The following is a 54,652-nucleotide window of genomic DNA, read 5'->3' as shown; positions in this document are numbered from 1 at the left end:
CGTGGAAGCCGCGATCGACGAAGGTGATGCCGGCGCAATTGTCCTTCTTGATGTGACCGCCGATGGGGCTGTCGCCGTGGATGTTGAACCAGCCGTGGCTTTCGCTGCCTTCCGGCAGGTGGCCCGGCACTTCGAACACGATATCGCCGGTCTGCACGATCATCAGGACTTCGCCCCAGCCGCGCATCTCGTTCCAGATGGCGTCGAAGCGGTCGGCGGCAGCGGAAACGGCGGCGCCTTCCGGCAGGATCGCCAGAATTTCGGCCGGCGTCACCTCGGCCTTGGCGGCGATGGCCTCCACGATACCGTCAGGCTTTTCTGCGAGCGCAGCGGCGGCGCGGGCCTGCCTGTCGTCGTCGGTCTTTTGGGCTGCAATGCTCATCGGACGGCCTCAGGCGGCAATCGAACGGCGTTCGCCATTCTTGTCTTCATGGATGATGACGTCGAAGCCTTCGAAATGCGGGCCGGAGAGATATTCCACCTTGCCGCGGTTTTCGCCGGCCTTGGCGTGGGCGGCGCGGAACTGTTCGGATTTCGTCCAGGCGAGGAAATCGTCCTTGGTGGCCCAGACGGTGTGCGAGGCATAAAGCGTGTGGTCATCCGCCTTCGGGCCTTTCAGCATGTGAAATTCGATGTAGCCCGGCAATTCGCTCAGATGCGATTTGCGCTCGCGCCAGATGGATTCGAAGGTTTCCTCATAGCCCGGCACGACACGAAAGCGGTTCATTGCGATAAACATGAAATTCTCCCTTTAAGTTTCCAGTTTGAGTCAGGATATCCAGCCGCGGGGAGGTTGGAAAGGGGTTCACGACAAAGCGAACAAATTTACTCCACTTATCGATTGCGCCGCCCATAAACATGTGTAAAGAACTCAAGATTAATTGGTGCGGGCAAAGCCGCGCCGGGTCGTGTTTCAGGATAGCGCCATGTTGAATTCCCGCCTTCGTTCCTTTGTTTTCGCCTCTCTCGTGCCCGCCGCAATCGCCTTTGCCGCACCTGCCGCCATGGCTTCGGACAAGGGCAATCCGGAAGCGAAACGCATTGTCGCGGTGGGCGGCACGGTCACCGAAATCCTTTATGCGCTGGGCGCAGGAGACCGCGTCGTTGCGCGTGACAGCACCAGCAGCTATCCGGCAGATGCATTTGCCAAGCCGGATATCGGTTACATGCGGGCGCTTTCGTCGGAAGGCATCCTGTCGCAAAAGCCCGATCTCATCCTCTCCGAAGACGGGTCCGGCCCGGCCGATGTCATCGCCATCCTGAAGGCAAGTGCGGTGCCTTTCGTCACCGTCGATACGCCGCCGAGCGGCGACGCCATCCCCAAAAAGATCGAGGATGTGGGCGCGGCAGTCGGTCTCTCTGACAAGGCGAAGGCGCTGGCTGCCGAGACCAAGGCCGGGCTCGATGCGCTCGCCAAAGATGTCGCCGCCGTGCCGGAAAAGGGCAGGAAGCGGGTTCTCTTCGTGCTTTCCACCGCCGGCGGCCGCATCATGGCGGCGGGCAAGGATACAGAAGCCGCCGCGATCATCGAAATGGCAGGTGGCATCAATGCGGCTCAGGAGATCAATGGTTACAAGCCGCTGACGGATGAGGCGGTCATTGCCGCGGCACCCGATTTGGTGCTGACCATGGCGCGCGGCGACCATGCCGCCAAGGCGGAAGAGATCTTCGCGCTGCCGGCCTTCCAGTCCACGCCTGCTGCCGCCAGCAAGGCGCTCATCAGCATGGATGGGCTTTATCTCATCGGTTTTGGTCCGCGCACGCCTGCTGCGGGCCGCGAGCTGGCAGCCAAGCTCTATCCTGAGGTGGTGAAGCCGTGAGCCTTGCCGCCTTGAGTTCCGCTGAAGGCAGGGTTGCGGGCGACAGATCCCGCCAGGGGGTCGTCACCCTCGCCGTGCTCGTCGGCATCCTGCTGTTTGCCTGTGGCGTGTCGCTGGTCAGCGGACCCACGGGCGTCGGCATGTCCGAACTCTGGGCCTATTTCACCGGCGGCGCGGATCAGCTCGATGCGCGCGACAGGGTCATTCTTGAGGCGGTTCGCCTGCCGCGCACGGCGCTTGGCATATTGATCGGCGCGGGGCTTGCCGTTTCGGGGGCGATGATGCAGGGCCTGTTTCGCAATCCGCTGGCCGATCCCGGCATTGTCGGCGTCACCTCGGGTGCAGCGCTCTTCGCGGTCGCGGCCATTTCTCTCGGGGAAGGCGCGCTTGCCACCGTCGCCGTGTTTTTCGGCCCGCATTTTCTGCCGCTGATGGCGTTTTTCGGCGGGTTGCTGAACACCTGGGTACTTTACCTGATCGCGACGAAGGATGGCGCCACCTCCACCACCACGCTCATTCTGGCCGGCATCGCGGTGGCGGCGATCAGCGGTGCTTTGACGGGGCTGATGATTTTCATGGCCGATGACCGGGCGCTGCGCGATATTACCTTCTGGTCGCTCGGTTCGCTCGGTGGGGCCACGCCCGCCAAGGTGCTCGCGACCCTCCCTTTCATCATCGTCGTTCTCGCCATCATTCCCTTCGTTGCCCGCGGGCTCGATGCGCTGATCCTCGGGGATGCCGCCGCCTTTCACATGGGCATTCCGGTGCAGCGGCTGAAGCGGATCGTCATTCTGGCCGTTGCCGCCGCCTGCGGGGCGAGCGTGGCGGCGGCCGGTTCCATCGGTTTTGTCGGCATCGTCGTGCCGCATCTTCTACGGCTCGCCATCGGCCCGTCGCACCGCTTCCTGCTGCCGGCCTCGGCACTTGGCGGGGCGGCACTTCTGCTTCTGGCCGATAGTTTCGCCCGCACCGTCGCGTCACCGGCGGAACTGCCCATCGGCGTCGTCACGGCGCTCATCGGTGCGCCGGTCTTCCTGTTCCTGCTATTGGGACGCGGCGGTTTTTCCATGCGGAACATGCCATGATCCGGGCCGAAAACCTCACCCTCATCCGCTCCGGCCGCCGGCTTCTCGATGCGGTCAGCGTCGATCTGAAGCCCGGCAAGGTCAATGTCATCATCGGCCCCAACGGTGCGGGCAAATCCACGCTGATGAAGGTTCTCTCGGGCGAGATGCGCGCCGAGGGCGGTTCGGTGACCTATAACAACGTTGACCTGCCGGCCTTCACGCCGGTCCAGCTCGCCCGTCTCAGGGCCGTGTTGCCGCAGAGCACCCAGCTTGCTTTCCCTTTCACCGCGCTCGAAATCGTGCGGATGGGGGCTGTTGCACAAGGCTCCCGCGCGCCGGAAGAGCAGGCCCGCCGCGCACTCGCCAAGGCCGGGCTGCGCGGTTTCGAGCAGCGGTCCTACAACATGCTCTCCGGCGGAGAACAGCAGCGGGTGCAGTTTGCCCGGGCGCTGGCGCAGGTGCCGAACCCGATGGAAAATGGCGAGGCGCGGGCGCTCTTCCTCGACGAGCCCACCGCAAGTCTCGATATCGGCCACCAGATTGCCGTGCTGGAAACGGCGCGCGACTTTGCAAGCGGCGGCGGGCTGGTGCTCGCCATCCTGCACGACCTCAACCTTGCGGCCGAATTTGCCGATCAACTTATCGTCATGCATGGCGGCCGGGTGACGGCGAGCGGCCCCTCGCTGGAAACGATCAGCGACGAGACGATTGCAAGGGTCTATGGCATTGGCGGTGTCGTCGGCCGGCTGCCGGCGCGGCATATTCCTTACGTGCTGCCGCAGTCGCGCCACCGTTAAGGGCCTGTCCTTCGCCTCAGCTTTCCGGCCGGGTGGCGATGAAAAGCGCGGAGCCGAGCATGACGGCGGCGACGATGGCGGCCCGCAGCGGCGGCGGCTCGCTCAGAAACCAGAAAGCAGCGTAACTGACGGACATGGCGGAAAGTGCTGCGACCTTGGCATTGCGGGCGATTGCGCCGCGTTCGCGCCATCGCCGCAGCGAAGGGCCGAATCTAGGGTGGGCCAGCAGCCATGCCTCGAGTTTTGGCGAGGAGCGGGAAAAACACCAGAGCGCCAGAAGCAGGAACGGCGTGGTGGGCAAAACGGGAAGAAACGCGCCGACAATGCCGGTCGCGACCATAAGCCAGCCAAGACAGAGGTATAAAAGGCGCATGCCTAGCCGGTATCATGAGTTCAACACTCAGGATAGAGCGGCAGAGCCAAAACCATGCGGTCTCGTTGCCGCAGGTCCCAACCGCACCGGAAAAACTAACGGGTTTTTGCCATCACATTTGCCGTGATCGGGCCGTTACGTCCTGTCGCAGAGCGCCTTTAGGGTTGAAAGCGAAGCACACTGTCTTTATCCCCTTGGCCGCGATGCCCGGAGCATAACCGGGCCGTCAACAGGAAGAAGAAGGAAAACACCATGGCCAAGCTGATCCACTCGATGGTCCGGGTGCTGGACGAAAAGCGTTCGGTGGAATTTTACAAACAGGCTTTCGGGCTTGAGGTTACGGAACGCGCCGAGTTCGAAAACTTCACGCTGATCTATCTCAGCAATGCCGAGGGCGATTTCGAGCTGGAACTGACCATCAACCGGGGTCGCGAAGTGCCCTATGCGCTGGGCGACGGTTATGGTCACCTTGCGGTCAGCGTGGCCGATGTGGATGGCGAGCACCAGCGCTTCACCGAGATCGGCCTTTCCCCGGGAAAAATCATCGAAGCCGATTATAAGGGCCAGCCTTTCGCGAAATACTTTTTCATCTGCGATCCGGACGGTTACAAGATCGAAGTGCTGCAACGCGGTAACCGGTTCAAATAAACGCGATTATGGGAGAGGCGGGCATGGCAGAGGCAGGCGTCAAACTCGAGGATAGCTGGAAACGCGTTCTTTCCGGTGAATTCGCCAGCCCCTATATGCTCAAGCTGAAAGAGTTCCTGCTTGCCGAAAAGACCGCCGGCAAGCGCATCTTTCCGAAGGGTGCGGAATATTTCCGGGCGCTGGATCTCACGCCTCTCGATGAGGTCAAGGTCGTCATTTTAGGCCAGGACCCCTATCACGGGCTCGGCCAGGCGCATGGGCTGTGCTTTTCCGTCCAGCCCGGCGTGCGCATTCCGCCTTCGCTCGTCAATATCTACAAGGAATTGCAGAGCGATCTCGGCATTCGCCCGGTGGGTCACGGCTTTCTGGAAAGCTGGGCGAAACAGGGTGTGCTTCTGCTCAACAGCGTGCTGACGGTCGAGGAATCCCGCGCCGCCTCGCATCAGGGGCAGGGCTGGGAAAAATTCACCGACGCCGTGATCCGCGCCGTCAACGACGAATGCGACCATGTCGTCTTCCTGCTCTGGGGTTCCTATGCACAGAAGAAGGCGGCCTTCGTGGATCAGCGCAAGCATCTCGTGCTGCGCTCGCCGCATCCGTCCCCGCTTTCGGCCCATAACGGCTTTTTCGGCAACGGCCATTTTTCCAAGGCAAACGCCTTTCTCGTCTCCCATGGCCGCCAGCCGATCGACTGGCAATTGCCGGAAACGGTGGGAAGCGACAAAAACCTTCTCTAGATACTCATAAAAAACCTTTACGCTTTGCGGTTGTCGGGATTAAAGATAACCGGACTACGAAGTGAAGGATTATGCCCGTGTCTCTCCTGTCTGCCGAAACCTCCGTCTCGCTGCCCGATCCGCTGTCGATCGTCGATGCCTTCGAGGATCATTTTTCCGAGCATATGGAGATGGACCGCGAAGGTGCTACGGTGCGGTTCAAGACGGAATACGGCCATGGCAGCTTCAGCGCCGAGGGCGGGCGTTTCGCCGCAAGGGTGAGCTGCATTTCCGAACATATATTGATGTCGGTAAAGGCGATGGTCGCCGAGCATATCGTCGAATTCTCCGGCGAGACGGGGCTCGATTTCCGCTGGAGCGGCCATGGCGCGGAGCAGCGTGAACTGCCCAATCTTTTCGTCGGCAAGGTTGCCCGCGCTTATAATCTGACGCCGCATATGCGCCGGCTGGTGGTTTCCATCGAAAGCGGCATCGAAAGGCTGCTGACCGGCGGCATGCATGTGCGCCTGCTTCTGGTGCCGGATCAGGCCCGCGCGCCGGTCTGGCCTTATCTTGCGCCCACCGGCGCCATCGTCTGGCCGGCGGGCGACGATCTTCTCACACGGCGTGTCTACACCATCCGTTCCGGCGATATCGCGCGCGGTGAAGTCGATATCGACTTCGTCATGCATGAGGGCGACCACATGCCGGGCGCGACCTTCGGCGCGACGGCGAAGCCCGGCGATGTTCTCGGCATCATCGGCCCGAGCGGTGTCTGCCCGGAAGCCGAGCGTTATGTCTTTGCCGGTGACGAAACGGCGCTGCCGGTGATGCTGCGCATGGCCGCCGAAATGCCGGCCGGGAAAAAGCTCAGCGTCTATGCGGAGATCGACGATGAAGCCGAGCGGCAGGAGATCGTCTGCGCGGCAAATGTCGAGTGGACATGGCTTTATCGCCGCGGCAAGCCCGCCGGCACCGCGGGCCTTATCGAAAAGGCGCTGCGCGACCATGGCTGGAGCGCGGATCATGACGGTCTGCATGTCTTTGTCGCCTGCGAAAAATCCGAGGCGAGGGCGGCAAAATCCTTCCTCACCGACGAGATTGCTTTCCCGAAAGCATCGCTGCGCGCTGTCGGCTACTGGACCCTGGGCGTCGCCGACGATCATTGAGCTGCCTTATCGGGCCCGTTGAACAGTCGGTTTTATCGTTCATCATTCGGGAACAATCCGTTCCCGTTGTCCACTCTATGCCTGAGAGCGCTGTTACCCCATCTTTACGCCATGAACAGGGCAGGCCCCAACCGTGAGGCCCGCCAGGCAAAAGGGGTTTTATCATGCTCAACCAGATCAAGGGCCTGCACCACGTCACGTCCATGGCGGCGAGCGCGCGCCAGAACAACAGTTTTTTCACCGATACGCTTGGCCTGCGCCGGGTGAAGAAGACGGTCAATTTCGACGCGCCTGACGTCTATCATCTCTATTATGGCGATGAGGTCGGCACGCCCGGCTCCGTCATGACCTATTTTCCGTTCCCGCATATCGCCCGCGGCCGTCCCGGCACCGGTGAGGTGGGCACGACGCTGTTTTCCGTTCCGGAAGGATCGCTCGGCTACTGGCAGGACCGTCTTTCCAAGGCCGGCGTGGATGGCCTGAAGGCCGATGAAGCCTTCGGCAACAAGCGTCTGCATTTCGCAGGTCCCGATGGCGACGGTTTTGCGCTGGTCGAGGTCAGGGATGACAACCGTGCGCAGTGGATCGGCAATGGCGTCGGCGCGGATCAGGCGATCCATGGTTTTCAGGGCGCCTCGCTGCGTCTTCGCGATGAAGGTGCGACGGCCGAGCTTTTGAAATTCATGGGCTATCAGGAAGTGGACCGTCAGGATGGCGTTCTGCGCCTCGGTATTCCCGGCGGCAACGGTGCCGACTTCATCGACATCGAAACCATGCCGAATATTTCTGGCGCGCGGCTGGGTGCGGGGTCCGTGCACCACATCGCCTTTGCGGTCGAAAACCGTGAAAAGCAGCTGGAGGTGCGCAAGGCGCTGATGGATACCGGCTATCAGGTGACGCCGGTGATCGACCGCGATTATTTCTGGGCGATCTATTTCCGCACGCCGGGCGGGGTGCTGTTCGAAGTGGCCACCAACGAACCCGGTTTCGACCGGGACGAGGACACCGCCCATCTCGGCGAGGCGCTGAAGCTGCCGACCCAGCACGCGCATCTGCGCTCCGTGCTTGAAGAGCATCTGGAGCCGCTGGGGGACGAGAAGGAGGCTTAACCTCTCGATAGCGCTTGGCAGGACGTTGCGACCTGCTTCTTCTCCCCGCCGGGGAGAAGACACAAGCCGCGTCCGTTCGCTTCATATGATTGCTCCGCTTGGCCGAAGAGGCCTTGCGGAAGCCGTTGAACCTCTTCCTTTCAGAAAGGATCCTTCCCATGACCAGGGACAGCTATTTCCACAAATCACGCGCCGGCGCTGCCGGTGCACCGCTCTTCGTTTTGCTGCACGGCACCGGCGGCGATGAAAACCAGTTCTTCGATTTCGGCTCGCGCCTGCTGCCTGAGGCGACCATTCTCTCGCCCGTCGGCGATGTCTCCGAACACGGCGCGGCGCGGTTTTTCCGGCGCACGGGAGAGGGCGTCTACGACATGGCCGACCTTCAACGGGCGACCGTCAAGATGGTGGATTTCATCAAGGCGAACCGGGAGCATTATCAGGCCGGTCCGGTCATCGGCCTCGGTTTTTCCAATGGCGCGAATATTCTCGCCAATGTGCTGATCGAAGAACCCGGGCTTTTCGATGCGGCGGTGCTGATGCATCCGCTCATCCCGTTCGAACCGAAAATCTTGCCCGCCAAGGCTTCCCGCCGGGTGTTGATCACGGCTGGCGAGCGCGATCCGATCTGCCCGGTGCCGCTGACGAAGGCGCTGGAACAGAGCCTCAAGGCGCAGGGCGGCACGGTGGAAACCGTGTGGCATCCGGGCGGACACGAAATCCGCTCCGGCGAGATCGATGCGGTCAGGGGTTTTCTGGCGGCTTATAACGCTTAGCTGAATGTCTGCATTATGCCGGCTTTTAAGCCGGCATTCGCCTGTGCCGCCGCCTCAGCGATATCCGCATTGCTGTAGCTGCGCCTCGTAACGCAGCGCCATGTTGGCGGAGCGGCGGGCGGCCTTCTGGACCGCGGAATTGTTGCGCCAGCTGCCCTTCGCATAACCGGCATGGCCGGAATAATAGGCGAGGTAGAGATTATAGGGGTCGTTCAGCGAAATGCCGTTTTCGCGCCGGCTCTTGGCGTGATACCAGCCGACGAAGTGGATGGCGTCGGTGAAATCGGTGCGGCTTGCCGACCAGCGGCCGGTTTCACGCTGGTAAACACTCCATGTGCCGTCCAGCGCCTGTGCGTAGCCATACGCGCTCGACTGGCGTGTCCAGGGAATGAAGCCGAGAAGCTTGGTGCGCGGCGGCCGCGCATAGGGGCGGAAGGCGGATTCGGTATAGATCGTCGCCATCATGACAGGCACGGGCACGCCGAATTCACGCTCAGCCGCTTTCGCATCGCGCCGCCAGTTGTTGAAGATGCCGTTCCGCTGCTCGAAAATCGCACAGGCATTGGTCACCTGCGACGGTGCGGTGGCGCAGCCGGCCAGAACGAGCATCAGAAAAACAACGGCAAATACGCCTCGCATAACGGAACCCTTTCGTTCCGCTATTCTTAAATTGCTAACCATTAACGTCGGGTTTTAAGACAAGGTTAATTCAAATGCCGCCGATCGGGCGGCCGTTAACCCGCTGAAAATTCCTGTGGCCGGGATGGGGCGAGGCCGCCTCCCGGGCGCGTTTTTTTTTTCAAGAAGCGTTCATCCCCGCGTGTCCACGGTCCCGCCGGCCCGGCTATACTTGGCCCATCCCGGTCATCAGGCGTGCGCGCGGCGCAAGGTGGGCGGGCCAGGCGGCCGAAACCGGGGAGTTTCCCGATGTCACGGTTGAGGCGGCCGGCATATGCCCATCCTCCAAACAGGAACCGGTTTGGCGGGCGGGTCATATGTCCCAAGCCGGGGCCGCATCGACTGCAAACCCTGCAATACCCCTTGATACCCCCGCAGCGATGCGGCCCTCTTTATCGTTTTCCAACGTTGCTTCCGAATTCGGGGCGGCGGGGATCGGTTATGGTTAAAAAAAACGCAGCGATTTTTCAATATTGAGGTGTATTGCGTCACGTTTTCTCTTTACAATTGCCGCCAAGGGTGTAGCGTAATTTTTAGGAATTATACGTCGCTGGCGGGGGCTATAGTGCGACTTTCAAGTAATTTTTTGTATATTTTTTTTGTAATAGTGTTTTTCCTGCAGGGTTGTACGGCCACGGGCCTGCGCGAATTCGAGCTCTACCGGCAGGCTTACGAGGCTCAATTTGCCGAAGCGGACGCACTTCTTGTGGATATTGCCAAAGCCGAGCGAAAGGCGTGGTTTGATATCAACGGCAAGGACAAAAACTTTGCTCCGGATGATGCGGCCTATTATGTGGAAAGCGTCGAGCCGCCGCTCACCGCGTCATTGCGTCGATCGCTGCAGGCTCTCAACGACTACAATGCCGCCCTCGTTGCTCTGGGAAAAGGTGAAAATGCCGCTGCGGCCGTTGATCGAGTTACCGGTTTTGCGCTGAACATCAAAAGTGCTTCAGCGGCGATAGGGGCAATTGACGGGAAAACCGCTCCTCCGGTGGTTGCTCAGGCCGCTTTGACACTTTCTCCAGGGCTGGCGCAGGCGAAAATTGCCGCCGAAGCCCTGCTGGCGGCGGCGGGCCGTGAGGAGTTTCGTCGCCGTCTCGTCGCCAATGGCAAGCACATGGATGCTTTCCTTGTCGCCCTACGGGACGCGACGCCTTCCATGCATTTACTGCTCAATGCGGGACAGAATCGCTATTCCACCGATGGTGGCAGCGCGGCCACGCGAAACGCGGCTTTTGAGAGCAACCGGCTTCGTCTGGCGGGATGGGTCTTGTTGATTGACCAGTCGCGGGTGGCTCTCGCAAGGGCGCTGGCCGCCGCCTCGGCTCCTGCCGGTGTCAGTATCAGCAGCCTCAACGACGCCTCGATCGAACTTCGCGTGCTTGCAGAAAAAATAAGGTCGGAACGCCTCAGATAAAGCCGGGGGACGTGCAATGCTCGATGCCGCAGAACTTACCAAGCGCCTCAATGCTCAACTTGATGCAGCCTACAATGAATATGATGTAGCCAAAGCAAAGGGCGACGAGGCGGGAATGAAAATGGCGCTCGCCCGTCAGGAAATCCTGATCCCGGCAATTTCCCTCCTCGCGCTCGGAGCATATGATCGCGCAGTCGCGCTTCTCGCAGCAAAAGGTGTGGAATTTGAAGGTAAAGCCGCCGCAGTCCGGGCCTCGCCATTGCCTGCGCCGGCAACCGACCCCTTCGAGCCGCCGGAAAAGGTCGAGTTTTCAGATGCCCAGCTGGATGCGGCGGCGGCGAAACAACCGTCTGCCGAGCCGGCGAAGGTTGCGGCCGGCAAGCCGGCGGGTTGGTCCGAGGACTATCAGACGCTTTGGGATACGATGGAAATCCGTGCTGAATGGCGCGACGATGCGGAATTTGCAGCGCGTAAAGCGGTTGAAAACCAGAAGCGCTATGCCGCCGTCGTTTCGGGGACCACGGTGCCCTGGTGGTTCGTGGCGATTGTCCATTGCATGGAATGCGGGTTCAAGTTCGATCGTCATCTGCTGAACGGCGACCCCTTGAGCGGGCGCACGGTGCGGGTGCCTGCGAACCAGCCGCCTTTCGGGTCGCCACCCTATGACTGGGAGACGGCAGCGCGATATGCGATGACCTATGAAGAGCTGGACAAGATAACCGACTGGTCCCTGCCCAACGTCTTGAACCGATGGCACCGCTATAATGGTGTCAAAAACGAATATCAGCGGCGGAAAATTCCCACGCCTTATTTGTGGAGCGGTTGCTATCACTACGACAAGGGTAAATACACCCGCGACCGTTATTTCGATCCAGAGGTGCCATCCAAACAGGTCGGCGCTGCCATCATCCTGAAGACGCTGATCGAAATGGGGGCTGTATCGCTCGGCGCCACGAATGTGCTCAAAGCCAATCCCCTGGCGGCGACGGAGAATTTGTCGCTTCTGTCTCACGATTTGCCCGGAGCCGCGTTCAAATCCATCGAGCAGGAACTCGCCTTTCCCGGCGCGTTGAAGCTTGGCTCCTCCGGTGCGGGTGTCAAGCGCTTGCAGGAATGGCTGCATCTGAACGGCTATTACACCAGTGTCGATGGCGATTTCGGCGCCTCCACCGAGACGATGCTGGACCGTTTCGGAAAGGCGCAGGGGCGAAGCGGTGCGACGATGCTGGACGAGGAGTTGTGGGCAGTCCTGACCGCTCCGCTTCGCCGTGCAGTGGCGAAGGTCGTTCCCGGTGCGTCTTTTGAGGAGACCGTGCTGAAGGTTGCTCGGCAGCATATTGCTGAGCGGCCGAAGGAGGCCGGCGGCAACAATTGCGGTCCATGGGTGCGTGCCTATATGCGCGGAGCGGATGGGGCGGATCAACTCTGGTGCGCCGGTTTTGTCTCGCTCATCTTCGAACAGGCGGCGCGGGACATGGGTATCAAGGTGCCGCTTAAGCGCCAGGCCGGCGTCGATGCGCTGGTTGCGGACGCGAAGACGAGCGGGCGGTTTATTGCTGAAAGCGAAGTAAACACCACACTTCTTCGCGCATCCAGGCTGCGGCCGGGTTATCTTTTCGTCATCCGTAAAGATGCGAAGGACTGGACCCATGTCGGTTTTGTTCTGTCCATCGGGCCGACGAGTTTCGACACCATTGAGGGCAATACAGGCGGGGAGGGCGGCGTGGATGGCGATGAGGCCCGTCAGAACAACAGAAGTTATCCCTCGCGTGATTTCATAAGGCTTATTTGATTCTTCTTTTTCAGGAGATTCAGCCATGTGCATATCGCTAAACGGCGGGCTTTTGCCCGCCGTTTTTTCGGTGTTTCAGGGCGGTAAAACTGAAAAAAAAGCTGTCCGCTGTACAAAAATGAAAACCGATAAAATTGTAGCAATCGGCTTAAAGCAGCTGAAAACAGTGCTGTGCCATTGTGGGATCACAGACGGGGAGCGGCCTTTTAGAGAGACGCTCCACACAACAGAAATCGAGACCGGCACAAGCCGGCGGATCGCAAACGGGGTATGAAATGCTGAAGAAGATTATTGCTGCCGCCATCTGCGGAATTGCCGTTGCTTCCATGTCCAATCATGCCGATGCGGCTGGCGCTGCCGGTTTTGCCCGCGGTTTTGCCGCCGTCGAGAAATCCGCGGTGACGCAGATCGGTGTTTCCGCGCGGGGCGGTTTCGATGGCTGCGTTCTTTCCGCCGGTCAATGCGTTTCCACCATCGCCGCGCCGCTGACGGTCGAGCGCCGTGAGGAACTGCTGCGCGTCAACCGCGATGTAAACGCCACCATGGGCGCGCTCGACGATTATTTTTCTGGTTTTGCAACCGATGTTCCGGCAACGCCGTCGTTGAGCCTTGGCGATTGCGGTGACTGCGCCGCCATCAAGCGCACGGCCCTTGCCGGCGCCGGCTGGTCTTCCAGCGCGCTGCGCCTTGCCTTTTCGCTGAACAATGACGGGTCGCTCGAAAAAGTGCTGATCGTCACCACCGACAAGGGCGATATCGTCCTTGGCAACGCCGTCCTTTCTCCGGCTGAGCGCGAAACCGCGCTCTGACCTTTCGTTCGAGCATCGGAAAGATTTGCGATCCGATGCTCCATTCTTTCATGCCTGCCAGACTACGCCGGTTTTCCTGACCCTGTTGGTTCAGGAAGCCGGCGATTTTTTTTGTTCCGCGACGGCAATGCCCGCCAGCGCCATGATGAGAGCGACGATCTGATAGGTATGCAGCGTCTCGCTGAGCACGATAACCGACAGCAGGGTGCCGAAGACGGGCACGAGGTTGATGAAGAGGCCGGCGCGGTTGGCGCCGATCTGTTCAACGCCTTTGATATAGAGGATCTGCGCGATCAGCGACGCAAAAATGGCGGCATAGACCACCAGCACCCAGCCCTTCTGATCCGGCCAGACGACGCTCTCGCGTGAGATTTCCCAGAAGATCAGCGGCACGGAGGTGAGGAGCGCGAAGAAGGCGGGAATGGCCATCAGCGTGCGCCAGTCGACCGCCGGTTTCCAGCGCAGGATGACGGTGTAGATGGCATAGACCAGCACGGCCAGCAGCATGATCGCGTCGCCGACATTCATTTCCAGTTGCAGCAGCGAGACCGGATCGCCATGCGAGGCGAGAAGCGCGACACCAGCGATGGTGAGGCAGAAGCCGGCGATCTGGCCGAACAGCACAGGGGTGCGGAACAGGATGAAGTTCAGGACAAAGATGACCATGGGAATGCCGGCCTGGATGACGGCGGCATTGATGGCGGAGGTGTGTTGCAGGGCCGTGTAGAGAAACACGTTGAAGGCGGTATAACCGACGCTGCCGAGCACGAGGAAATAGGGCAGGCGTTTTTTCACCACCGGCCAGTCCTTGATGAGCTGCGGCACGGAAATGGCGAAGATGATGGCGACGGCGAAGACCCAGCGCAGGAAGGTGAAGGCCATGGGGCTGATGTGGCCGACGGCGAGCTTGCCGGCAACGGTGTTGCCGCCCCAGCAGAGCGTGGCGATGATGAGGGCGATATAGGCTTTGGAGGGCACGCTGATGTTTCGCTTCTTCACGGGGCGGGAAAACGGCTAAGGGGTGAATGGCGGTCTTGCGCCCGCGCTTGGCCCCCACGGGGCGAGATAATGCGGGAAATCCGCGCCTTGTCACGGAAAAAGCAAAATTCTCCATAAGAAACAGGGTCGCTTTCCGTAAAACAACACAGTATACATTCGCGGGTTTGGGTTTCCCATCGGGTTATCGGGCGCGCAAGCGCCATGAGCAGGAAAGCAAGAAATGACGAATGTTGTGGTGGTCGGCTCGCAGTGGGGCGACGAAGGCAAAGGCAAGATTGTCGACTGGCTGTCCGAGCGGGCAGATGTCGTCGTGCGGTATCAGGGCGGCCATAATGCCGGCCATACGCTTGTCATCGATGGCATCAGCTACAAGCTTTCGCTTCTGCCGTCCGGCGTCGTGCGTCCCGGCAAGCTCGCCGTCATCGGCAATGGCGTCGTGGTCGATCCGCATGCGCTGATCGCCGAAATCGGCCGTCTGGAAGCGCAGGGCGTGAAGGTGACGCCGGAAAACCTGCGTATCGCCGACAATGCCACCCTCATTCTGTCGCTGCACCGCGAGCTGGACGGCATGCGCGAAGACGCGGCCTCCAACAGCGGCACCAAGATCGGCACCACCCGTCGCGGCATCGGCCCGGCCTATGAAGACAAGGTTGGCCGCCGCGCCATCCGCGTCATGGATCTGGCCGACATGGAGGCGCTTTCCGCCAAGGTCGATCGTATTCTGACGCATCACAATGCGCTTCGCCGCGGTTTCGGTGCAACCGAAGTCTCGCATGAGACGATCATGGAAGAGCTGGGCTCGATTGCCGAGCGCATCCTGCCCTTCAGCGAAACCGTCTGGCTGCTGCTCGACAAGAAGCGCCGCGCCGGCGCGCGCATCCTGTTCGAAGGCGCTCAGGGCTCGCTGCTCGATATCGACCATGGCACATACCCCTATGTGACCTCTTCCAACACGGTTGCCGGCCAAGCCGCCGCCGGTTCGGGCATGGGTCCGGGTTCGCTGGGTTATATCCTCGGCATCACCAAGGCTTACACCACCCGTGTCGGCGAAGGTCCGTTCCCGACGGAGCTGAACGATGAGATCGGCCAGTTCCTGGGCGAAAAGGGCCATGAATTTGGCACCGTCACCGGCCGCAAGCGCCGCTGCGGCTGGTTCGACGCCGCACTGGTGCGCCAGTCGGTCGCCACCAATGGTATTACCGGCATCGCGCTCACCAAGCTTGACGTGCTTGATGGTCTCGACGAGCTGAAAATCTGCGTCGGCTACAAGCTTGACGGGCAGGAAATCGATCATCTTCCGGCCAGCCAGGGCGCGCAGGCGCGCGTCGAGCCGATCTACATCACGCTGGAAGGCTGGAAGGAATCTACCGTCGGTGCCCGAAAATGGGCGGATTTGCCTGCTCAGGCAATCAAATATGTCCGTCAGGTCGAGGAATTGATCGGGGCGCCTGTCGCACTTCTGTCGACAAGTCCGGAGCGTGACGACACCATACTTGTGACTGATCCGTTTGAGGATTAATGTCCTCGGCGATCTAGATTCATAAACCATATCGGGCCGGTACGTCGCCGGTCACGACGAGAAAGTGCTTATGGCGGATTTTGTAGCAGTCATTCGCAAGGCCGTGGATGGCTTGGCGAACAATACTCCCGAAAACCGGGCGAAGGTTTACGACAAGGCGCGCAGTGCGGTTGTGCGCCAACTCGAGAATATGAAGCCACGTCCGCCGGAAGAATTGTTGCGCCGGCAGATCGCCAAGCTGGACGCCGCCATAGCCGAGGTGGACAGCGAATATGCCGAGGCGCTTCCGGCGCTGGAGGAAGATGACGCTGTCTCTCCCGCTGCGGAAGAGACGGCGGCATCCTACTACCAGCAGGATGCTGCCGACGAAGACGAGGCCCGCGCCGCCGAGCCGGCAGAGGATGCCGACTGGGAAGAGGCGCGGCACGAGCCGGCCTACGAAGAGCCGGCATCCGCTGAACCCGCGCAATCGGAGCCGGCTTACGAAGACGCGGCCGAAGAGGAAGAGCCCCGGCACGCTGACACCGCTGCCGATGAGGAGCGGCATCACGGCGACCGCGCGCCGGAAGAGCTTTATGATGCGCCGGAAACGGTTCATGCCGCTCCCGCCCCGGCACACGCCTCCGACGAAGCCGTCGGCACCTATTTCACACGGACGGATGAAGAGCCCGCTCACCAGCCGGAGCCTGAAACGGCGCTCGGCGCTGCCGATGATTCCGTTCCCTCCCATTGGGCGCAGCCGGTGGATGAGGATGACTGGCGCAAGCTCGATGAAGCGCAGGACGACGATGTGCGTCCTGCCGCCGAGGAATATGAAGAGGTTCGCAACGAGACCGACGAACGTCCGCTCGTTGCCGGTTATGCCGCGCAGCATTACCAGGAGCCGGAAGTAAGTTTCGAGCCCGCCCCTTACGAAAAGGATGAGCGGCGCGAGGCGGACGACCATTTCGGCCCCGCCGCCGTGGAGCATGCTCCGGCGTTTGGCGGCCGGCACGATTTTGACGACCATCGCCAGCCGGAAGAGCAGCCTCCGAAAAAGGCGGCCGTGGTCGAGGATTTCTCGTCCTATTTCCAGGATGCGGATATTGCCATTCCCGCCAAGGACGCGCCGGCGCTGCCGCGCGCGGATAACGATCTCTTCGGCGATCAGGCAGCGGCAAAGGACAATAAGGAACGCACGCCCTGGGACGATCTGGACGAGCTGATCGGTTATGACGGCGCGTCGTCCTCCACCCGTCAGGCTTCGGGCGAAACGAATGGCGTGGGCGCTGCCGCCGCGACGCCCGCCTATATGGTCAAGAAGAAGCCGCGCCGCAATTATGCGTCGCTGGTGCTGGCTCTTGTAGGCGTGGCGCTGCTTGCCGGCGGCGGTTATGCCGTGTGGATGAACCGTGATGCGCTGAACGATATGGTCGGCGGGCTGGTCAGTTCCGCACAGAACGGCGGCACCAGCCAGACTGCTTCGAACGGCACGGGTGAGGCGCAGACTTCGACACCGCCGGCGACCCAGCAGCCGCCCGCCACGGGGCAGCAGCCGACAACCCCGACCAACCATCAGGCCCCGACCCATGGCGATGACGGCTCCGTCACCGGCACCAAGTTCACCCAGCGGCTTCTGGCCGACGGCACCGAGCGTGACGAGGGACCTGCCGCCGGTGCGAACGGCCAGCCGGTCACCGCCGAAGGCCAGTCGGTCTATGAGCAGAATGTCGCGCCGCCGCCTGCGGGCGAGGCTCCGGCCAACAATGCCGGTGCGCCCGCTGGAACACCTGCCGGCACGCCGCCGGCGCAGCAGCCTGCCGCCGCTGCCGGCGACCGCATGTTCCTTTATGAGGAAGTGCTGGGCCAGACGGTGCCGACCGCCATTCAGGGCAGTGTTTCCTGGTCGCTGCAGCAGGAAAACGACGGTGAGGGCAAGCCTTCTCCGACCGTGCAGGGCCAGATCACCGTTCCCGGCCGTGGCCTCAGCGCGCTGATCACCTTCAAGCGCAATACCGACCCGTCGCTGCCGGCCAGCCATCTGATCGAGATCGTCTTCTCGGTTTCGCCCGGCTTCGAAGGCGGCGCTATCGACAGCGTCCAGCGCATCGCGATGAAGAGCACCGAGCAGGATCGCGGAAACGCGCTGATCGCGGTTCCGGCCAAGATCACCGACGATTTCCACATGATCGCGCTCAACGACTTCCCGGATGCGATGAAGACCAATCTCGAGCTTCTGAAGAGCCGTAACTGGATCGACATTCCGGTTTCCTACCGCAACGGCCGGCGTGCGCTGCTGACCCTGCAAAAGGGCAATGACGGCATCGCCGCCTTCGACAAGGCGCTCAGCGAATGGGCGGCGGCAACGCCGGCGACCGGGCAGTGATGATTTAAGGGCGGCTCAGGCCGCCCTTTTCGTTATATGGCTGCGGCGGTGTTTTTGCGTCGACGAGTGATGGGTGGGCTAGTTGGTGCTGGTGGGTGTGGCTTACCCCCCTCTGCCCTGCCGGGCATCTCCCCCACAGGTGGGGAGATCGATATGCCGCGAGGTCGCGGCCAACTCAACGGTCAAGGATGAAGCGGCGGTAGAGCGTCTTGCCAATCTCCCTCCTTGTGGGGGAGATGCCTGGCAGGGCAGAGGGGGATAAGCGGCGTACTCCGAAGCGCGGATATTTGCCCTAACGTTTTTCCTCCAGAACAATCGCGGGTCTCAGAGACAGGCCATTTGCCATCGCCTGCCTTTTACAAACAAAAAATCCCCGGCCAAAGGCCGAGGATGATTCGTGGTCAGCGCATTGGCCTCAGGCGCGTGTCGCCTTAAGCATCCACCACGCGCAAGGCGCGCGCAGCTTCCAGCGCTTCCTTCTGCACCGCTTCCTGCACCTTCTCGAAGGCGCGAACCTCGATCTGGCGCACGCGTTCGCGGCTGATGTCGAACTCGGAGGAAAGTTCCTCCAGCGTCACCGGGTCTTCGGCAAGCCGGCGGGCTTCGAAGATGCGGCGTTCGCGGTCGTTCAGCACGCCCATGGCTTTCGCCAGCATGCGGCGGCGGGTTTCCAGTTCGTCCTGCTCGATCAGCACGTCTTCCTGGCTGTCATGGTCGTCTACCAGCCAGTCCTGCCATTGGCCGGACTCACCTTCGGAAGCCTTGATCGGCGCGTTCAGCGATGCGTCGCCATGCAGGCGGCGGTTCATCGAGATGACTTCTTCTTCCGACACCTGCAGCTTCGTCGCGATTTCCTTGACGTGCTCCGGCTTCAGATCGCCATCGTCGATGGCCTGGATGCGGCCCTTCAGACGGCGCAGGTTGAAGAACAGACGCTTCTGGTTGGCGGTCGTGCCCATCTTCACCAGCGACCACGAGCGCAGGATATATTCCTGGATCGAGGCCTTGATCCACCACATGGCATAGGTGGCCAGGCGGAAACCGCGCTCCGGATCGAACTTCTTCACCGCCTGCATCAGGCCGACATTGCCTTCGGAGACGACTTCGCCGATGGGCAGGCCGTAACCGCGGTAACCCATGGCGATCTTGGCGACGAGACGCAGATGGCTGGTGACGAGTTTATGCGCGGCGTCGCGGTCGCCATGCTCGGCATAACGCTTGCCGAGCATGTATTCTTCCTGCGGCTCCAGCATCGGAAATTTACGGATTTCGTCGAGATATCTGTTGAGACCGGCTTCGCCGGCTGTAATCGTAGGCAAACTATTGCGGGCCATAAAGCACCCCCTTATCTATGGTCTGGAACGGCACCCTCTTTGATCGGCAATCAACCCGCCGGAGGCACACCGTAAGCTGCGGGTCGTTACCGACCCCGCACGAACCCATGTGACAGATATGTACGCGCGCGCCGCGTTTCAAGCGAACGCTGCGTTCACACATGCGTTATGTTCCAGTGACACCTTCTTTGACCTGTTTAACTTTCGAACGGTAGATTCGTTCCGAAAAACCGCCAAGGCCGGAACGCACCATCAGCTCATACATTACCCGCCGGCGCATGGGATTGTGCAGGCGCACAACCTTGGAGCCAAGGAACTGCGTCTCCACATGGGCAAGCGCCTGCAGATCGGGATCGGCGGCAATCGCGTTCGCGTAGGTTGCGTGAAATTCCCGGCGGCAGACATAGGTTTTGTATTTCGTCATGCCGAAGCAGACGAGGCTGTGACCATGGGTGCGCAGGAAATCGGCGACGCCCACCGTCACTTCCGGCCAGGCGGGATTGAAAGTGTCGTCGAAGACGATGACGCCATGCGGCGCGATCACTTCCATCGCCAGTTTCGCATCGGCCAGCACGTGGTGCAGGTTGTGGCCGCCATCGATGCTGAAGAAGCGGGCGGGGCCGATGCGGGAGGTAATGTTGGCGGGTGCCAGCTGCGTGCTGTCGCCCCTGATGATCAGGTCCTCATCCATGGCGAAACCCAGCCGACGGCCGTTTTCCATCAGGCGTTCATATTGGTCGAGGCTGCCATCTTCGGGCGGATCGAGATCGAAGAGATCGATGCCCAGCACTTTTTCCTGCCTCCCGGCGAATTTGCGCAGCAGGAAATAGGAGCGGCCGTAATAAACGCCGATTTCCGCCATGCCGCCATGGAGGCCGCTTTTCGTCTGGGCCTGCAACAGCGCCTTGAAGACAAGCGCATCGGGCGGGTCGATATAACCTTCGACGCTGCGCAACTCCTGAAAGATAAACCGGCGGTCTTCGATATTCATGCGATAGATCCCGTCATCATGCCGGTTCCGTTCGGGGGCGGATCGAACGAATGGCGTCCCTGCGGCTTTATTTGGCAGGCTTGAAATCGCCACGGTTTAATGGCGGCGATTTCAGGCTTTGCGGGGCCGAGGAGGTGTGACGATTGAAGCGAAATTGGGGCGGTCTATAAAAAGGACCGACTGCGGAATATCGCTATCCGCTAATCTTTTTTTATTATCCGGGGCTTCCGGTAAAATGCATGGCGCAGTTTTTTTGACCGCGCCATGCAGGTTTTCAGCCACGCAATGCGGCGGTCAGCGCTTCCATGTCATCCGGCAGGTCGGTTTCGAATTCCATCACCTCGCCGGTGCGCGGATGTTCGAAAGCGAGCAGATAGGCATGCAGGGCCTGGCGCGGAAAGCCGCGGACGGTGCTCTTTGCCGGTTCTTCGAGAAGGTTCGCCTTGGTGCGGAAGGCCGCGCCATATTCGGGATCGCCGATTAGCGGATGGCCGATATGGGCCATGTGAACGCGGATCTGGTGGGTGCGGCCGGTTTCCAGCCGGCATTCCACCATGGAGGCGAGGCAGGTGGCGTCCGGCCGCTCATGGTAACGCTCCATCACCTCGTAATGGGTGATCGCCTCGCGGGCATCGTCCGAATCCTCGTGCTTGACGGCGCGTTTGGTGCGGTCGGCGCTGCGGCCCAGTGCTGCGTCGATGGTGCCGCGCAGGGTGCGCGGGCGGCCCCAGACAACGGCCTTGTAGGCGCGCTCCAGCGGCCCGGTGCGGCCATGGTCGGCAAATTGTGCGGCGAGATGGCGGTGGGCATTGTCGTTCTTCGCCACGACCATGACGCCGGAGGTTTCCTTGTCCAGCCGGTGCACGATGCCGGGGCGCCTGACGCCGCCAATGCCGGAGAGGCTGTCGCCGCAATGGTGGATGAGGGCGTTGACCAGCGTGCCGGTCCAGTTGCCGGCGCCCGGATGCACGACGAGACCGGCGGGCTTGATGAGCACGATCAGGTCTTCATCCTCATATTCCACGTCGAGCGGAATGTCCTCGCCCTTGGGTTCCGGGTCTTCCGGTTCTGGCATGACGATTTCGATGCGATCCTTGGGATGCACCTTCTTTTTCGGTTCCGTCACCGGCTGGCCGTTGATGGAGACCGCGCCCTGTTCGATCAGCGCCTTCAGGCGGCTGCGGGAGAAGTCGCCGCCCACTTCGCCTGCCAGCCAGGAATCGAGGCGGCCTTCGGCGTCTTCCCCGGCAATCAGGACTTTCCTTGCGTCTCCGCCTTGTTTAAAGGGGTCGTTCATTCTTATTTTTCCGATCCATCAGCATTTCAGGGAACCCGATGACGCAGATCGAGCAAGACGAACAGGAAGACAAGCCGCTTGATCCGGCCATGGAAAAAGTTCGCCGCAAGATGATCCGTTTGCAGATCGTGTCGGGCTCCGTGATGTTTATCAGCCTTATGGCCGTCTTCGGTGCGGTTGTCTACAAGGCGATGGGGCCGTCGAAGGCGGTTCAGACGCAGACGGAAGCGCCGAACCTCGCCGTTCCCACCGGCAACGGGCCGGTTGCCGTCACCGCCAGCCTGCCGCAGGGCTTCGTCATCGATAATGTCAGTTATTCCGGCGGCGACATGCTGTTTTACGGGCGGCTCGCCAACGGCACCCGCAAGGCGCTGGTCTTCAACGTCGCGGCCGGCCGGTTCCTCGCCGATGTGACGGTCGATGGCCAGTGAGGCCAATACGCTGCTGGACGGGCGCGCGCTGATCCCGGTCGACGACCCGGCCGATCCGCGCATCGCCGCGTTTCGCGATATTCGCGAGCGCGACCTGACCGGGCGTCAGGGCCGCTTCATTGCCGAAGGAACGGTGGTGCTGCGCATGCTGGCCGCCGCCCATAAAGCGGGCGGCGCCTTTGCGGCCGAGAGCATCCTCATCCTCAGAAACCGGCTTTCGGGCGTCGCGGATATCCTTGCCGATTTCCCGCCGGATGTGCCGGTTTATGTAGCGGAAGCGCCGGTGCTGGATGGCATCGTCGGGTTCCACCTGCATCGCGGCATTCTGGCGCTCGGGCGGCGGGTTCAGGATCGCGGACTGGAAGAGATGACGGCGGCACTTCCTGCGTCGTCTCTGGTACTCGTTGGCTGCGGTATTTCCAATCACGACAATCTCGGGGCGATGTTTCGCAATGCGGCGGCGTTTTATGCCGATGCGGTGCTGCTGGACGAGACCTCATGCGACCCGCTTTATCGCAAGGCGCTGCGCGTTTCCGTCGGCTCGGTGCTTTCGGTTCCCTGGCATCGCGGCGGCGGGGCGGTGGAGATGCTGGAACGGCTTTCCGAGGCCGGTTTTGCGATCTGGAGCCTGTCTCCGAATGGCGAGACGGAGATACGCTATATTCCCCGGTCCGAGCGCATGGCGCTGGTGATCGGCACGGAAGGCGAGGGGCTGCCGCAATCGGTGCTCTCGCGGTTTCATACGGCGCGGATTGCGCAGTCGCCGCAGCTGGATAGCCTGAATGCGGGGACGGCTTCGGGGCTGGCGCTTTATCAGATGGCGGGGGTTATGGGGCGGGTTTAGGGGTTTCCGCAGCATATGCGGCTCACCCCCCTCTGTCCTGCCGGACATCTCCCCCTCAAGGGGGGAGATCGACTCGTGGTTAGGTCTCGCCCATGTCAATGTTTGCGAATGGAGCGATGCAACTGCCTCCTGCCGATCTCCCCCCTTGAGGGGGAGATGCCCGGCAGGGCAGAGGGGGGTAAGCCGCACACTCAACGCGAGGTACAACCACACCCGTTGAGGGCCTAATGTTCCCGCTTCTCCATTACCACCTTTGCCCGCTTCGCAAGGCTCTCCCGCCCAGATGAGCCGGAGGCCTTGGCGAGTAGCGCCGGGATGGGCGATTTTTCGCCCTCCTGTGCGGCGGTGAGCGCGATCATCTCGGCGGCGATCCTTGCGATTTCGCGGCGGATGGGTTCGTCATTGCCGGTGCCGCGCACGTTCAGCAGGCGTTCGGTGAGCGCGGTGCCCTGATTGCGGATATCCTCGATTTCCTGCTCCAGACCTTGCGACGCCGCTGGCTCCGTCACGACCGGGGGGGCTGGCTCCGCTGCGGCCATCGCCGGTGCCGCCTCTTCTTCGGCGGCGGGTGCGGTTTCAAGCGCGGCGGCGGGGGCAGGTGCCGGCGGTTGCGATGGGCTAGTCGTTTTCTCGACCGGCACGGCCGGGTTCGGCAGGCGAATGATCATGTCGTTGGCGCGGCCGCCGGTTGCGGCAAGCTGTTCCTTGAGGCGGGCGACTTCCTGGTTGCGCAGCGTCAGCATCGTGTCGAGATCGGCATTTTTCGCCATGAGCGTAGCGACCTGTTCCTCCAGCCGGGTGACCTTGCGGCTTTCGCGCGCAACCGCCGTCATCGCTTCCTTGTTGCGGGCGGCCACATCCTGCAATTCGCGGGTGGCGGTCTCGCCTTCCTTGCGGAAACGCGTGGCGCTCTGCTTGGCCTGCTCAGCTTCCAGATCGCGGGTGGCGGCGAGGATTTTCGAATCATCCAGCTCGCGCGTCAGATTGGTGAGGCGGGCGGTGAGATCGGACATCTGGCTGGCGCGCTCGTTGGCGGCCTGCTCCTGCTGTGCGAGGTTCGCCTGTATGATGCCGGCGTGTTCTTCGGCGGCATCAAGCGCTGCGCGCAATTCGCCGATTTCCAGCGTCAGCTCCTCGATTTTCAGGGAGAAGCTGCGGTTCTGCTCGCCAAGGCGATAGGCATCGCTGGAAGCGGCTTCGTTGGCGAGGCGCAGCGAGGTGTTCTTTTCCCGTTCCGTATCCAGTTCCTGGCGGACCTTGGCGTTTTCGGCGGCGTAGAGCGCACGCGCCATGTCCTTCTGGGCGCGCACTTCCTGCGGGCTGATGGGCATCGTCGCGCGTATGCGGTTTTCCGTATAGGCGACGATGCGGCGGTGGATCGCGGGTGCGATCAACAGGGCCAGCAGGGTTGCGGTGAGAAAACCCAATCCGAAGAGAATGGCATATTCGATCACGCGGGACAGTCTCCGAAACTCAGATGCGCGCGCATTCGGAAAGAGGGGCGCGAAAGCACGTTACGCTATTATTGCAACCGTGGGGAGGGGGCTCCCGGCAATTGCACAGGCGGTGTCGGCGCCACTTGTTTCTTCTCCCCGAGGGGGAGAAGTCCGCGGCAGCGGGATGAGGGGGAAAGGGTAGTGAGATACGGCAACGTTGCCCCCTCATCCGACCCTTCGGGCCACCTTCTCCCCGGCGGGGAGAAGAAAGATGCCGCACCGTCCCGTCTTATCAGAAGGGGTTCCAGGTCGGCTGCTGGGTGAGCTTCAGGTAACCGACATTGATGCCGAGGCGCGCGCCGATGCCGGTGCGGATGGGGGCAAGCGTTACGTCGCTGCTCTTCAGATAGGTCATGCCGACGCCGGCGACGATGAACGCGGAGCCGCTCACACCGCCGTAACGGCGGTAAAGCGCATCGACGGAGGGCAGGTTGTAGACCAGCATCATGGCGCGGGTGCCCTGGCCGCCATAATCGAGGCCGAGGGAGGGGCCCTGCCAGAAGACGGGGTGCTGGCCGGCATTCTTGGTGTAAAGCGTGCCTTCGCCATAGGTGAGGCCCGCGACGAAGGCGCCGGAGCCTTCCTGGCCCAGAATGTAACCGTTTGGAAGACCGTATTGCTGGAAGGCGCGCTCCACCACCTTGGCAAGGCCGCCGGTGGTTTCACCGAAGAATCCGTGGCCTGCATCCACGACTTCCTGGAAAGAATATTGATCGCTGTTCTGGGCCGCGGCCGGTGCGACCCATATCAGGAGGCTCGCAAGGAGCGCGACAATCTTTCCCAGTCCGAGGCGTGCAATGGTGCGGGTTTTCGTAAGGCGCATCGTCATGTCCGTCCGTCTGTTTCGTTAGCGCATCGGTTCGAAAATCCGAATCGGTTTTCGAAAGGGCCGATGCCCAGAGTCAAAGTTCTACAGCATGTTTCGCGCATCCTTGCGGATACACGGGGCTCCAGTGTGGCCTGTTAAGGCATTTGGCATTTTGAAACCATCCTATTAACAATCGGTTTACCAAATATGGTGTCATTATGGCTTAACAATTTCCACACCGTCCGCGCCTCCCTTGCGCAGGAGAGAATTTTATGACCAGCAAACTCAATATCACGCTGTCCGGTCCCGATCTGGCGGCTCTTCTGTGCAGCCGTGTGTGCCATGATGTGATTTCTCCTGTCGGCGCCATCAATAACGGCCTCGAACTCCTGGACGAGGGCGGCACGGATGACGATGCGCTCGATCTCATCCGCACGTCAGCCCTTAACGCATCCGTGCGGCTGAAGTTCGCCCGCCTTGCTTTCGGCGCTTCCGGCTCCGCCGGCGCGTCCATCGACACCGGCGAGGCCGAAAAAGCCGCCCAGGATTTCGCCGCCGCTGAAAAGAAGGCGGAGGTGAGCTGGAACGGCCCGCGCGCCATCGTTGCGAAGAATCGTGTCAAACTTCTGCTCAATCTCTTCCTCGTGGCTTATGGCGCCATTCCGCGCGGCGGCAATGTGGATGTGCTGCTGGAAAGCCCCGACGGCGACGCCAGGTTCGAAATCACCGTCAAGGGCCGGATGATGCGCGTGCCGGCCAAGTTCGTGGAAATTTACGAGGGCAGGCTGGAAGAGGCGGTCGATGCCCATTCCGTTCAGCCCTATTACACGCTGCTTCTGGCCGAGGAGGCCAATATGGCGGTGGAATACAAGGTGCATGACGACCGCATCGTGTTTACCGCCAAGACGGTTGCCGAGTGACCGTTCAATCGCCGATCTGAATTTGTGAAAGGGCCGGGGCTGCGTCTGCCGACGCGCCGGCCTTTTTCGTTTGGGGAGCATGTTCATGACACGTCTGACAACCGCTCGCCTTGTCCTGCGGCCGCATGCCATCGCGGATGAAGCGCTCTATCGCGCCTTCTGGGGCGCGGATGTTCCGCAGATCGAAGGGGTCGTATCGATTGCGCCGCTGGACCCGGAACTCGCCTTCGCCCGGCTTTTGCGTTTTCTGGGCCATTGGTCCGCGTTCGGCTTCGGCCCCTTTGTGGTGGAAGAGCTTGCCACGGGGCGCATCGTGGGCGAGGTGGGCTTTGCCCATATGCGCCGTGGTAACGGTGAGGATTTCGACGGCGTGCCCGAGGCGATGTGGAAAATCGACGGGGCGCTGGTGGGCAAGGGTGTCGCGACAGAGGCGGTGGAGGCGGCGCTGCGATGGTTCGATGGCCGCGGGATTTCCCAGCGGACCGTCTGCATGATCAATCCGCTCAACAGCCCGTCGCTGGCCATAGCCGCCCGATTCGGTTTCCGGCCATTTCGCGATACGACGTTCCGCGACAGTCCCGTTCGGCTTTTCGAGCGGATCGTTGATATCTAGAGCATTTCTGAACGCGGCTTTCTCAAGCACACGGTGTTGCTGTCTCCAATCGCGTTTCAGGACGACCTGAAACCTGTTTGAGGTCTCGGCGGGCGGCGGATTGAACCAGGAGTTGGTCCATATCAACTCCGGAGCATCCCATGCGCTATCTTCTTGCGGCGGTCATCGTCATTTTTTCCACTGTCCAGTCCTCAGCGGCGGAAAGCGGCATCGGTTTTAAACAGATCGAATTGCCGGATGAGGCCGGTTCGAGAAGGCTAGCCGTTTCATTGTGGTACCCGGCCGCGCCGTCGGGCAAAAGCGAGATCGTCGGCGAAAATGCCGCCTTTTACGGTCTTGAGGTTCAACCGGGCGCTTCCCTTCTTGACGGCTCGCGCCCTCTCATATTGCTGTCGCACGGTTTCGGTGGAAGCTGGCGCAATCTGAACTGGATTGCCGGTGAGCTTGTTCGGGAAGGTTATGTCGTGGCCGCCCCGGATCACGGCGGCGAATCGTTCACCGAAGAAAATGCGGCTGAGATCGTTCCATTGTGGGAACGGCCGCGCGACATCAGCAGAACGCTGACCGCATTGCTCGACGATGACCGATTCGCCGGCAGGATCGACGCGACGCGCATCGCCGTAATCGGCCATTCCCTCGGCGGCTGGACCGCAATCGAGCTGGTTGGCGCGCGATACAGCGCCGATCTTGCCCTGAAGGATTGCCGCGGGGAGAAGCGCCCGCCGCAATGCAAGGCTCCGCGGCTGCTCGCCAAAGTCGGGGTTGTCGGTGACGGCAGGGCCGATCCGCGGCTTTCGATGGATTTGAAGGATACCCGCATCCGCGCCGCCATTGCGCTCGATCTCGGGCCGGCCGCCGGTTTCCTGCCCGAGACGCTGCAAGCCGTCGGCGTGCCGGTTCTCATTCTGGCCGCGGGTGTGGAAACACCGGAGATCGCCGCCATCAAGGCCGATTCCGACTATATCGCCCGGCATCTGCCAAAGGCGACGACCGTTTATCGGGAGATACCGGATGCCAGCCATTTCAGCTTTATGCAGATTTGTAGGCCGAACGGCGAAAAGATCGTGGAGGAGCTTTCACCGGGCGAAGGTTTCGTCTGCCGGGATGGCGGCGGTAGGGACCGCGCGGCCATCCATGCGCAGATCGCGCAGGCAATCCTCGGCTTTCTGAAAGCGGAGATGCGCTAGGTCGGGTTTTCCGGAAGCCTCGTGGCCGGATGGTGCCGATAAACGAGGTCTTCGGGATCGGAACGGGGTGCCGCCGGGTCGAGCCTGCCGCCGATTCGTTCGGCGACGGCCGCGGATTTGCGGTTCTGCGGCGAGACGTAGCTGACAAGCGTGGGCAGGTTCAGGGTCTTGAAGGCCCAGTCGCGCAGCGCCGAGGCGGCTTCCGCCGCATAACCGCGCCCTTCATGGCCTTCGTAAAGCAGCCAGCCCAGTTCCTTTTCCGGAAACAGCGGACCGTGATTGATGCCGACCTGGCCGACACATTGTCCCGTTTCGCCAAGCTCGATCATCAGTGCGCCATGGCCGAAAAAGTACCAGTTAGCCTGATCGTGGCAGAACACGCCCCATGTCGAGGGCAGGTCGTAAGGACCGCCGACACCGATGGAGCGTGGCGACGCCATGAAGTCCCGATAGGCGGGAAAGTCTGGGATCATCAGCGGGCGCAGCGTCAGGCGTTCGGTCCTGAGGGTGGGGATAGGGTGGTTCATCTGCCGTTGTCCCTTGGCGGTGCGTAGCCAGGTTTTCTTCCCTCATTCCTGTGACAAGCACAGAAATGAGGGAGAATAAATCTTCAAATCGCAACAAAAAACCCGCCGTTTCCAGCGGGTCTTTTAAAAACTGTCCTGTTCCGGAATGGATCAGGCGGTTTCGAGGAATTCCGTCGCGCCATCCGGCTCGCGCAGAACATAGCCGCGGCCCCAGACGGTTTCGATGTAGTTTGCGCCGCCGGCGGCGTTTGCGAGCTTCTTGCGCAGCTTGCAGATGAAGACGTCGATGATCTTCAGTTCCGGCTCGTCCATGCCGCCATAGAGGTGGTTCAGGAACATTTCCTTGGTCAGCGTCGTGCCCTTGCGCAGCGAAAGCAGCTCGAGCATCTGATATTCCTTGCCGGTCAGGTGAACGCGCTGGCCGCCCACTTCAACCGTCTTGGCATCGAGATTGACGATCAGCTCGCCGGTGGCGATGACCGACTGTGCATGGCCCTTGGAACGGCGGACGATGGCGTGAATGCGGGCAACAAGCTCGTCCTTGTGGAACGGCTTGGTCATGTAATCGTCTGCGCCGAAGCCGAGACCGCGAACCTTGTCCTCGATGCCGGCCATGCCGGACAGGATGAGGATCGGCGTCTTGACCTTGGAGAGGCGAAGCGTTCTCAGAACCTCATAACCCGACATGTCGGGCAGGTTGAGGTCGAGAAGAATAATGTCGTAATCATAGAGCTTGCCGAGGTCCACGCCTTCCTCACCGAGGTCGGTCGTGTAGACGTTAAAGCTCTCCGACTTGAGCATCAGTTCAATGCTCTGCGCTGTCGCGCTGTCGTCTTCAATAAGTAGAACCCGCATAATTATCCCCTTTGCCGCCCGCGAACCGGTAAATCATTGCCTCGCGCGATGCGGATCCAGACGTTGCCTGATTTGCAGGCTGCCACCAAATGGTTAACAAATTCTAATTGCCTTTGGCAAGGTGTATCGAATTTATTAAGCAAAGTAGGCATTTCGCTGTTTTTGCACGTGAATCCACCATCGCCAAAATTGAAGCTTAACGTGAGGAAATCCCGTTAAGTGATTCAATCGACTCTTACATCGTCGGGTCCATTTTTTTGGACCTGGCATTTACCGACCCTTAAATGATCGTCGTTATCATTAACGATGCCCGTAAACGAAAGGTTAACGACGGCGGTTTTTTATTAACGTCGGGTAACTTTTGGGAATCATTCCGGGACAGGGGTCAACCCTTACGGAAAAACGGGCGGGTTAAACGGGCCGATCAGGGTGGCATAGTGCCTTTTTGATCCGGGTCTCGCTATCCATGGAGTATTGCGTATGAAGTCGCGTGACAGCCTGGTTCGCCTGAAGGAATTTCAGGTCAATGAAAAACGCCGGCAGCTTAACCAGCTGCAGCAGATGATGTCCGAGTTCGAGCGGATGGCAAAGGAACTGGTGCATCAGATATCTCTGGAAGAAAGCAAGTCGGGCATTACCGATCCGACGCATTTCGCCTATCCGACCTTCGCCAAGGCCGCGCGCCAGCGGGCGGATAATCTTCAGGTCTCGATCCGTGAGCTGAAGGCCCAGCAGGAAGCGGCCGAAGCTTCGCTGGAAGAAGTGCAGGCCGAATATGAAAAGGCCGCCGCACTGGAAAACCGCGACGGAGCCATCCGCGCCCGCGCCTGATCTATAGGCGCAGGAAATTACGAAGATCGTCCTCATTGACGGCTGCCGGTGGATCAGGAGGCGGCTTTCAATGACGGGACGCCATGCATTTTTCGAAAGGCCGCTCCTTAAGGGCGGCCTTTTGTTTTGCCGCGTCGCCGGTGTTTCCCGCCGGGATGGTCAGGCCTGATTTCGATTGTCCGGAGGTGGGGAAAGGCGTATTTTACGGGGGTTCCGACCGTGAGCCGGAGGCTTTTACGCGCACGCGCCCCGTGCGGGTGCGGGCGGCACTTGCAGGGAGGAAAAAATGGCCCGCCAATATATCGATTGCCGCGAATTCCCCAGTGACAGCAGATGCACCGTCGCCATCTCCGCCGATTCTCCGGAGGAGCTTATGGAAGCGGCCGTGCAACACGCCGTGGCTGTGCACGGCGCAAAGGATACGCTCGAATTCCGTGAAGAAGTCCGCCGGAGCATGCATGCCGGGACGCCGCCATTGAAGGTGGCGTGAAAAACCGGATTGACCTGTTTTACGATTTGGAACGGTTGCATGTTTCTTCTCCCCGGCGGGGAGAAGAAACATGCCGCGACGCTTGCGATTATTCTGCCCTCAGACAGAAGATAAAGCGCCCTTACCCCTGAATTACATCCGCCCATTCGGCATGGCGTAATGTCTGGGCCTTGAAGAACGGGCAGAGCGGAATGATTTTCCAGCCGCCCTTGCGGGCTTCATCGATCGCATGGGCGGCGAGCGCCTGGCCGACGCCTTTGCCGCGCAGCGCATCGGGCACGCCGGTATGATCGATGATGATGAGGGAAGGGGAGGTGCGCGAATAGGTCATCTCCGCCTTGTGGCCGTCGATGGTCGCCGAATATTCGCCGTGCGATCCGGTTTCGGTTGTCTTGATGTCCATGATGAGCGCCTTCCGCATTGCTGTTGGTTGTCGCCACTGTAACGGCTTGCATCCGAATTGAAACAGCGGGATAGCGAACGCAGCGGACACAAACCGGCGACAATCGCCGGTTTTGTGGGGCAGTTCTCAGGGAGGATCCGAAATCAAACCGAAAACCCCGTCGATAATCCGGCGGGGCGTTCTGTAAACTCGGTCTGGGCGCGTTTTCGCGCTGGCGCACTGTTTTAGTGGCGATATTGCTGAATGCGCGTGGTGCGCAGGCCGGCAAGGCCATGATCGGCAATTGAGGACTGCCAGGACAGGAATTCTTCGACGGTGAGCGTATAACGCTCGCAGGCTTCCTCGAGGCTCAACAGTCCACCGCGTACCGCTGCAACCACCTCCGCCTTTCTGCGAATGACCCAGCGACGGGTATTGGCAGGCGGAAGATCCGCGATCGTCAGAGGGCTGCCATCGGGGCCGATGACATATTTAACTCGTGGGCGTATCATTTCGGTCATTGGACACTCTATACAAACTCAAGACCATATGACGGGAACTCTATCCCGGTACCTTTAAAAATTGCCTAAGCAGCTCGTGACAATTTATTAAGAATTTGAACGGTTTCGCCTGATTTGTTCGAGTCGCCTTATTTTGCCGGGAAAAAATTTTCCAAAAATCCCAATTTTTCTCTCTCATCGGTTGTTTCCGTCAGAGTGCCGCAAGCGAAAGACACGTTTTCCCGCCGCCCTGGGTAAATTCCGCCGTTCCCTCATGCTGCAGCCGCAGGCGGTCGCCGGCATCGAGGGAAAGGATGGAGGTTGCCGACTGCGATGTGCCTGACGTCGACGCATTGCCGGCGATGCCGAAGCTGGCCGCCGCGCCATTGATGAAAAGCGTTACCCGGTGGCCGGAAGAGGAGGCCACGGCGAGCGTCAGGGCCGCCAGATAAGGGCCCTTTGCCGGCACCACGAGTTCACGCCCGCCGCCGCTCACCGCATCGCCGAGCGCAAAGCCGCCCTCGGCGATGGAGAGCACGGAAAAACCTGCCGCCGCGCCATTGGCGGGTTTCGTCGTGCCCGCCGGCAGGCCGGCAACAGTGAGCGGGCGGTTCGGCATCGAGACCCGGCCGTCGCCGCTGCACAGAAGTGCGGTGTGCCATGAGGCGCCATCCTTGCTGGTCTTGATCGAAAACCCGTCAGTGCCGGCAAGGCCCATTTCCGCCCGGCCGCTCCAGCCGGACTGGAACAGCAGCGAGGCGGTATCGCCCTTGCCCGACTTGTTGATCGTCATGCGGTGGCTGCCGCCTTCTTCGGTGTGGGTGAAGAGGCTGGCGGGGGAGGTGAGCGCCAGCCGATTGGTGGCGTCGGCCTCGGTGCCGATGCCCAGCCTTTCCAGCCGGCCGGCGGCCGGCAGCGGCATGTCGCGCCAGCTGCCGTCGCGCAGGATGCGATATCTGCTCTCGTCCGCAAACCACGCCGTCCAGCCCGGCTGCGGCGTGATCGAGAGCCAGGCGCCATCCTGCCGGAAGGCGAGCCTGCCGCCCTTGCCGGCCCAGTCGCCCGCAGCATCGGCGGAGAGGAGGAAACAATCCCCTTCCGCTGCATTATCGGGCGGTGTGGTGATGACGGCCTTGATGACCAGTTGCACAATTGCGTCCAGCCTTTGCAGGGCTTCGTTATGGGTGACGTGTTTCTGTGCCTGCGAGGGGAGGATATAGGGAAGCCGAAGTCTCGCCGTCTGTTCCGTCATGATGTGCCTTCCGCGCTGCGGTGTTTCGTTGCGGGGCATTGTGGGGCGGTGGCGTGGGGTGGGGATGAGTGGGGATGGATTATTTTTTGGGGGGCTTGGCGTATGCGGTTTACCCCCCTCTGCCCTGCCGGGCATCTCCCCCTCAAGGGGGGAGATCGGCAGGAAGCGCTACCACCGCTTCATTTGCAAACGTCGTGATAGGCGAGACCTATCCACGAGTCGATCTCCCCCCTTGAGGGGGAGATGCCCGGCAGGGCAGAGGGGGGTGAAGCGGCAAACGCCGAAGCTCACCAATGGCCGCAGCAAGCGCCGAGCGCCCGTTACCCCGCGCGTTCCACCGCCATCGCCCCTTCGGCAATGAAATCCGGATTGGCCAGCGCATCCTCGCCATCGCCCCTCACCGCATATGCAAGCGGCCTGCCCTCGCAATCGAGCGTCCTGCCGCCGGCCGCACGCAGCACGGCGTCGCCGGCGGCCGTGTCCCACATCATGGTGCGGCTGAAGCGGGGGTAGATATCGGCGGCGCCCTCTGCCAGCATGCAGAATTTCAGCGAAGAGCCGACGGAAATGCAGTCCTTCAGCCCGTGTTCGGCCACAAAGGCTTCCGTTTTCGCCGTGCAATGCGAGCGGCTGATCAGCGCCACGGGGGAGGCGCCGCGCTGGCGCGCGCGGATGGGGTGGCGCGACAGGATGGCGCCTTCGCCTGATATGGCGAGCTTTTCGGCGGCATTGTCCTCGCCCGTCCAAGCCTGTCCGCGGCAGGGGGCGTAAACCACGCCGGCCACCGGAACGCCGTTGCGGATGAGCGCGATGTTGACGGTGAAATCGTCCTTGCCCGAAATGAATTCCTTGGTGCCATCCAGCGGGTCGACGAGGAAGAATTCCGCACCGGTTTCCGGCAGGATGCCGCTCGATACCGCCTCTTCGGCAACAACGGGGATGTCGGGAAAATGGGCGGCCAGCGCCGCAAGAATGATCGCCTCGGCGCGCTGATCGGCCTCGGTCACCGGCGAACAGTCGTCCTTATACGACACATGCGGGCCGGCACGGTGGACCGCCATGATGGCCTGCCCGGCGTCCAGCGCCGCTTTCGTCAATATGTCGATCATCTCTTTGCCAATTGATCCCGTCTGCGGGATATCGCCGTTCCGATCTTCGCTACTCCTTTGCCCGCTGCCCGTCAAATAATGGCGTCGGACAATGCTGAAATAAGCATCCGGCCGTCATTTTTTCAGCACTTCCTGCCAAAATCATGGCTCTTTTGACCGGGAAAGCGGCAGTCCATGTGGAAATTCCAAATTTTGTGCAGGATAGCCCGTTTTTGACTTCACATTTTTAACGAACACGATATGCATTTTGAGGGTGGGGGTCTGCCTTCAAGGGCGCCCCTATAATTAACATAACGAGGCGTGGCCCATTCGAGGTCGTGCCCGGGGGAAAGACATGGAGTATTTTATCCAGCAGCTCATCAACGGGCTGACTCTTGGATCGATCTACGGCCTCATCGCTATCGGCTATACGATGGTTTACGGCATCATCGGCATGATCAACTTCGCCCACGGCGATATTTTCATGCTCGGCGGCTTTGCCGCGCTGATCGTTTTCCTGATCGTGACATCCTTTGTCGCCGGCATTCCGGTGGCGCTTCTTCTGCTTCTGATGATGGTCGTCGCCATGCTGATGACCGGCCTGTGGAACTGGGTGATCGAACGCGTCGCCTATCGCCCGCTCAGAGGCTCCTTCCGTCTTGCACCGCTGATCACGGCCATCGGCATGTCGATCGCGCTGTCCAACTTCATCCAGGTGACGCAGGGTCCGCGCAACAAGCCGATCCCGTCGATGGTGACGGAAAGCTATCATTTCGGCGCCATTACCGTGTCGCTGAAGCAGCTCATCATCATGGTCGTTACCTCGGTGCTGCTCTTCGCCTTTTGGTATATCGTCAACAAGACCCCGCTCGGTCGGGCGCAGCGCGCCACCGAACAGGATCGCAAGATGGCGGCACTGCTTGGCGTCGATGTCGACAAGACGATCTCCATCACCTTCATCATGGGTGCGGCGCTCGCCGCTGTCGCGGGCACCATGTATCTCATGTATTACGGCGTTGCCTCCTTCAGCGATGGCTTCATTCCCGGCGTCAAGGCGTTTACGGCGGCCGTTCTCGGCGGCATCGGCTCGCTTCCGGGCGCTGTTCTCGGCGGTCTGCTGATCGGCCTCATCGAATCGCTGTGGTCGGCCTATTTCTCCATCGCCTACAAGGATGTCGCGGCATTCGGCATCCTGGCTTTCGTGCTGATCTTCAAGCCGACCGGCATTCTCGGTCGTCCGGAAGTCGAGAAGGTGTGATCCCATGACCAATATCGCTTCCGACAACGCTGCTTCCAGCCCGAGCCTGATGGCGGCGGCTGTGAAGGAGGGCCTGATTGCGGGCCTCATCTCGTTCGGCATGTTCATTCTTTATGTCGGCATCGTCACCTATCAGGATATCAACAACCAGCTGATCTGGGGCACCCGCTGGGGGCTTCTGGCGGTCTTCGTCGGCATTGCCGCTGTCGGCCGTTTCCTCGTCGTCGGCTTCATCAAGCCGTCGCTCGATCGTCGCAAGCTGGCCAAGGCCAAGAGCGGCGTGCTGGAGATTTCCGAAGAGAAGGGCTTTTTTCACAAGCACTTCCTGAAGCTGGCGCTGGTCCTGCTGCTGCTTTATCCCGTTATCGCCGTGCAATTGTTCGGCTTTCAGGGTTCGCTGAAATTCGTCGACAATTTCGGCATCCAGATCCTGATCTATGTGATGCTGGCCTGGGGCCTCAACATCGTCGTCGGCCTCGCTGGCCTGCTCGATCTCGGTTACGTGGCCTTTTATGCGGTCGGCGCCTATTCCTATGCGCTGCTCTCCAGCCATTTCGGGCTGTCCTTCTGGGTGCTCCTGCCGGTCGCCGGCATTCTCGCGGGCTTCTGGGGCATCATCCTCGGTTTTCCGGTTCTTCGTCTTCGCGGCGACTATCTGGCAATCGTGACGCTCGCCTTCGGTGAAATCATCCGCCTCGTGCTTTTGAACTGGACGGATGTGACCAAGGGTACCTTCGGTATTTCGGGCATCGCCAAGGCGTCCGTCTTCGGCATCTGGTCCTTCGATGTGGGCGCGTCGAACAATTTCGCCAAGGCCTTCGGCCTGTCGATGTCGTCGGCCTATTACAAGATCTTCCTGTTCTACGTGATCCTGCTGCTTTGCATGCTGACGGCCTATGTGACCATCCGCCTGCGCCGCATGCCAATCGGCCGTGCCTGGGAAGCGCTGCGCGAGGACGAGATCGCCTGCCGTTCGCTCGGTATCGATACCGTCATCACCAAGCTCACCGCCTTTGCGACGGGCGCGATGTTTGGCGGTTTTGCCGGTTCCTTCTTCGCCGCGCGTCAGGGTTTCGTGTCGCCGGAAAGCTTCGTGTTCCTCGAATCCGCCGTTATCCTCGCCATCGTCGTTCTTGGCGGCATGGGCTCGCTGACGGGTATCGCCATTGCGGCGCTGGTCATGGTCGGCGGCACCGAGCTTCTGCGTGAAATGGAGTTCCTGAAGCATGTCTTCGGGCCCGACTTCACGCCTGAACTTTACCGTATGCTGCTCTTCGGCCTTGCCATGGTCATCGTCATGCTGTTCAAGCCGCGCGGCTTCGTCGGCTCGCGTGAACCCACGGCCTTCCTCAAGGAACGCAAGGCCGTCTCCGGCAGCTTTACCAAGGAAGGTCACGGTTGATGGCTTCCGGAACAACTACAATGACACCCAATACGATTGGCGACACGATCCTCAAGGTCGAACATCTCTCGATGCGCTTTGGCGGCCTGATGGCCATCAACGACTTCTCCTTCGAGGCGAAGCGCGGCGAGATCACCGCGTTGATCGGCCCGAACGGTGCGGGCAAGACCACGGTCTTCAACTGCATTACGGGCTTCTACAAGCCGACCATGGGCATGATCACCATGCGCCAGCAAAGCGGCGAGGCGCATCTTCTCGAGCGCCTGCCGGATTTCGAAATCACCAAGAAGGCCAAGGTGGCGCGCACCTTCCAGAACATCCGCCTGTTTTCGGGGCTGACGGTTCTGGAAAACCTGCTGGTGGCGCAGCACAATGCGCTGATGAAGGCCTCGGGTTACACGATCCTCGGACTTCTCGGCCTGCCCGCTTACCGGCGGGCGGTGGATGCCTCTATCGAAAAGGCCAAATACTGGCTTGAAAAGGCCGATCTGATCGACCGCGCCGACGATCCGGCCGGCGATTTGCCCTATGGTGCGCAGCGCCGTCTGGAAATCGCCCGCGCCATGTGCACGGGGCCGGAGCTTCTGTGCCTCGACGAGCCGGCCGCCGGCCTTAACCCGAAGGAATCGCTGGCGCTCAACGCGCTCCTGCGCGGCATTCGCGACGAGGGCACGTCGCTGCTCCTCATCGAGCACGACATGTCCGTGGTGATGCAGATTTCCGACCATGTGGTGGTTCTGGAATATGGCCAGAAGATTTCCGACGGCACGCCGGACCATGTGAAGAACGACCCGAAGGTCATCGCCGCCTATCTGGGTGTCGAGGATGATGAAGTGGAAGACGTGATTGCGGAAGAACTCGACGGAGGAGCGGCCTAATGTCCGGTGAACCGCTTCTGAAAGTCCAGGGTGTCGAAACCTATTATGGCAATATCCGTGCTCTGGCCGGTGTCGATGTCGAGGTCAAAAAGGGTGAGATCGTCAGCCTGATCGGCGCCAACGGCGCCGGCAAGTCAACGCTGATGATGACCATCTGCGGCAGCCCGCAGGCGCGCGCCGGCCAGGTGATCTTCGACGGCGAGGATATTACCCAGCTGCCGACCCATCTGATCGCCCGCAAACGCATTGCCCAGTCGCCCGAAGGCCGCCGGATTTTCCCGCGCATGACGGTGCTGGAAAACCTGCAGATGGGCGCCAATCTCGATAACCTGAAATATTTCAAGGAAGACGTCGAGAAGATCTTCGTGATGTTCCCGCGCCTGAAGGAGCGCCAGAGCCAGCGGGGCGGCACGCTTTCCGGCGGTGAGCAGCAGATGCTCTCCATCGGCCGCGCGCTGATGGCACGGCCGAAGCTCCTGCTGCTGGACGAGCCGTCGCTCGGTCTCGCACCCTTGATCGTCAAGGGCATTTTCGAAGCGATCAAGAAACTCAACCAGGAAGAGGGGCTGACCGTCTTCCTCGTGGAGCAGAACGCCTTTGCCGCGCTCAAGCTTTCCGACCGCGCTTATGTGATGGTCAACGGCAAGGTGACGATGAGCGGTTCGGGCAGGGAACTGCTCGCCGATCCGCAGGTGCGCGCCGCCTATCTCGAAGGCGGACGACACTGAAAGATTTTACTTGCGCCGGAAATTTTGCGGCGCAAGACTGCAAACGGCGGCCTGTCGTCCTTTCGGCAAACCCTAAGGATCCATGGCGGGGTGCAAACAATAAAATGCCCGGCGGGAAAACGACGGGACGACAGACAAGGCAGGGTCAGGGCGTTTCTGCCCGGCACTGATGGGGAAAGAGATGCAGGGCCTTTTTTTCGAAACGGATAACGGCGTGCGGTATGTTCTGCGCGCGCTGGTTGTTCTTCTGGGTTTCTGGACGGCATGGCGCACGGGCAAGTCCGTGGCCGATGGCTGGGGCGGTTATACGCGGGTGGTTATCTATACGCTCGCTCTGGGTGTGGTGATGCGGTTTCTGCATCACGCGCTGTTCAATGGGCCGTTCATCAACGGCTTCTATTACGTGTTTGACGTCGTTCTTCTTCTGGTTTTTTCCAGCGTCGGTTTCCGCACGCGCCGGACAAGCCAGATGGTCAATAACTACTATTGGCTTTACGACCGGACATCGGCATTTTCCTACAAGAAGAAAGATTGACAGGCGGATTTTTCCGGCTGCACAATGCTCGTCAGAGTGGAACAGTTTCCTGTTCAGTGAAGGTGGGTACTGAACAGGTCCTTGCAATCAACCCATCCAAAGGAACTGGGAGTAAAGTAATGAAGAAGTCTCTTCTTTCCGCTGTTGCGCTGACCGCCATGGTCGCGTTTGGCGGTTCGGCCTGGGCCGATGTCGTGATCGCTGTCGGCGCACCGCTGACCGGCCCGAACGCTGCTTTCGGCGCTCAGATCCAGAAGGGTGCCGAACAGGCCGCGAAAGACATCAATGCCGCCGGCGGTATCAATGGCGAGCAGATCAAGATCGTGCTGGGCGACGACGTATCCGACCCCAAGCAGGGTATTTCGGTTGCCAACAAGTTCGTCGCTGACGGCGTGAAATTCGTTGTCGGTCACTTCAACTCCGGCGTTTCCATTCCGGCTTCTGAAGTTTACGCCGAAAACGGCATTCTCGAAATCACACCCGCCGCAACCAACCCGGTCTTTACCGAGCGCGGCCTTTGGAACACGTTCCGTACCTGCGGCCGTGACGACCAGCAGGGCGGCATTGCCGGCAAGTACCTGGCCGATCATTTCAAGGACGCCAAGGTCGCCATCATTCACGACAAGACGCCTTACGGTCAGGGCCTTGCCGATGAAACCAAGAAGGCTGCCAATGCCGCCGGCGTGACGGAAGTCATGTATGAAGGCGTCAACGTCGGCGACAAGGACTTCTCCGCGCTGATCTCCAAGATGAAGGAAGCCGGCGTTTCCATCATTTACTGGGGCGGCCTGCACACCGAAGCCGGCCTCATCATCCGCCAGGCGGCTGACCAGGGCCTCAAGGCCAAGCTCGTTTCGGGCGACGGTATCGTCTCGAACGAACTTGCTTCCATCGCCGGCGACGCCGTCGAAGGCACGCTCAACACCTTCGGCCCCGATCCGACGCTGCGCCCGGAAAACAAGGAACTGGTAGAGAAGTTCAAGGCCGCCGGCTTCAACCCGGAAGCCTACACGCTCTACTCCTATGCCGCGATGCAGGCGATTGCCGGTGCGGCGAAGGCCGCCGGTTCCGTGGAGCCGGAAAAGGTTGCCGAGGCCCTGAAGTCCGGCACCTTCCCGACCGCGCTCGGCGACATCTCCTTCGACGAGAAGGGCGACCCGAAGCTTCCCGGCTACGTCATGTACGAATGGAAGAAGGGTCCGGACGGCAAGTTCACCTACATCCAGCAGGGCAGCTAAGCCCTTCTGCGACACCCTATCGAAGCCCGGCAGCGATGCCGGGCTTTTTGTTTGCGGTCTCGACGCGGGTTTGAGTTTGTCACCGTCTCGCAACTGCTCGAAAACCGCTGAGGCCCATTCTCTTGCCAGAGCGCCTCAGTCGATCCGCGTCAGAATAAAGTCCGCGCGTTCCTCTATGCCGGATTTCGGAAGCACGGAAATATCGTAGCCAAGCTCGTCATAGTCGCGGAGCAAACGCTCATATTCCTCGACCGCCGCATCGAAGCCATGCTTGCGCTCGCTGTCGCCCCTGTAGATTTCCGGCCATGGCGGGGTGAGGAAGACCAGACGATTATAGCGGTGTGCAGCCACCAGCGTCTCGATGAAGGCATCGCCATTTATATGGCGAAGCGCTGAGGCGGCATCGATCAGGCCGCGATCGAAGAAGACCGGGCCTTCCGGTGGGGCTTTTTGCCGGTCTTCGAGCGCCATGGCGATGGCGCGGCGGGCAAAGGCTTCGATGTCGATCCACGGCAGGGCCGTGCCGCCATTGCGGGTTTCTTCGATGACGATGCGGCGGCCGGGTTCTTCCACGGTGGCGAAACCGCGTCGGGCAAGCTCGGCGAGAAGCGTGGATTTTCCGCCGCCGGAGCAGCCGGAAAGGATGGTGAAACGGTCCATGGGAACGTCCTCCTTGTTGGGGGATGCGAGGTATGTTTGGGGGAATAGGTTGCGGCGTTGCCGCCTGTTTCTTCTCCCGAGGGGGAGAAGGTGGCCCGAAGGGTCGGATGAGGTGGCAACGTTGCCGGATTTCGGAGGGCTAGCCCCCTCATCCCGCTGCCGCGGACTTCTCCCCGGCGGGGAGAAGAAACAAGCGGCGGACGCTCGCCCAATAAGCGGACGTCGTGAACTCAAGCGGAATATGTCGGACAACCTACCATAATAATGGCTGTCGTCACCCCTGATGCAGAATATGCGCCGCCTTCACGGCCGCCGATGCCCGGTTTTCCACCCCGAGCTTCACATAGATCTGCTCCAGATGCTTGTTCACGGTTCTCGCGGAAAGGCCGAGGATATCGCCAATATCGCGGTTGGATTTGCCCTTCGCGATCCACAGCAGCACTTCCGATTCCCGGGCGGTGAGGGAAAAATGCTCGCGCAGCAGGTGATCGCCGGATTTCTCATTGGCGGCCGTGAGGCGGAAGAGGAATTCATCCGGCCCCATCGCGCCGAGGAAAGACAGTTGCAGGGCGGGCCGCCCGGCCTCGGTGATCGTCAGCGGCACGTCGCGGCCGGTTTCCGCCGCCGCCCGTTCTGCGAGCCAGCGGCCGATATGGCTGGTGACGATTTCCATGCCGTCGTCGCGGCCCGTGGCGGCGTTGACGAGGCGCGTCGCCTGCGGCGTCGACCAGTGGATGGCGCCATTGGCGCGCACGGCGAGCAGGTGGCGGCCGGCGGCATCGAGCGCGACGCGGGCGCTTTGGGCCGAGCGGGCATTGGAAAGGTGCACGCGGATGCGGGCGCGCAGCTCGTCTATATTGATCGGCTTGGTCAGATAATCGACGCCGCCGGATTCGAGTGCCCGCACCACATGTTCTGTTTCCGTCAGTCCGGTCATGAAGATGACGGGCACCTGCGCCACCGCCGCATTGGCCTTCAGGCGGCGGCAGGTCTCGAAACCGTCCATGGCGGGCATGACGGCGTCGAGCAGGATGATATCGGGCGTGATGCGTTCGGCAATGTTGAGCGCGGCCTGGCCGGAGGTGGCGATGAGGGCGGAAAAGCCGGACTGTTCCAGCGCGTCGGTGAGGAATCCCAGTGCTTCCGGGCTGTCATCCACCAGCAATACGATGTCTCTCGGGGCTGCCGCCGCCTGACCGCTCATGCCTTGCCGTCTCCCGTGTCGTTATCCGCAAACCGTTTGAGAAAATGCGCGTAACCGGCCAGATCGAAGGCCTGCACATAGGTGCCGAGCTCCTGCGTGAAGGGCAGGTTTTCCGTGTTGCGGGCAAGATCGGCGAGTTTCGCCTCGATGCCGCGTATGTAGCCTATTTCGCCGAGCCGCTGCAAATCCTGAATGTGAATTGCACCGGGATGGACGATCTGCGCCACGGGCGGCGGCGATGGCGCGGGCGGCATATCCGCCTCGTAAATCCATTTCAGACCGAGATGCACGGCAAGCCTGTCGCAAAGCTGGCGGATATCGACAGGCTTGGCGATGGCGTCATTGTGGTTGTCTTCTCCAGCACCCGCCACTGTCCCGTCGCCGATATTGGCCGAGAGCATGATGAGCGGTGCAGTCTGGCCGGCTTCACGCAGTTTCGTCACAAGCTGCCAGCCGGTCATGCCGGGCATGGAAATATCGATGAGGAAAAGGTCCGGCTTCACGCCTTCGATGAGCGTCAGGCATTCCGGCCCGCTTTGCGCCGTCAGCACCACGAAATCCAGCGGCGAGAGCACCTGCCGCATCAGCTCGCGATGATCCTCGTTGTCATCGACCACGACGATGGTGCGGCGCGGGCCGGAATAGGAGCGAATGGTCTTTTCCGCCGCCGGTGCCGTGCTTGGCCGGTGCACGGCAGAGAGCATGAGGCGCACGCGGAAAGTGGAGCCTTCATCCTTTGCACTGGAAACGGAAATTTCGCCGCCAAGCGTGTTGGTGAGGAGCCTTGTGATGGTGAGGCCAAGGCCGAGGCCCGGCATGGGTCGCACGCTGTCTGCCTCGCCGCGCTGGAACGGCTCGTAGATGCGGGCGAGGTCCTTTTCGGCAATGCCGCGGCCGGTATCGGAGACGGTGAAACTCGCCACCTGGCTGCGATAACCGACATCGAAGGTGACGGCGCCCTCATCGGTGAACTTGATGGCGTTGGAGATGAGGTTGACGAGGATCTGCCGCAGCCGCTTTTCATCGGTGCGGACATATTGCGGCAGGGCCCGCGACCGGTCATGGCGAAATTCCAGCCCCTTGGCCTGCGCCTGCGGGCGGAACATATCGACGATCTGGTCGAGGAAATCCTGAATATTGATCTCGTTGGAATAGACCTGCAGACGCCCGGCCTCGATCTTGGAGATATCGAGAAGCCCGTCGATCAGGCCTGACAGGTGATCGGCCGAGCGGCGGATGACCTTGATCGCCGATTGCCGGGGCGGGGGAATGGTATCGTCGCGTTCGAGAATCTGGGCATAACCCAGAACCGCATTGAGCGGGGTGCGGAGTTCATGGCTGAGGCCCACCACATAACGGCTCTTGGCGCGGTTGGCGGCCTCAGCGGTTTCCTTGGCGTCCTGAAGCGCGGCGTCGGTTTTCTTGTGGGCGGCGATTTCCTTGAGCAGCAATGTGTTCTGGCGCGAGGATTCCTCTTCCGCCACAACCCGGCTGTCATGGGCAAGCACGAGGAACCAGCAGACGATGCCGGCGATGACGGCGAAGACGAAAAACACGATGAGGATGGTGCGGTTCACCACATCGGCCGTTTCCGGCGAGGCGGTGCCGACCTGATGGGCGATCATCGCCAATATGCCGCCGATGGCGGTGACGGCAATCGCCGCCGCCATGCCGTAGCGGCCGAGCCGGGTGGCAAGCTTCGCCACCAGCTGATCCGGCAGGAAAGATTTCGCGACGGTGGCGACCTGATAGTTGAGCTTCGCCTTCGGCTTGCACATGTCATGGCAGCGGCTGTCCAGCGAGCAGCAGAGCGAACAGATCGGCGCGGCATAGGCGGGACACCAGGCCATGTCTTCCGGCTCGAAAGGGTGTTCGCAGATGGAGCAGGTGATGCTGCTTTCTTCACGCCATTTCTGGCGCGGTTTGCGGGCCAGATAGAACCTGCCTTTCGTGCCCCAGGCAATCAGCGGCGAGGCGATGAAAGCGACGATCAGCGTCAGATAGGGCGCGAGCGATGCGGCGAGCGGCCCGAAGGCGCCGAAATGCGCCATCAGCGCAATGGTCGCCGAAAGCGCCATGGAGCCGACGCCGACGGGGTTGATATCGTAAAGATGGGCACGCTTGAATTCGATGCCGGGCGGGGCAAGGCCAAGCGGCTTGTTGATGAAAAGATCGGCCGAGATGGTGCAGAGCCACGCCATGGCGATGATCGAAAAGATGCCGAGCGTTTCTTCCAGCAGCCGGTAAATGCCGAGTTCCATTAGAAGCAGCGCGATCGCCACGTTGAAGACCAGCCAGACGACGCGGCCGGGGTGGCTGTGGGTGAGCCGCGAGAAGAAGTTCGACCAGGCGAGCGAACCCGCATAGGCGTTCATGACGTTGATCTTCAGCTGCGAGACAACCACGAAGGCGACCATCAGCAGCATGGCGGCCGTCTCGTTGGGGATCATGTAACCGAAGGCGGTGAGATACATCTGCGCCGGATCGGCGGCGCGATCCACCGAGACGCCGGAACTGAAGGTGAGCACCACGAGGAAGGAGCCAGCGAGCAGCTTCGGCACGCCAACCACGACCCAGCCCGAGCCCGCCAGGAAAACTGCAATGCGGTGGCGCAGGCGGCTTTGCCCCTCGGCCGGCAGGAAGCGCAGGAAGTCCACCTGTTCACCGATCTGCGACATCAGCGCCAGAATGACGGCGGAAGCCGCGCCGAATTCCACGAGGTTGAAATCCGCTACCGTGCCGGGCGGGCCGGAGGCGTGGTGGATGCCGGCAAAGGCCCGCCACAGATCGTATTTTTCCCAGTCCATCAAAGCGATGAACACGAAGGGCAGGATGTTCAGCACGATCCAGAAGGGCTGGGTGATGATCTGGAAACGGCTGATGAGCCGAACGCCATGGGTGACGAGCGGAATGACCATGACGGCCGAGACGATGTAGCCGATCCACAGCGGAATGCCGAGCGCCAGTTCCAGCGCGCCGGACATGATCGACGCCTCGATGGCGAAGAGCATGAAGGTGAAGGCGGCATAAATCAGCGAGGTGATGGTGGAGCCGATATAACCGAAGCTTGCGCCGCGTGTCAGCAGATCGATATCGACGCCGTGGCGGATGGCGTAACGGCTGATCGGCAGGCCGACGGCCAGCATGGCGATGGCGGCGACGAGGATGGCGTAAAAGGCGTTGGTGGTGCCGTAGGAGAGCGTGATGGCGCCGCCGATGGCTTCCAGCGCCAGAAAGGAAATCGCGCCGATGGCGGTGTGGGAAATGCGGTTGGAGGAAAATTGCCGGGCGCTCTTGGCGGTAAAACGCAGCGCATAATCTTCCAGCGTCTGGTTGGCGACCCAGCGGTTATATTCGCGCCTGACGGGGATGATGCGTTGCCGTGCCGCCATACCTATTGAGCGCCTTTCCGCAACGGGCCTCTCACAGCCGCACCGATATGCCGCCATCCACCGTCAGCACATGGCCGTTGACGAAGGAGGCCGCGTCGCTCGCCAGAAACAGGGCCGCACCGGCAATCTCATCCGGCCGGCCCCAGCGCTCCAGCGGCACCCGCAGTTTGGCGAAGGCCACCATCTCAGGATTTTCGGCAAGGGCGGCATTGGTTTCGGTGGCGAACATGCCGGGTGCGATGGCGTTGCTGGTAATGCCGCGTGCGCCATATTCCACGGCAATCGCCCGCATCAGCCCGGTCAGACCCTGTTTGGCGACAGGATAGATCGCATCCCCCGGCCGGACGATATGGCCGAGAATGGAGGTGATGGTGATGATGCGGCCGTAACCATTGGCGTTCATGGCCTCCGCGGCATCCCGCGACAGAGAGATGGAGGAGGTGAGATCGGTGCGGATCAGTTCCAGCACGTCCTCGTCGCTGAACTCGGCAAGCGGGCGGCGGTCGCGCGCGCCGACATTGTTGACGAGGATATCGAGGTGGCCGAACTCGTCCATTATGCGGCGGACAAGCGCACTTCCCGCTGTGGTATCGGCGATGTCGAAAGCGGCGTAATCAGCCTTTGCGCCGGCCGTGCGCAGCGTTTCGACCGCCTGTTCCAGCGTTTCGGTATTGCGGCCGGTCAGCCACACATGGGCGCCCGCTTCGGCAAAGGCGCTGGCGATTTCGAAGCCAAGGCCGCGGCCGCTGCCGGTGATGACGGCGGTGCGGTTTTCGAGAGAGAATTTCTGGAGAATGCCCATCGCTCACCTTCTTGCTTGACGTGCCGAAACTTCTTGGAGTTCGCGAAGGAAGAATATGCCGCGTGGGGCAGAGAGCGAAAGGTCGCCCGTCCGGCCCGGCTGTTCGGGGGACATAAAAATGGCGTCGCCCGGTTCGGGCGACGCCATCAGTTCGATATCAGGCAGCAGCCGACTTTGCGAGCGGCACTTCTGCGATCGTCTTCAGAACGACGGAAGCGATCTGGTAAGGGCAGCCCTGCGAGTTCGGACGACGGTCTTCGAGGTAACCCTTGTAACCGTTGTTGACGAAGGAATGCGGAACGCGGATCGAAGCGCCACGGTCGGCAACGCCGTAGGAGAACTTGTTCCACGGAGCGGTTTCGTGCTTGCCGGTCAGACGCAGGTGGTTGTCCGGGCCGTAAACGTCGATGTGCTCTTTCCAGTTCTTGGCGAAAGCGGCCATGAGGGCTTCGAAATATTCCTTGCCGCCAACTTCGCGCATGAACTTGGTGGAGAAGTTGCAATGCATGCCCGAACCGTTCCAGTCGGTGTCGCCGAGCGGCTTGCAATGGAATTCGACGTCGATGCCGTACTGTTCGCAAAGACGCAGCAGCAGGTAACGGGCGATCCAGATCTGGTCGGCGGCGCGCTTGGAGCCCTTGCCGAATACCTGGAATTCCCACTGGCCCTTGGCCACTTCGGCATTGATGCCTTCGTGGTTGATGCCGGCTTCGAGGCAGAGATCGAGGTGCTCTTCAACGATTTCGCGGGCAACCGAACCGACATTCTTGAAGCCGACGCCGGTGTAATAAGGACCCTGCGGAGCCGGGTAACCCTGCTCCGGGAAGCCGAGCGGGCGGCCGTCCTGGTAGAAGAAGTATTCCTGCTCGAAACCGAACCATGCATCTTCGTCGTCGAGGATGGTTGCGCGGCTGTTCGACGGATGCGGGGTGACGCCATCGGGCATCATGACTTCGCACATGACGAGTGCACCATTGGAGCGGGCCGGGTCGGGATAGATCGCGACGGGCTTCAGCACGCAATCCGACGAGTGGCCTTCGGCCTGCTGCGTGGACGAGCCATCAAAGCCCCAAAGCGGCAGCTGCTCGAGTGTGGGGAATTCGTCGAATTCCTTGATCTGGGTCTTGCCGCGCAGGTTGGGGACCGGCTTGTATCCGTCCAGCCAGATGTACTCGAGTTTGAACTTAGTCATTACGAACCTCTCATAGGTAACAATGCGAAGCCTTGAGGCCTCCCGTGGCTTTGGCCACCGAAGCGCATTCGCGTTCAAGGGCTGACCCCTTAGATGCATGCCGCGTGCCAGATTGGCGATATCAGGCGATTTTTTCGAAAAATCTTTCAGGCCCCCTGTCGCCCAGGAGCCAGGATATCACGCGCGGATGGTTCTGCTGCACTGCGGAAGGCAAATTCACCCCTCATGTTTCATCATTGAATCCTGATAGATAGCCGGCGTCTCCCGGTGGAATGCCCTGCTGCGATGCAATGATTTCGGTTGCGCGCGAGGGATTGGCATTTGCCCCAAAAACCGGCGCTTTCGGAATGGTTTTTCTTGTAGATGAGACGAATAATGCCTATATTTTTCGCAAGGTGATTTTTTTTTAATCAAACGGAGCGAATCTGGCCTTTGCGGGTTTGCTCCTGATACCAAAGTGCTTCGATGCAAACAGAGTGAGATGACCGAAATGGCGACTGGCTTTCATCGTGAGACGGCAACGATCTATCAATTCCCGATTGGCGGGCGCGCGGGCGTGTCCAAATTCCGCAACAGCGGGCTGAGTGACCTCGAGCGCGAGGCGCGCGAGCCGCATGTGGATTTCGGCTCGTGGTACCACGACGAGGCGATCCGCGACGAAGAGCGGAACGACAAGCCGCATTCCTGATCTGAGGCGTTGCCGCAGGTTTCTTCTCCCCGAGGGGGAGAAGGTGGCCCGAAGGGTCGGATGAGGGGGCTAGCTCTCCGAATACATCTACCCTTGCCCCCTCATCCCGCTGCCGCGTACTTCTCCCCCTCGGGGAGAGGAAACAAGTCGAGACCTCCCGCTCTACAGAGGCCCCTCTTCCGGTAATCCCGCCCCTGCATCTTTCGCCACCCCGCCTACGTCAATTGACGTATACGGTTTCGCTCTCATGAGATCGATAGTCCCTCCCAGCAGCGGCCGCAGATGCCGCTGAGCCTCCACGAGAGGCCAAACAAGGAGAGGGGTTCTTCCGATGATATTCCGCAAGACGCTTAGTGCCGCGCTGCTTGGCGCGATCCTGTCCACCACCGCCTTCCATGGCGCCTTTGCCGCTGACGACACTATCAAGGTCGGCGTGCTGCATTCGCTGTCCGGCACCATGGCCATTTCAGAGACCACGCTGAAAGACGCCATGCTGATGCTCATCGACGAGCAGAACAAGAAGGGCGGCGTGCTCGGCAAGAAACTTGAAGCCGTGGTGGTCGATCCGGCCTCCGACTGGCCGCTGTTCGCCGAAAAGGCTCGTCAGCTGATTTCGCAGGACAAGGTCGCCGCCGTTTTCGGCTGCTGGACGTCCTCCTCGCGCAAATCCGTTCTGCCGGTCTTTGAAGAGCTGAACTCGATCCTGTTCTACCCGGTTCAGTACGAGGGTGAAGAATCCTCGCGCAACATCTTCTACACGGGTGCAGCACCCAACCAGCAGGCCATTCCGGCCGTAGATTACCTTGCCAATACCGAAGGCGTCGAGCGCTGGGTTCTGGCCGGCACGGACTATGTCTATCCGCAGACCACCAACAAGATCCTGAAGGCCTACCTGATGTCGAAGGGCGTCAAGGAAGAGGACATCATGATCAACTACACGCCGTTCGGTCATTCCGACTGGCAGACGATCGTGTCCGACATCAAGAAATTCGGCTCGGCCGGCAAGAAGACCGCCGTGGTTTCCACCATCAATGGTGACGCCAACGTGCCTTTCTACAAGGAACTGGCGAACCAGGGCATCAAGGCTGAAGACATTCCCGTCGTTGCCTTCTCGGTCGGCGAAGAAGAGCTTGCCGGTCTTGATACCGCACCGCTGGTCGGCCACCTTGCCGCCTGGAACTACTTCCAGTCCGTCGATGCGCCGGTCAATGCCGAATTCATCAAGACCTGGCATGCCTTTACCAAGAACGACAAGCGCGTGACCAACGACCCGATGGAAGCCGCCTATATCGGCTTTAACGCCTGGGTAAAGGCCGTCGAATCCGCCGGCACGACGGATACGGACAAGGTTCTCGACTCGATTATCGGCGTTTCCGTGCCGAACCTTTCGGGCGGCTACTCCACCGTCATGCCGAACCACCACATCACCAAGCCGGTGCTGATCGGCGAAATCCAGGCCGATGGCCAGTTCGAAATCGTGCAGCAGACGCCGCAGGTGGTGGGTGACGAGTGGTCGGATTATCTGCCGGACAGCAAGGATCTGATCTCGGATTGGAGGAAGCCGATGTCCTGCGGCAACTTCAACGTGGCCAGTGGGAAGTGCGGCGGCAAGGGTAGCTGATTAGCGGTTGGTTGCCGCCCTCTTTGGTGGGGGCGGTTTTCTCATTGGAAACTGAACAAGAATTACCCCCCCTCTGCCCTGCCGGGCATCTCCCCCTCAAGGGGGGAGATCGGCAAGATGCTTTTTCGCCGCTTCATTCTCCAACATCGAGATGGGCGAGACCTCGCCACAGGTCGATCTCCCCCCTTGAGGGGGAGATGCCCGGCAGGGCAGAGGGGGGTAAGCGGCATATTCAGGTCGCACAAAATTAAAACGCCCAAGGAACCCGACATGACGATCCGATCTTTTCTCGGAGCCATCTTCCTCTGGCTCACCCTGGGGATCGCAGCCCAATCCGTCGCGCAAAGCGAACCCAAGGCGCTGATCGACCAGCTCGGCACGGCGGATTTCAAGCAGGCCGAAGTGCTGATCGGGCAGATTGCCGCCACGGGCGATGCGCGTGTCGTGCCGGCGCTCGAGGCTTTTGCGGCGGGCGATCTTTACGTGCGCAAGGCCGACAATCTGGTGTTCATGGCAAAGCCGGCAGGTTCCAATTTTACGCTGATCGACCCGCTGACGGGCGAAAGTGCGGGTGAAGCGCCGAAGGCGGCCGTCAGCAAAATCAAGGTCAACAATAATCTGCGCCGGGTCATCCGCGCCGCACTTGGCGGTCTGACCCTGCTCAGCCCGGAAAAATCCGTGCGGCTTTCCGCGGCAGACGCGGTTCTGAAAGCGCCGAGCGCGGAAAATCTCGAATTGCTGGAAGCGGCCATCGCCAGGGAGGCCGATACTGAGGTGCGGACCCGGATGGAGGAGGCGCGGGCTGTCTCGCTGCTCTCCTCCGAACGGTCGCTCGAACAGAAGAAAGAGGCAATCGCCACCATCAAGAGCCTTGGCGGCCGCGATGCCATCGGCATTCTCATGGCGGCTTCCTCGTCGGTGGATCAGAGCCTGAAACCGGATATCGACAGCGCCATATCGAGCATCGAAAGCTCCCTTGCCTTCTGGGACTATGCGCAGAATGTCTGGTACGGCCTGTCGCTCGGTTCCGTGCTTTTGCTCGCCGCCATCGGCCTTGCCATCACCTTCGGCGTCATGGGCATCATCAATATGGCGCATGGCGAGATGGTGATGATCGGCGCCTATTCCACCTTCATGGTGCAGGAGGTGATCCGCACGCATTTCCCCGGCCTGTTCGACTGGTCGCTGGCGATTGCTCTGCCCGCCGCCTTTCTGGTGACGGCCTTGGTCGGCCTCGTGATGGAGCGCGGTGTCATCCGCTTTCTTTATGGGCGGCCGCTGGAAACGCTTCTCGCCACCTGGGGCATCTCGCTCATCCTGCAACAGGGCGTGCGCTCCATCTTCGGCCCCACCAATCGGGAAGTCGGCAGCCCGAGCTGGATGTCCGGCTCCTTCAGCGTCGGTTATCTCAATTTCACCTGGAACCGGGTGTGGATCGTCTGCTTCTCGCTGTCGGTATTCTTCGCGCTGCTGGTTCTCCTGAAGCGCTCCGCCTTCGGGTTGCAGATGCGCGCCGTGACGCAGAACCGCCGCATGGCCTCTTCCATGGGCATCCGCACCCCCTGGGTGGATGCCTTTACCTTCGCGCTTGGTTCGGGCGTTGCCGGTCTCGCCGGCGTGGCGTTGTCGCAGATCGACAACGTCTCGCCCAATCTCGGCCAGAGCTACATCATCGACAGTTTCATGGTGGTGGTGTTCGGCGGTGTCGGCAATCTCTGGGGAACGCTGGTTGGCGCCCTGTCTCTCGGCGTGCTCAACAAGTTCCTTGAGCCGACGGTGGGCGCCGTACTTGGCAAGATCCTCGTGCTCGTTCTCATCATCCTGTTCATCCAGAAGCGGCCGCGCGGTCTCTTCGCACTCAAGGGAAGGGCGATCGAAGCATGATTACCGGCTTCCTCCTGCGCGCGCTCGACCGCCGCATTTCCATCGCCATCGGCATCATTCTGGCCATCGCCGTGCTGGTGCCAGCCTCCAACCTGCTGCTGCCGGCCGACAGCGCGTTCCGCATTCCGACCTATATCATGTCGATGCTCGGCAAATATCTGGCCTATGCGCTGCTCGCGCTCGCGCTCGATCTCGTCTGGGGTTATTGCGGCATTCTCTCACTTGGCCACGCCGCCTTCTTCGCGCTCGGCGGTTATGCCATGGGCATGTATCTGATGCGGCAGATCGGCACGCGCGGGGTTTATGGCCATCCGGTGCTTCCTGATTTCATGGTGTTCCTCAACTGGAAGGACCTGCCGTGGTTCTGGCAGGGCTTCGACATGTTCTGGTTTGCGGCGCTCATGGTGCTTGTCGTGCCGGGGCTGCTCGCCTTCGTGTTCGGCTGGTTCGCCTTCCGCTCGCGCGTCAACGGCGTTTATCTCTCCATCATCACCCAGGCCATGACCTACGCCCTGCTGCTCGCCTTCTTCCGCAACGACATGGGTTTCGGCGGCAATAATGGCCTGACCGATTTCAAGGATATTCTCGGCTTTTCCGTGCAGGCGGATGGCACGCGGGCCGTGCTGTTCGCCATGACGGCGGTAATGCTTGCGATCTCGCTTTTGATCGCGTCCGGCATCGTCAATTCCAAATTCGGCAAGGTGCTGGTGGGCGTGCGGGATGCCGAAAGCCGGGTGCGCTTCCTCGGTTTCCGGGTGGAAAACATCAAGCTCTTCACCTTCGTCGTCTCGGCCATGATGGCGGGCATTGCCGGCGCCTTGTTCGTGCCGCAGGTGGGCATCATCAATCCCGGCGAATTCTCGCCCGCCAACTCCATCGAAGTGGTGGTGTGGACGGCGGTGGGCGGGCGCGGCACGCTGATCGGGCCGATCATCGGGGCGCTGCTGGTCAACGGCGGAAAAAGCTATTTCACCGGCGCTTTCCCCGAATTCTGGTTGTTTGCGCTGGGTGGGCTGTTCATCGCGGTGACGCTGTTCTTCCCCAAGGGCATCGTCGGCACGCTGCAACACTATCTGGCCCGGCGGCGCGAAAAGCGGGTTACGCTTGCTGCAGGCGAGGCCCAGCCGGGCAATGACAGCGGCTCGACAGTGGCGCAACAGGCGGCGGAGTGAGGCGGACATGAACACGATTTCCGAAAACAGAACCAAAAGCCTGCTTTATCTCGATGGCGTCTCGGTGTCCTTCGATGGTTTCAGGGCGCTCAATTCCCTCTCCTTCGTGGTGGAACCGGGTGAGCTGCGCGCCATTATCGGCCCGAATGGGGCTGGCAAAACGACGATGATGGATATCATCACCGGCAAGACAAGGCCGGATACGGGCACGGTGCTGTTCGAAGACAGCATCGACCTCACCAAAAAGGACGAGGCGGATATCGCCCAGCTTGGCATCGGGCGGAAGTTCCAGAAGCCGACGGTGTTTGAGAGCCATACCGTCTGGGACAATCTGGAACTGGCGCTCAACCGCAAGCGCGGGGTGTTCGCGACGCTGTTTTACCGGCTGACGGAGGAAGACAAGGCCCGCATCGAGGAAATCCTCGCCACCGTGCGCCTCGGCCACCGCCGCGGCGATCTCGCCGCCAACCTCTCGCACGGCCAGAAACAATGGCTGGAAATCGGCATGCTCTTGGCGCAGGAGCCGAAGCTGCTGCTGGTGGATGAGCCGGTGGCCGGCATGACGGATGCGGAAACGGCCGAAACCGCCGTGCTTTTGAAGGAAATCGCCAAGACCCGTTCGGTTGTGGTGGTGGAGCACGACATGGGTTTCATCCGCGAGCTGGGGGTGAAGGTGACGTGCCTTGCCGAAGGTTCCGTGCTGGCTGAAGGGTCGATTGATTTTGTGTCGAACGATCCCAAGGTGATTGAGAATTATCTGGGGCGGTGATGGTGGTGTTTGCGTTCGCCATACCCCCCTCTGCCCTGCCGGGCATCTCCCCCTCAAGGGGGGAGATCGGCAAGCGGCGAAAACTCTGCCCATGGAACGGGCGGGTGCGGCATCTGATCTCCCCCCTTGAGGGGGAGATGCCCGGCAGGGCAGAGGGGGGTAACGCCGCCCACCATACCGCCAATGGAGTTTCACCATGCTGAACGTCGACAACATCAACCTCCACTACGGCGCGGCCCAAGCGCTCCGCGGCGTTTCGCTGACGGCGGAGATGGGCAAGATCACCTGCGTCCTCGGCCGCAACGGGGTGGGCAAAAGCTCGCTGCTGCGGGCCGTTACCGGCCAGCACGCCATCAGTGCCGGGACGATCAGCTTTGAAGGGGCGGCATTGGATGGGCTGGCGCCTTACCACCGGGCCAAGCGCGGCGTCGGCTACGTGCCGCAGGGGCGCGAGATTTTTCCGCTGCTCAGCGTGCAGGAGAATCTCGAAAGCGGCTATGCGCCGCTGCCGCGTAAGGAACGGTTTATCCCGGATGATATTTTCAGCCTGTTTCCGGTACTGCAATCCATGCTGGGAAGACGCGGCGGCGATCTCTCCGGCGGCCAGCAGCAGCAGCTCGCCATCGGCCGGGCGCTGGTGACGCGGCCGAAAATCCTCGTTCTCGACGAGCCGACCGAGGGCATTCAGCCGTCGATCATCAAGGATATCGGACGGGCGATCAAATATCTGCGCGATTCCACCGGCATGGCGATCCTGCTGGTCGAGCAATATCTGGATTTCTGCCGCGAGCTTGCCGATTACGTCTACATCATGGACCGCGGTGAAATCGTGCATCAGGGGCTGGCCGAAACGTTGGATACGCCGGAAGCGCGGCGTCACCTGACAGTATAAATCGAGACTAAAAATGCCGCACGCCGATCACGGCGTGCAAACGGCCGATTAATATTTTGAAAGCCTATGCGTCTCGACATGGCTTTCATGCGCAATTTTAGCATTTCATTGAATAAAAGCCTGTGATATTGGCAGCGAAAATGCTGCATGCGAGACACAGGAAAAGTCTATTCGCACGCTGCGACAGTTGATCCCTTACATTCCACGCACGTCCGACGTATCGTCGGGAAAACCGTGCCCAATAAAGGCGTGTCAATGAATCAAGACTTTGCCATTGGCCGGGCCGCCCGGCTGTTCCGCTCCGCCCGCACCCTTTTTCTGGGTCTTGCGATGTGCGCGAGCGCCGGTGTCGCAGCGTCGGCATCGACCTGCGGTCAGTTGCCCGGACCCGGCATGGAGCCGGGCAGGCATGATTTTTCCATTCTCTCCAACGGTGAAAA

The 54,652-nt window shown here is 60.9% G+C and carries 55 protein-coding genes (2 of these 55 only partly in view); 34 read left to right on the top strand and 21 right to left on the bottom strand.

Going from position 1 to position 54,652, the window contains the following annotated elements; translation table 11 throughout:
• Together hutX and ACQZ40_RS14455 are read right to left on the bottom strand one after the other, a co-directional pair.
• On the bottom strand, positions 1-382 hold the 5' portion of the coding sequence (gene hutX / locus ACQZ40_RS14460; RefSeq protein ID WP_080856731.1) for a heme utilization cystosolic carrier protein HutX. The gene continues 143 nt to the left of window position 1, outside the view; only the first 382 of its 525 coding nucleotides appear in the window; it begins with the start codon at positions 380-382; its stop codon lies off the left edge, out of view.
• Positions 383-391: 9 nt separating this feature from the next.
• Complete coding sequence (locus ACQZ40_RS14455) at positions 392-739, bottom strand: antibiotic biosynthesis monooxygenase family protein (RefSeq protein ID WP_003522597.1); 348 nt, start codon at positions 737-739, stop codon at positions 392-394.
• A gap of 187 nt (positions 740-926) precedes the next feature.
• Between ACQZ40_RS14455 and ACQZ40_RS14450 the strand changes: the two genes are divergently transcribed.
• The 3 genes from ACQZ40_RS14450 to ACQZ40_RS14440 are packed head-to-tail and all read left to right on the top strand — an operon-like array spanning position 927 to position 3,684.
• Positions 927-1,820: a heme/hemin ABC transporter substrate-binding protein gene (locus tag ACQZ40_RS14450; protein ID WP_448748207.1), complete on the top strand. Its 894-nt coding sequence runs from the start codon at positions 927-929 to the stop codon at positions 1,818-1,820.
• The gene (locus ACQZ40_RS14445; protein WP_448748206.1) at positions 1,817-2,905 is read left to right on the top strand and encodes a FecCD family ABC transporter permease; all 1,089 of its coding nucleotides are present in this window, start codon (positions 1,817-1,819) and stop codon (positions 2,903-2,905) included. Before ACQZ40_RS14450 ends, ACQZ40_RS14445 begins: the two co-directional genes overlap by 4 nt.
• Positions 2,902-3,684 (top strand): heme ABC transporter ATP-binding protein, encoded by a 783-nt coding sequence (locus ACQZ40_RS14440; protein ID WP_142844943.1) that lies wholly within the window; start codon positions 2,902-2,904, stop codon positions 3,682-3,684. Before ACQZ40_RS14445 ends, ACQZ40_RS14440 begins: the two co-directional genes overlap by 4 nt.
• A gap of 16 nt (positions 3,685-3,700) precedes the next feature.
• On the opposite strand, the gene ACQZ40_RS14435 is transcribed toward ACQZ40_RS14440, so the two are convergent.
• Complete coding sequence (locus ACQZ40_RS14435; protein WP_059754575.1) at positions 3,701-4,057, bottom strand: YbaN family protein; 357 nt, start codon at positions 4,055-4,057, stop codon at positions 3,701-3,703.
• Between the two features lie 252 nt (positions 4,058-4,309).
• On the opposite strand from ACQZ40_RS14435, the gene ACQZ40_RS14430 reads away from it, so the two are divergent.
• The 5 genes from ACQZ40_RS14430 (at position 4,310) to ACQZ40_RS14410 (ending at position 8,472) form a co-directional block, all read left to right on the top strand.
• On the top strand, positions 4,310-4,705 hold the full coding sequence (locus tag ACQZ40_RS14430; protein ID WP_448748205.1) for a VOC family protein: 396 nt from the start codon (positions 4,310-4,312) through the stop codon (positions 4,703-4,705).
• A gap of 23 nt (positions 4,706-4,728) precedes the next feature.
• Positions 4,729-5,442, top strand: coding sequence for a uracil-DNA glycosylase (gene ung / locus ACQZ40_RS14425; protein ID WP_003522590.1), 714 nt, complete (start codon positions 4,729-4,731; stop codon positions 5,440-5,442).
• A gap of 71 nt (positions 5,443-5,513) precedes the next feature.
• Positions 5,514-6,590 (top strand): DUF2218 domain-containing protein, encoded by a 1,077-nt coding sequence (locus ACQZ40_RS14420; protein ID WP_338810763.1) that lies wholly within the window; start codon positions 5,514-5,516, stop codon positions 6,588-6,590.
• A 164-nt stretch (positions 6,591-6,754) separates the two neighbouring features.
• Positions 6,755-7,699, top strand: coding sequence for a VOC family protein (locus ACQZ40_RS14415; protein WP_080856728.1), 945 nt, complete (start codon positions 6,755-6,757; stop codon positions 7,697-7,699).
• A gap of 158 nt (positions 7,700-7,857) precedes the next feature.
• On the top strand, positions 7,858-8,472 hold the full coding sequence (locus tag ACQZ40_RS14410; RefSeq protein ID WP_304981667.1) for an alpha/beta hydrolase: 615 nt from the start codon (positions 7,858-7,860) through the stop codon (positions 8,470-8,472).
• A 54-nt stretch (positions 8,473-8,526) separates the two neighbouring features.
• On the opposite strand, the gene ACQZ40_RS14405 is transcribed toward ACQZ40_RS14410, so the two are convergent.
• Positions 8,527-9,111, bottom strand: a complete 585-nt coding sequence (locus ACQZ40_RS14405) for a transglycosylase SLT domain-containing protein (RefSeq protein WP_003522586.1) — start codon at positions 9,109-9,111, stop codon at positions 8,527-8,529.
• A gap of 604 nt (positions 9,112-9,715) precedes the next feature.
• Here ACQZ40_RS14405 and ACQZ40_RS14400 point away from each other — a divergent pair.
• Genes ACQZ40_RS14400 through ACQZ40_RS14385 form a run of 4 tightly spaced genes read left to right on the top strand, consistent with a single transcriptional unit; the run spans position 9,716 to position 13,168 of the window.
• On the top strand, positions 9,716-10,567 hold the full coding sequence (locus ACQZ40_RS14400) for a hypothetical protein (protein WP_448748204.1): 852 nt from the start codon (positions 9,716-9,718) through the stop codon (positions 10,565-10,567).
• 16 nt (positions 10,568-10,583) lie between these two features.
• Entirely contained in the window at positions 10,584-12,359 is a 1,776-nt protein-coding gene (locus tag ACQZ40_RS14395; RefSeq protein WP_142779684.1) for a peptidoglycan-binding protein, read from the top strand.
• 25 nt (positions 12,360-12,384) lie between these two features.
• Positions 12,385-12,633 (top strand): hypothetical protein, encoded by a 249-nt coding sequence (locus ACQZ40_RS14390; RefSeq protein WP_174036412.1) that lies wholly within the window; start codon positions 12,385-12,387, stop codon positions 12,631-12,633.
• Between the two features lies 1 nt (position 12,634).
• Entirely contained in the window at positions 12,635-13,168 is a 534-nt protein-coding gene (locus ACQZ40_RS14385; protein WP_125145466.1) for a transglutaminase-like cysteine peptidase, read from the top strand.
• 90 nt (positions 13,169-13,258) lie between these two features.
• Here ACQZ40_RS14385 and ACQZ40_RS14380 read toward each other — a convergent pair whose 3' ends face one another.
• The gene (locus ACQZ40_RS14380; protein WP_448748203.1) at positions 13,259-14,146 is read right to left on the bottom strand and encodes a DMT family transporter; all 888 of its coding nucleotides are present in this window, start codon (positions 14,144-14,146) and stop codon (positions 13,259-13,261) included.
• A gap of 241 nt (positions 14,147-14,387) precedes the next feature.
• On the opposite strand from ACQZ40_RS14380, the gene ACQZ40_RS14375 reads away from it, so the two are divergent.
• Both ACQZ40_RS14375 and ACQZ40_RS14370 read left to right on the top strand, forming a co-directional pair.
• Complete coding sequence (locus tag ACQZ40_RS14375; protein WP_046801505.1) at positions 14,388-15,686, top strand: adenylosuccinate synthase; 1,299 nt, start codon at positions 14,388-14,390, stop codon at positions 15,684-15,686.
• Positions 15,687-15,756: 70 nt separating this feature from the next.
• A complete protein-coding gene (locus tag ACQZ40_RS14370) occupies positions 15,757-18,051 on the top strand; it encodes a hypothetical protein (RefSeq protein ID WP_448748202.1) in 2,295 nt (764 codons plus the stop codon).
• Between the two features lie 431 nt (positions 18,052-18,482).
• Here ACQZ40_RS14370 and rpoH read toward each other — a convergent pair whose 3' ends face one another.
• From rpoH to ACQZ40_RS14355, 3 genes are all read right to left on the bottom strand, one after another.
• Entirely contained in the window at positions 18,483-19,385 is a 903-nt protein-coding gene (gene rpoH / locus ACQZ40_RS14365; RefSeq protein ID WP_003522581.1) for an RNA polymerase sigma factor RpoH, read from the bottom strand.
• A gap of 166 nt (positions 19,386-19,551) precedes the next feature.
• A complete protein-coding gene (locus tag ACQZ40_RS14360) occupies positions 19,552-20,376 on the bottom strand; it encodes a class I SAM-dependent methyltransferase (protein WP_142845008.1) in 825 nt (274 codons plus the stop codon).
• A gap of 274 nt (positions 20,377-20,650) precedes the next feature.
• Positions 20,651-21,673 carry an RluA family pseudouridine synthase gene (locus ACQZ40_RS14355; RefSeq protein ID WP_065655536.1) on the bottom strand — a complete coding sequence of 341 codons (1,023 nt, stop codon included), beginning with the start codon at positions 21,671-21,673 and terminating at the stop codon, positions 20,651-20,653.
• 38 nt (positions 21,674-21,711) lie between these two features.
• Between ACQZ40_RS14355 and ACQZ40_RS14350 the strand changes: the two genes are divergently transcribed.
• The gene (locus tag ACQZ40_RS14350) at positions 21,712-22,104 is read left to right on the top strand and encodes a hypothetical protein (RefSeq protein ID WP_065655535.1); all 393 of its coding nucleotides are present in this window, start codon (positions 21,712-21,714) and stop codon (positions 22,102-22,104) included.
• A complete protein-coding gene (locus tag ACQZ40_RS14345) occupies positions 22,094-22,948 on the top strand; it encodes a TrmH family RNA methyltransferase (protein ID WP_448748201.1) in 855 nt (284 codons plus the stop codon). Before ACQZ40_RS14350 ends, ACQZ40_RS14345 begins: the two co-directional genes overlap by 11 nt.
• A 224-nt stretch (positions 22,949-23,172) precedes the next feature.
• Here ACQZ40_RS14345 and ACQZ40_RS14340 read toward each other — a convergent pair whose 3' ends face one another.
• Complete coding sequence (locus ACQZ40_RS14340) at positions 23,173-24,402, bottom strand: hypothetical protein (RefSeq protein ID WP_065655533.1); 1,230 nt, start codon at positions 24,400-24,402, stop codon at positions 23,173-23,175.
• Between the two features lie 274 nt (positions 24,403-24,676).
• Complete coding sequence (locus ACQZ40_RS14335; RefSeq protein WP_003522931.1) at positions 24,677-25,273, bottom strand: DUF1134 domain-containing protein; 597 nt, start codon at positions 25,271-25,273, stop codon at positions 24,677-24,679.
• 251 nt (positions 25,274-25,524) lie between these two features.
• Here ACQZ40_RS14335 and chpT point away from each other — a divergent pair, with 251 nt between their 5' ends.
• The 3 genes from chpT to ACQZ40_RS14320 all read left to right on the top strand — a co-directional run bounded on the left by chpT (position 25,525) and on the right by ACQZ40_RS14320 (position 27,972).
• On the top strand, positions 25,525-26,172 hold the full coding sequence (chpT, locus tag ACQZ40_RS14330; RefSeq protein WP_003522930.1) for a histidine phosphotransferase ChpT: 648 nt from the start codon (positions 25,525-25,527) through the stop codon (positions 26,170-26,172).
• An 85-nt stretch (positions 26,173-26,257) separates the two neighbouring features.
• The gene (locus tag ACQZ40_RS14325) at positions 26,258-26,785 is read left to right on the top strand and encodes a GNAT family N-acetyltransferase (RefSeq protein WP_078051679.1); all 528 of its coding nucleotides are present in this window, start codon (positions 26,258-26,260) and stop codon (positions 26,783-26,785) included.
• Positions 26,786-26,925: 140 nt separating this feature from the next.
• A complete protein-coding gene (locus ACQZ40_RS14320) occupies positions 26,926-27,972 on the top strand; it encodes an alpha/beta hydrolase family protein (RefSeq protein ID WP_448748200.1) in 1,047 nt (348 codons plus the stop codon).
• Here the strand turns inward: ACQZ40_RS14320 and ACQZ40_RS14315 are convergent.
• Complete coding sequence (locus ACQZ40_RS14315) at positions 27,969-28,499, bottom strand: GNAT family N-acetyltransferase (protein ID WP_065655530.1); 531 nt, start codon at positions 28,497-28,499, stop codon at positions 27,969-27,971. The two genes, ACQZ40_RS14320 and ACQZ40_RS14315, sit on opposite strands and share 4 nt — an antisense overlap.
• Positions 28,500-28,649: 150 nt before the next feature.
• A complete protein-coding gene (ctrA, locus tag ACQZ40_RS14310; RefSeq protein WP_003522926.1) occupies positions 28,650-29,354 on the bottom strand; it encodes a response regulator transcription factor CtrA in 705 nt (234 codons plus the stop codon).
• Between the two features lie 480 nt (positions 29,355-29,834).
• On the opposite strand from ctrA, the gene ACQZ40_RS14305 reads away from it, so the two are divergent.
• Both ACQZ40_RS14305 and ACQZ40_RS14300 read left to right on the top strand, forming a co-directional pair.
• Positions 29,835-30,185, top strand: coding sequence for a flagellar export protein FliJ (locus tag ACQZ40_RS14305; RefSeq protein ID WP_003491821.1), 351 nt, complete (start codon positions 29,835-29,837; stop codon positions 30,183-30,185).
• Positions 30,186-30,471: 286 nt separating this feature from the next.
• A complete protein-coding gene (locus ACQZ40_RS14300) occupies positions 30,472-30,675 on the top strand; it encodes a DUF1059 domain-containing protein (RefSeq protein ID WP_003522925.1) in 204 nt (67 codons plus the stop codon).
• A 121-nt stretch (positions 30,676-30,796) separates the two neighbouring features.
• Here ACQZ40_RS14300 and ACQZ40_RS14295 read toward each other — a convergent pair whose 3' ends face one another.
• The 4 genes from ACQZ40_RS14295 to cysQ form a co-directional block, all read right to left on the bottom strand.
• Complete coding sequence (locus ACQZ40_RS14295; RefSeq protein WP_003522924.1) at positions 30,797-31,078, bottom strand: GNAT family N-acetyltransferase; 282 nt, start codon at positions 31,076-31,078, stop codon at positions 30,797-30,799.
• Between the two features lie 224 nt (positions 31,079-31,302).
• Positions 31,303-31,578 (bottom strand): CtrA inhibitor SciP, encoded by a 276-nt coding sequence (gene sciP / locus ACQZ40_RS14290; RefSeq protein WP_003491799.1) that lies wholly within the window; start codon positions 31,576-31,578, stop codon positions 31,303-31,305.
• A 190-nt stretch (positions 31,579-31,768) separates the two neighbouring features.
• Positions 31,769-32,809, bottom strand: coding sequence for a DUF2793 domain-containing protein (locus ACQZ40_RS14285; RefSeq protein WP_448748199.1), 1,041 nt, complete (start codon positions 32,807-32,809; stop codon positions 31,769-31,771).
• A 320-nt stretch (positions 32,810-33,129) separates the two neighbouring features.
• A complete protein-coding gene (gene cysQ, locus ACQZ40_RS14280; RefSeq protein ID WP_080856717.1) occupies positions 33,130-33,918 on the bottom strand; it encodes a 3'(2'),5'-bisphosphate nucleotidase CysQ in 789 nt (262 codons plus the stop codon).
• Positions 33,919-34,252: 334 nt separating this feature from the next.
• Between cysQ and ACQZ40_RS14275 the strand changes: the two genes are divergently transcribed.
• The 6 genes from ACQZ40_RS14275 (at position 34,253) to ACQZ40_RS14250 (ending at position 39,936) form a co-directional block, all read left to right on the top strand.
• On the top strand, positions 34,253-35,155 hold the full coding sequence (locus ACQZ40_RS14275) for a branched-chain amino acid ABC transporter permease (protein ID WP_004430050.1): 903 nt from the start codon (positions 34,253-34,255) through the stop codon (positions 35,153-35,155).
• A gap of 49 nt (positions 35,156-35,204) precedes the next feature.
• Positions 35,205-36,557, top strand: coding sequence for a high-affinity branched-chain amino acid ABC transporter permease LivM (livM, locus tag ACQZ40_RS14270; RefSeq protein ID WP_371259707.1), 1,353 nt, complete (start codon positions 35,205-35,207; stop codon positions 36,555-36,557).
• A complete protein-coding gene (locus ACQZ40_RS14265) occupies positions 36,557-37,435 on the top strand; it encodes an ABC transporter ATP-binding protein (protein ID WP_065656760.1) in 879 nt (292 codons plus the stop codon). Before livM ends, ACQZ40_RS14265 begins: the two co-directional genes overlap by 1 nt.
• Complete coding sequence (locus tag ACQZ40_RS14260) at positions 37,435-38,163, top strand: ABC transporter ATP-binding protein (protein WP_125145471.1); 729 nt, start codon at positions 37,435-37,437, stop codon at positions 38,161-38,163. Before ACQZ40_RS14265 ends, ACQZ40_RS14260 begins: the two co-directional genes overlap by 1 nt.
• Positions 38,164-38,344: 181 nt before the next feature.
• Positions 38,345-38,698 carry a DUF6867 family protein gene (locus ACQZ40_RS14255; protein ID WP_003522917.1) on the top strand — a complete coding sequence of 118 codons (354 nt, stop codon included), beginning with the start codon at positions 38,345-38,347 and terminating at the stop codon, positions 38,696-38,698.
• A 119-nt stretch (positions 38,699-38,817) separates the two neighbouring features.
• Positions 38,818-39,936, top strand: a complete 1,119-nt coding sequence (locus ACQZ40_RS14250) for a branched-chain amino acid ABC transporter substrate-binding protein (RefSeq protein WP_004430064.1) — start codon at positions 38,818-38,820, stop codon at positions 39,934-39,936.
• Positions 39,937-40,071: 135 nt separating this feature from the next.
• Here ACQZ40_RS14250 and ACQZ40_RS14245 read toward each other — a convergent pair whose 3' ends face one another.
• From ACQZ40_RS14245 to ACQZ40_RS14225, 5 genes are all read right to left on the bottom strand, one after another.
• Entirely contained in the window at positions 40,072-40,596 is a 525-nt protein-coding gene (locus ACQZ40_RS14245) for an AAA family ATPase (RefSeq protein WP_448748198.1), read from the bottom strand.
• Positions 40,597-40,870: 274 nt separating this feature from the next.
• Complete coding sequence (locus ACQZ40_RS14240) at positions 40,871-41,800, bottom strand: response regulator (protein WP_065656763.1); 930 nt, start codon at positions 41,798-41,800, stop codon at positions 40,871-40,873.
• On the bottom strand, positions 41,797-45,192 hold the full coding sequence (locus ACQZ40_RS14235) for a hybrid sensor histidine kinase/response regulator (protein WP_448748197.1): 3,396 nt from the start codon (positions 45,190-45,192) through the stop codon (positions 41,797-41,799). The genes ACQZ40_RS14240 and ACQZ40_RS14235 overlap by 4 nt, the downstream gene beginning before the upstream one ends.
• A 31-nt stretch (positions 45,193-45,223) precedes the next feature.
• Positions 45,224-45,994, bottom strand: a complete 771-nt coding sequence (locus ACQZ40_RS14230) for an SDR family oxidoreductase (protein ID WP_448748196.1) — start codon at positions 45,992-45,994, stop codon at positions 45,224-45,226.
• 157 nt (positions 45,995-46,151) lie between these two features.
• Positions 46,152-47,186 (bottom strand): glutamine synthetase beta-grasp domain-containing protein, encoded by a 1,035-nt coding sequence (locus ACQZ40_RS14225; protein WP_065656766.1) that lies wholly within the window; start codon positions 47,184-47,186, stop codon positions 46,152-46,154.
• Positions 47,187-47,667: 481 nt separating this feature from the next.
• On the opposite strand from ACQZ40_RS14225, the gene ACQZ40_RS14220 reads away from it, so the two are divergent.
• The 7 genes from ACQZ40_RS14220 to ACQZ40_RS14190 form a co-directional block, all read left to right on the top strand.
• Positions 47,668-47,874: a DUF2735 domain-containing protein gene (locus tag ACQZ40_RS14220; RefSeq protein ID WP_065656767.1), complete on the top strand. Its 207-nt coding sequence runs from the start codon at positions 47,668-47,670 to the stop codon at positions 47,872-47,874.
• Positions 47,875-48,205: 331 nt separating this feature from the next.
• On the top strand, positions 48,206-49,495 hold the full coding sequence (gene urtA / locus ACQZ40_RS14215; protein WP_035219970.1) for an urea ABC transporter substrate-binding protein: 1,290 nt from the start codon (positions 48,206-48,208) through the stop codon (positions 49,493-49,495).
• A gap of 270 nt (positions 49,496-49,765) precedes the next feature.
• Positions 49,766-51,379, top strand: coding sequence for an urea ABC transporter permease subunit UrtB (gene urtB / locus ACQZ40_RS14210; protein ID WP_448748195.1), 1,614 nt, complete (start codon positions 49,766-49,768; stop codon positions 51,377-51,379).
• Positions 51,376-52,551, top strand: a complete 1,176-nt coding sequence (gene urtC / locus ACQZ40_RS14205; protein WP_448748194.1) for an urea ABC transporter permease subunit UrtC — start codon at positions 51,376-51,378, stop codon at positions 52,549-52,551. The genes urtB and urtC overlap by 4 nt, the downstream gene beginning before the upstream one ends.
• A gap of 7 nt (positions 52,552-52,558) precedes the next feature.
• Positions 52,559-53,320, top strand: coding sequence for an urea ABC transporter ATP-binding protein UrtD (gene urtD, locus ACQZ40_RS14200; protein ID WP_020808761.1), 762 nt, complete (start codon positions 52,559-52,561; stop codon positions 53,318-53,320).
• A gap of 196 nt (positions 53,321-53,516) precedes the next feature.
• A complete protein-coding gene (gene urtE, locus ACQZ40_RS14195) occupies positions 53,517-54,212 on the top strand; it encodes an urea ABC transporter ATP-binding subunit UrtE (RefSeq protein WP_031233384.1) in 696 nt (231 codons plus the stop codon).
• A gap of 255 nt (positions 54,213-54,467) precedes the next feature.
• On the top strand, positions 54,468-54,652 hold the 5' end (the start) of the coding sequence (locus ACQZ40_RS14190; RefSeq protein ID WP_448748193.1) for an alpha/beta hydrolase family esterase. Its footprint extends 1,069 nt past the window's final position; the window shows 185 of its 1,254 coding nt (coding positions 1-185); its start codon is at positions 54,468-54,470; its stop codon lies off the right edge, out of view.

Source organism: Agrobacterium sp. 16-172Ci (assembly GCF_053522725.1).
Note: the sequence above shows the minus strand (reverse complement) of the source record. Positions and strands in the feature narration are given on the sequence as shown.

What these genes read in the sequence shown, in the direction of transcription:
- ACQZ40_RS14455 (WP_003522597.1), bottom strand. Translation starts at nt 739, where the DNA reads ATGTTTATCGCAATGAACCGCTTTCGTGTCGTGCCGGGCTATGAGGAA.
- ACQZ40_RS14450 (WP_448748207.1), top strand. Translation starts at nt 927, where the DNA reads ATGTTGAATTCCCGCCTTCGTTCCTTTGTTTTCGCCTCTCTCGTGCCC.
- ACQZ40_RS14440 (WP_142844943.1), top strand. Translation starts at nt 2,902, where the DNA reads ATGATCCGGGCCGAAAACCTCACCCTCATCCGCTCCGGCCGCCGGCTT.
- ACQZ40_RS14435 (WP_059754575.1), bottom strand. Translation starts at nt 4,057, where the DNA reads ATGCGCCTTTTATACCTCTGTCTTGGCTGGCTTATGGTCGCGACCGGC.
- ACQZ40_RS14430 (WP_448748205.1), top strand. Translation starts at nt 4,310, where the DNA reads ATGGCCAAGCTGATCCACTCGATGGTCCGGGTGCTGGACGAAAAGCGT.
- ung (WP_003522590.1), top strand. Translation starts at nt 4,729, where the DNA reads ATGGCAGAGGCAGGCGTCAAACTCGAGGATAGCTGGAAACGCGTTCTT.
- ACQZ40_RS14420 (WP_338810763.1), top strand. Translation starts at nt 5,514, where the DNA reads ATGCCCGTGTCTCTCCTGTCTGCCGAAACCTCCGTCTCGCTGCCCGAT.
- ACQZ40_RS14415 (WP_080856728.1), top strand. Translation starts at nt 6,755, where the DNA reads ATGCTCAACCAGATCAAGGGCCTGCACCACGTCACGTCCATGGCGGCG.
- ACQZ40_RS14410 (WP_304981667.1), top strand. Translation starts at nt 7,858, where the DNA reads ATGACCAGGGACAGCTATTTCCACAAATCACGCGCCGGCGCTGCCGGT.
- ACQZ40_RS14405 (WP_003522586.1), bottom strand. Translation starts at nt 9,111, where the DNA reads ATGCGAGGCGTATTTGCCGTTGTTTTTCTGATGCTCGTTCTGGCCGGC.
- ACQZ40_RS14395 (WP_142779684.1), top strand. Translation starts at nt 10,584, where the DNA reads ATGCTCGATGCCGCAGAACTTACCAAGCGCCTCAATGCTCAACTTGAT.
- ACQZ40_RS14390 (WP_174036412.1), top strand. Translation starts at nt 12,385, where the DNA reads ATGTGCATATCGCTAAACGGCGGGCTTTTGCCCGCCGTTTTTTCGGTG.
- ACQZ40_RS14385 (WP_125145466.1), top strand. Translation starts at nt 12,635, where the DNA reads ATGCTGAAGAAGATTATTGCTGCCGCCATCTGCGGAATTGCCGTTGCT.
- ACQZ40_RS14375 (WP_046801505.1), top strand. Translation starts at nt 14,388, where the DNA reads ATGACGAATGTTGTGGTGGTCGGCTCGCAGTGGGGCGACGAAGGCAAA.
- ACQZ40_RS14370 (WP_448748202.1), top strand. Translation starts at nt 15,757, where the DNA reads ATGGCGGATTTTGTAGCAGTCATTCGCAAGGCCGTGGATGGCTTGGCG.
- rpoH (WP_003522581.1), bottom strand. Translation starts at nt 19,385, where the DNA reads ATGGCCCGCAATAGTTTGCCTACGATTACAGCCGGCGAAGCCGGTCTC.
- ACQZ40_RS14360 (WP_142845008.1), bottom strand. Translation starts at nt 20,376, where the DNA reads ATGAATATCGAAGACCGCCGGTTTATCTTTCAGGAGTTGCGCAGCGTC.
- ACQZ40_RS14355 (WP_065655536.1), bottom strand. Translation starts at nt 21,673, where the DNA reads ATGAACGACCCCTTTAAACAAGGCGGAGACGCAAGGAAAGTCCTGATT.
- ACQZ40_RS14350 (WP_065655535.1), top strand. Translation starts at nt 21,712, where the DNA reads ATGACGCAGATCGAGCAAGACGAACAGGAAGACAAGCCGCTTGATCCG.
- ACQZ40_RS14345 (WP_448748201.1), top strand. Translation starts at nt 22,094, where the DNA reads ATGGCCAGTGAGGCCAATACGCTGCTGGACGGGCGCGCGCTGATCCCG.
- ACQZ40_RS14335 (WP_003522931.1), bottom strand. Translation starts at nt 25,273, where the DNA reads ATGACGATGCGCCTTACGAAAACCCGCACCATTGCACGCCTCGGACTG.
- chpT (WP_003522930.1), top strand. Translation starts at nt 25,525, where the DNA reads ATGACCAGCAAACTCAATATCACGCTGTCCGGTCCCGATCTGGCGGCT.
- ACQZ40_RS14325 (WP_078051679.1), top strand. Translation starts at nt 26,258, where the DNA reads ATGACACGTCTGACAACCGCTCGCCTTGTCCTGCGGCCGCATGCCATC.
- ACQZ40_RS14320 (WP_448748200.1), top strand. Translation starts at nt 26,926, where the DNA reads ATGCGCTATCTTCTTGCGGCGGTCATCGTCATTTTTTCCACTGTCCAG.
- ACQZ40_RS14315 (WP_065655530.1), bottom strand. Translation starts at nt 28,499, where the DNA reads ATGAACCACCCTATCCCCACCCTCAGGACCGAACGCCTGACGCTGCGC.
- ctrA (WP_003522926.1), bottom strand. Translation starts at nt 29,354, where the DNA reads ATGCGGGTTCTACTTATTGAAGACGACAGCGCGACAGCGCAGAGCATT.
- ACQZ40_RS14305 (WP_003491821.1), top strand. Translation starts at nt 29,835, where the DNA reads ATGAAGTCGCGTGACAGCCTGGTTCGCCTGAAGGAATTTCAGGTCAAT.
- ACQZ40_RS14300 (WP_003522925.1), top strand. Translation starts at nt 30,472, where the DNA reads ATGGCCCGCCAATATATCGATTGCCGCGAATTCCCCAGTGACAGCAGA.
- ACQZ40_RS14295 (WP_003522924.1), bottom strand. Translation starts at nt 31,078, where the DNA reads ATGGACATCAAGACAACCGAAACCGGATCGCACGGCGAATATTCGGCG.
- sciP (WP_003491799.1), bottom strand. Translation starts at nt 31,578, where the DNA reads ATGACCGAAATGATACGCCCACGAGTTAAATATGTCATCGGCCCCGAT.
- ACQZ40_RS14285 (WP_448748199.1), bottom strand. Translation starts at nt 32,809, where the DNA reads ATGACGGAACAGACGGCGAGACTTCGGCTTCCCTATATCCTCCCCTCG.
- cysQ (WP_080856717.1), bottom strand. Translation starts at nt 33,918, where the DNA reads ATGATCGACATATTGACGAAAGCGGCGCTGGACGCCGGGCAGGCCATC.
- ACQZ40_RS14275 (WP_004430050.1), top strand. Translation starts at nt 34,253, where the DNA reads ATGGAGTATTTTATCCAGCAGCTCATCAACGGGCTGACTCTTGGATCG.
- livM (WP_371259707.1), top strand. Translation starts at nt 35,205, where the DNA reads ATGGCGGCGGCTGTGAAGGAGGGCCTGATTGCGGGCCTCATCTCGTTC.
- ACQZ40_RS14265 (WP_065656760.1), top strand. Translation starts at nt 36,557, where the DNA reads ATGGCTTCCGGAACAACTACAATGACACCCAATACGATTGGCGACACG.
- ACQZ40_RS14260 (WP_125145471.1), top strand. Translation starts at nt 37,435, where the DNA reads ATGTCCGGTGAACCGCTTCTGAAAGTCCAGGGTGTCGAAACCTATTAT.
- ACQZ40_RS14255 (WP_003522917.1), top strand. Translation starts at nt 38,345, where the DNA reads ATGCAGGGCCTTTTTTTCGAAACGGATAACGGCGTGCGGTATGTTCTG.
- ACQZ40_RS14250 (WP_004430064.1), top strand. Translation starts at nt 38,818, where the DNA reads ATGAAGAAGTCTCTTCTTTCCGCTGTTGCGCTGACCGCCATGGTCGCG.
- ACQZ40_RS14245 (WP_448748198.1), bottom strand. Translation starts at nt 40,596, where the DNA reads ATGGACCGTTTCACCATCCTTTCCGGCTGCTCCGGCGGCGGAAAATCC.
- ACQZ40_RS14240 (WP_065656763.1), bottom strand. Translation starts at nt 41,800, where the DNA reads ATGAGCGGTCAGGCGGCGGCAGCCCCGAGAGACATCGTATTGCTGGTG.
- ACQZ40_RS14235 (WP_448748197.1), bottom strand. Translation starts at nt 45,192, where the DNA reads ATGGCGGCACGGCAACGCATCATCCCCGTCAGGCGCGAATATAACCGC.
- ACQZ40_RS14230 (WP_448748196.1), bottom strand. Translation starts at nt 45,994, where the DNA reads ATGGGCATTCTCCAGAAATTCTCTCTCGAAAACCGCACCGCCGTCATC.
- ACQZ40_RS14225 (WP_065656766.1), bottom strand. Translation starts at nt 47,186, where the DNA reads ATGACTAAGTTCAAACTCGAGTACATCTGGCTGGACGGATACAAGCCG.
- ACQZ40_RS14220 (WP_065656767.1), top strand. Translation starts at nt 47,668, where the DNA reads ATGACCGAAATGGCGACTGGCTTTCATCGTGAGACGGCAACGATCTAT.
- urtA (WP_035219970.1), top strand. Translation starts at nt 48,206, where the DNA reads ATGATATTCCGCAAGACGCTTAGTGCCGCGCTGCTTGGCGCGATCCTG.
- urtB (WP_448748195.1), top strand. Translation starts at nt 49,766, where the DNA reads ATGACGATCCGATCTTTTCTCGGAGCCATCTTCCTCTGGCTCACCCTG.
- urtC (WP_448748194.1), top strand. Translation starts at nt 51,376, where the DNA reads ATGATTACCGGCTTCCTCCTGCGCGCGCTCGACCGCCGCATTTCCATC.
- urtD (WP_020808761.1), top strand. Translation starts at nt 52,559, where the DNA reads ATGAACACGATTTCCGAAAACAGAACCAAAAGCCTGCTTTATCTCGAT.
- urtE (WP_031233384.1), top strand. Translation starts at nt 53,517, where the DNA reads ATGCTGAACGTCGACAACATCAACCTCCACTACGGCGCGGCCCAAGCG.